The organism is Streptomyces sp. NPDC028419, from assembly GCF_055565515.1.
Window position 1 is genome coordinate 1 of record NZ_JBVHUE010000003.1, and the last position, 57226, is coordinate 57226.

Consider the following 57226-nt stretch of genomic DNA (forward strand, 5'->3'; position numbering starts at 1 on the left):
GGCTCCACACCTACAATCACCACCGCGGACACACCGCACTCGCAGGCAAACCACCCGCCAGCCGCGTCCCCAACCTCACAGGGCAATACACCTAGTCCGGTGGGTGGGGAATACGGGCCAGGGGCGCCGGGTTGGCGGGACTGCCAGGTCAACGGGACGGTTCGGGAGGGTTCATGGCAGTGAACGGCACGGTGGTCGACGGGTTCGAGGGGGTGCGCGAGGAGTTCGCCGCCTTCCTCGCGGCCGAGGAGCACGCGCCCGGCGCTCAGTTGGTGGTGTACCGGGGCGGTGAGCGGGTCGTGGACCTGTGGTCGGAGGGGGTGGACGCAGGCTCCCTGCTCGGCGTCTTCTCGTCCACCAAGGGCGCGGCGTACCTGGTGGCGGCGCTGCTGGTGCAGGACGGCGTGTTGGACCTGGACCGGACCGTCGCCTCGTACTGGCCGGACTTCGCGCAGGAGGGCAAGGGCGGGATCACGCTGCGCGAGTTGCTGGCCCACCGGTCCGGGGTGATCGGTGCGGACGCCGGGTTCACCGCGGCGGAGCTGGCGGACGACCGGGCGTTGGCGGCCCGGTTGGCGGGGCAGCGCCCCTTCTGGCAGCCGGGCCGGTTCTTCGGCTACCACGCCATCGTGATCGGCGCCCTGGTCGGCGAGGTGGTGTTCCGGGCCACCGGGCGCACGCTCCAGGCCTGGTACGAGGAGCGGATCCGCGCTCCGCACGGTCTCGATCTGTGGCTGGGCCTGCCGGAGTCCGAGGAGCCGCGCTTCCTGAGCACGCTGGCGATGCTGCCGACGCCGGAGCAGGCGGCCGAGATCGAGGCGGCCGCCGCGAGCCCGTACGGCCTCGGCGGGATCGCCTTCAACGAGCACGCGCCGGGCAACGGCGAGTTGTACGACTTCCCCAACTCGCGTGCCGTGCGCGCCGGGGGCCAGGCGTCGGCGGGCGGGATCGGCTCGGCGCGCGGTCTGGCGGGCCTGTACGCGGCGGCCGCCTTCGGCCTGGACGGACGGGCCGCCCTGCTGAAGCCGGACACGGCCGCCGAGTTCGCCCGGATCCACTCGGAGGGCAAGGACCTCGTGAGCGGCACGGCGAAGGCGTTCGGCCTCGGCTTCCAGAGCTACGGCCCGAACTTCCCGGCCCTGGGCGCGGGCGCCTTCGGCCACAGCGGCGCCGCGGGTTCCCTGGCGCTCGCCGACCCCCGGCAGGGCTTCGCGTACGGCTACGCGCGGCGCCGGTACGCCTTCCCCGGCGGCGCCGCCCCGGAGAACGAGCGCCTCCTGTGGGCGGTGGTCCGCGCGCTGGCCTGACGGGAACGCGCCCCGACGGGTGCCGGTGGGGCGGGTCAGCGGGGTGTGCCGTCGGGGTGGCGCAGCAGTCGCAGGGCGTTGGCCACGACGATCAGCGTGGAGCCCTCGTGGACGAGGACGGCCGGGCCGATGCCCATGCCCAGGACGGTCGCCGGGACCAGGACCGCGACGATGCCGAGGCTCAGCCAGAGGTTCTGCCGGATGATCCGGCTGGCCCGGCGACTGAGGCCGGTGATGAACGGCAGTCGACGCAGGTCGTCGGACATCAGCGCGATGTCCGCCGTTTCCAGGGCGACGGCGGAACCGGCCGCGCCCATCGCCACGCCCACCGTCGCGCGGGCCATCGCGGGCGCGTCGTTGACCCCGTCACCGATCATGGCGGTCCGGTCCGCGGCGCGCAGCCGGGCCACTTCGGTGACCTTGTCCTGCGGCATGAGGCCGCCGCGGACCTCGTCCATGCCGACCGCGCGGCCCACCTCGTCGGCGACCCGCTGGTCGTCGCCGGAGAGCATGACCATCCGGGTCACGCCGAGTCCGCGCAGCCGGGCCACCGTGTCGGCGGCGTCCGGACGCGGGGCGTCCATCAGGCCGAGCGTGCCGAGGTAGCGCTCGCCCCGGCGCACCAGCATGGTGGTGCGGCCGGCCTCGGCGAGCTGCCTGGTCCGCTCGCGCAGCGCGGCCGGTACGGGCGGGCCCGCGAGGGTGTCGGCGTAGGCCAGGCTGCCGATGTGGACGTCCTCGCCGTCGAGTTCGGCGGTGACGCCGCGGCCGATGACGGCGCGCAGGTTCACGGCGGCGGCCGCTTCGGGCGCGGCGCCCAAGAGGGCGGGGGCGTCGCGGACGACGGCCTGCGCGAGGGGGTGGTCGCTCAGGCGCTGCACCGCGAGGGCGGTGCGCAGCAGTTCCCGCGGGCCGACGCCGTCGGCGGCCTCGGCCTCGGTCAGCCGCGGGCGGCCCTCGGTCAGGGTTCCGGTCTTGTCGAAGGCGAGGGTGCGCAGCCGCCCGAACTCCTCCAGCGGGGCGCCGCCCTTGACGAGTACGCCGCCACGGGCCGCGCGGCCGACGGCGCTGAGGACGGCGGCCGGGGTCGCGATGGCGAGGGCGCAGGGGCTGGCGGCGACGAGGACGGCCATCGCCCGGTAGAAGGTGTCGGCGAAGGGTTCACCGGTGAGGGCGCCGACGCCGAGCAGCACCGCGACCAGGGCCAGCACGCCGGGGACGAACACCTTCTGGAAGCGGTCGGTGAAGCGCTGGGTGGGTGAGGTGCGCTCCTCGGCCTCCCGCACCATGCGCACCACCCGGGCGAGGGTGTTGTCCCGGGCGAGGCGGGTGACGACCACGTCGAGGGCGCCGGCGCCGTTGACCGTGCCGGCGAAGACCCGGCTCCCCGCGTCGACGGCGGCCGGGTCCGCGAGGGCCGCGGCGCGGTCGGCGACCGGCTGCTTGTCGACGGGGATGCTCTCGCCGGTGATGGCCGACTGGTCGAGGCTGCCGGTGCCGGAGGCGACGAATCCGTCGGCGGGGACCCGGGTGTGCGGGCGGACCAGGACGGTGTCGCCCACGACCAGCTCCTCCACGGGGACCTCGACCGGGGTCGCTGCGCGCAGGACGAGCGCGCTGCGGGGTGCCAGCTCGCCCAGCGCCTCGATGGACCTGCGGGCGCGCCCCATCGCGTAGCCCTCCAGGGCGTGACCGAGGCTGAAGAGTACGAGCAGGACGGCGCCCTCCTCCCACTTGCCGATGGCGGCGGCGCCCGCCGCGGCGACCAGCATGAGGAAGTCGACCTGGAAGCGGCCGCGCCGGACGGTGAGCAGCGCTTCGCGGAGGGTGAAGAATCCGCCGAAGACGTAGGCGGCGACGAAGAGGGGTGGGGTGGCGGGGCCGCCGTTGCCCGTCAGCTCCAGGATCAGGCCGGTGAGGTAGACGGTGAGGGCGAGCAGGGCGCTGACCAGTTCGGCGCGCTCGCTGAGGAAACCGTGCGCGTGGCCGTCGCCGCGGGGCGGGTCCGGCGTGCGGTTCGTATTCATGGAACGAACATATCAGTAAATCCACATATATGAATCTGTACACATCTCAATCCCTTGACTTAGAGTGGCTCCATGGAACCCTCGGCCGCCCCCACCCTCACCGAACCGGACGCCGAGGCGGTCGCCGAGGTCATGCAGGGCCTCGCCTCGCCCGCCCGGATCCGGATCCTCGCCCGCCTGCTGCACGCGCCGTGCTCGGTCGGCGAACTCGCCGACGATCTGGGCCTCGGCCAGCCCACCGTCTCCAACCATCTGCGGCTGCTGCGCCACCTCGACCTCGTCACGGGCCGCCGCACGGGCCGCAGCGTCGTCTACGAGCTGCACGACGCCCACGTGAGCGCACTGCTCCAGCAGGTCCTGGCCCACATCGGGCACGGCGAGCCGGGCGCCGCCCCGGTCCCCGCCCCCGCTGACTGACCGGGACGCGCGAAGGGGGCGCGGGCCGACACGGCCCGCGCCCCCTTCGACGGGGTCCTGCCGTTACTGCGGGCCGAAGGTCAGGGTCAGCTGGGGCGTCCCCTCGTTCGCGGCCGCCTCCGAGGACCACAGCCACGCCGGGTCGGCGCCGCCGTTCGTCAGCGCCAGGCTGTAGGAGCCGTTCAGGGCCGCGGCGACGGTGGCCCGGTCCAGGGTGGTCGTGGCGACCGCCGAGCCGTCCGCGATGCCGGCGAAGCTGCCGAGCGCGGTGGCGCCGAGGGCCGGACGGTTGTTGTAGGTCGTTCCGGTCTCCGTCCACGCGCCGGTGACCGGGACCACGGACACGGTGTCGGTGGTCCCCGCCCCGCTCATCGTGTTCGTCTTCACGCTCAGCGTGGCCGACTTCAAGACCGTGCCGGCGGGCGCCGCGGGGAGGGTGAAGCGCAGGTAGCTCTGGTAGAGCGCGCTGCCGCCCACCGCCAGGGAACCGGAGGTGCCGAAGTTGGTGCCGGGTGCGCCCGCGTTGGCGTAGGTGTCCTCGGCGGCCTGGACCTGGACGACCGAGTCCGCCGGAGCCGTGGCGAGGGCGTAGTGGTTCTGCACCTGCGCGGGGGTCAAGGCCGTCGGGTAGACGGCGGTCTCGTCGAGCTGGCCCGCCCAGTAGTCGCTCGTGGGACGCTCCGGCCAGCCGTTCAGGTTGTCACCGCCCGCGTGCCAGTAGCCGGCGAAGTTCTCGTTCGTGGTGACGTTCAGGGTGCCCTTCGCCGCCCCGTCCACATAGAGGACCATGCCGCCCGCGCCCTGGGTCGCGACGACGTGGTGCCACTGGTTGTCGTTGTAGCGGGCGGCGCCGCCCGTGGTGATCGTGCGGGTGGCTCCGGTGTAGACGCCGAAGGTCAGGCGGCCGTCGTTGGTCATGTAGACGTGCTTGTCGTACTGGCTGCTGCCGCGCGCCTGGTTGTTGCCGAAGCCGACGAGCTTGCCGCCGCGCGTGGTGTTCGTCTTGAACCAGGTCTCCAGCGTGTAGGTGTTGCCGACCGTCGAGCGGCGGTCGCCGTACACCTGGGTGTCCGTCCCGCCCAGACCGATCGCCGTGCTCGCGCCGGTGACCGCGCCGGGCGTCTGGCGCAGCGCCGGCGCGTTCAGGTGGACACCGCTGGAGTTGCCGCCGTCCGAGGAGTCGGCGACGAAGGGCAGCACGCTCTCGTCGTAGCGCCAGTACTGCGCGGCGCCGTCCGCGCGCACCTGGTTCGGGTAGGCGTCCGCGGTGGCCGGTACGGTCACCGATGCCGTGGCGGAGAGGGCGCTGGTGTTGCCCGCGCCGTCGGTCGCGGTCACCCGGTAGCTGTACGACTGGCCCGCGGAGACGGTGGTGTCGGTCCACGAGGCCTGCGGGCGCCGGAAGAACAGCGAGTCGGCGGCGACCGTGGCGATCGGCGTGGCGGAGCCGCCCCGGTACACCTTGTAGGTCAGCGTGCTGTCGTCGAGGTCGAGGCTGGTGCGCCAGCGCACCTGGACCTGGCCGGGCTTGAAGCTCACCGCGCTCGCGACCGGGACGGTCGGCGCTCCGGTGTCCCCGGTGGAGGCGAAGCGGGTCAGGCTCTGCTGCGCGGAGCCGTTGACGGTGGTGAACTCGCCGCCGACCCAGAGGTATTGCGTCCCGGCCTTGGAGCCGACCGTCATCACCCGCGGTCCGATGCCCTCGCCGATGCCGTCGTTGGTGTCGGGGGCCCAGCCCAGTTTGGCCGTGCCGGTGGTGGGTTCGGCGAGCAGGTGGTGGCGCTGCCCGTCGGGGTACTCGCCGACGCTGGAGCAGTCGTGCGCGTGCGAGGCGCTGTAGAGCACGTTCTGGTAGGGCAGCACGGCCTGGGTGGCGCCGAGGCAGGTGTCGCGCCAGCGCTGGCCGAAGCCGTCGAGGTCGAGCGCGATCCGGCCGTCGAAGACCCCGCCGCCGGTGCCCTCGTTGCCGGTGTAGAAGCCGGTGGCGTCGACGGCGATGTCCTTGACAACCGAATTGGTCTCGATGAAGCCGGGGTAGGACTTGGCGAGCGCACCACTGGTGGCGTCCACGACGGCGAGCGCGTGGGTGTTCGTACCGTTGACGGTGAAGAAGTCGCCGCCGATCAGCACGTTCTTGCCGTCGGGGGTCACCTCGACCGCGCGGCCCGGTTCGTCGGCGTCGGCCGTGAAGGGCCGCAGGGCGCCGTCGGCCGTGGCGACGGCGGCGAAGCGCTGGCGCGACTGGCCCTGGACGGTCAGGAAGTCGCCGCCCGCGTAGACGGTGTCGTCAGTGACGGCGAGCGCGCGGACCGTGGCCGCGAAGGACGGGTGGAACGCGGCCTTCGGGGTGCAGGTCGCCACGTCGATCGCGGCGAGGCTGGAGACCGGCGTGCCGTTGACGGCGCCGAAGTACCCGCCCGCGTACAGGGTCTGCTTGTCGGGCGACAGGGCCAGCGCGCGGACCGTGGCGGTGCCGCCGCCGACGGTGAAGGAGAGCGTGCAGGCCGTCGGGGCGCCGGTCGCCGCGTCGAGGGCGACGAAGTTGACCGCGGACCGCTCGGCTCCGGCGCCGCCCTCGGGCGGCCGGACGGCCGAAAAGGTGCCACCGGCGAAGATCGTGCCGTTCGCTTCGGCGAGCGCCCAGACGACGCCGTTGGGCTGCCAGCTCGACAGCGCGTCGGCCGTGAAGGCCACGGGCGGCGTGAGCGCCGCGGCCTGTGGTATGAGGCCCAGAGCGACGGCCGTCGCGCCACCGGACAGGGCCAGGACGAGAGCGGTCGCCAGGCCTTTGGATCTGCGCATGAACCCCCCAGTTCAAGATGCGAGGTGCTGAAGGTGCACGGCGGTGCGTGCGCACACATGGCCGGAAACAGCCGAACCGGCGTCGTGCGTAGGGCGCACACTAGGGCGATTTCGCTCCGCGTTCACCACACTTGACCCATCGGATGCGGAAAAGCGCGCTCCCGCCCCGCCCGACGCCCCGTCAGCCGAGCGGCGCCACGCGGCACAGGAGCGCGGCGGCGGACGGGCGGAACCCGACCCGGGTGGTGAAGGCGATGCCCGCCGCGTACTCCGTGGGCAGGCACTGGCCCTTGTAGGCGCCGTAGGCGAACTCCCCGCCCGCCGCGCCCGACGGCCGGTTGTCGCCCCGGTCGAACCAGACAGTGCGGCCCGCTCCGGCGAGGGCGGCGCGGCCCGGCGCGCACAGGGCCGCGGAGAGCCGCTCGCCGCGCACGCTGTACCCGATCAGGAACTGGCCCGCCGGGCACTGGAGCTTCGTGTAGCCGCCCGCCCAGTCGCCACCGGCCGGCACGTACCGCTCGTCGCGCACCACGCTCTGGGCGCCCGTCGCGGCCCGCAGGCCTGAGCTGACGCAGAGACCCCGGCCCCCGGTGTGGCTCAGACCGACCAGCCCGGAGCCGTCGGGGCAGACCGCCTTGCGGGCCCCGCCGTCCCAGTCGCCGGTGGCCCGGGTGAGCAGCGAGGCGACCTGGTCGCGGTGGTCGGTGGTGAGCATGGACCAGCGGGTGACGGGGGCGACCGGCCCGCCGCGCCCGGCGGAGGCGGCGAGGGCGGCCCAGGGGGCGGTGCGCCAGTCCCCCGGGTCCAGGACCCCGGTGCGGCGGCCCGCGGCGTCGTAGCGGAGCAGGGCCCAGTCGTCGCCGCCCGGCGCGCCCTGCGCCGTGGTGCTCCAGCCGACCAGCGGCCAGTACGCGAAGTCGGCGTCGGAGGTGGCCAGGTACGAGGTGAGGCGGGTGAACCAGGTCCGCGGCGCGGCGACGGCCTCACCCGCGCCGATGCCGAACTCGCTGACCCACACCGGGGCGGTGAAGTGGTTGCCGGTCTCCGCGGAGACGTAGAAGGCCTGGTCGTACAGGGCCTGTTCGAGTTCGGCGGCGCTCATGTCCTGGTAGCGCGGGTCGTGGGTCTCGCCGAGCCCGGTCGCGCCGCTGTGGTGGGGCCCGGTGTAGCCGTAGAAGTGGGCGGAGTAGACCAGCTTGTCCGAGGCCACGAGCGTGTGGGAGAGGGTGCGCACGGGCGTCAGGGTGGGGCGGCCGTGCGGCAGCCCGTCCAGCGGGATGCCGGTCCAGTTGATGCCCTCGATGACGACGAGCAGGTCGGGGTTGGCCTCGGTGAGGATCCGGTCGGCGGCCTCCTCGGCCGCCGCGTACCAGTCGTGTCCGTCCCCCAGGCCCCAGTTGGGGTCGTCGAGGGCGTCGCGGCGCACCTCGTTGTAGAGGTCGGCGCCGACCACCCGCGGGTTGGCGCGGTAGTGACGGGCGAGGAACACCCAGTCGTCGGCCCACTGGGCGGTGGAACGCCCGCTGTTCCAGCGTTCGTTGCCGTCCAGGCCGCAGCACCAGCGGGTGGTGTTGGTGTGGTTGTTGAGGATGACCGCGAATCCGTCGGCGGTCAGCGCGGCGACGACCGCGTCGTACACCTGGAACGGCGTCTTCCCGCGCAGCGTCGGATTGGCCGCGACCGCGGCGTCCGGGACGGGGGCGGTGGTGCGCAGCATCTCGCCGGAGAAGGGCAGCCGGATGCTGTTGAGGCCCAGCGCGTGGAAGTCGGCGAGCAGGGCCGTGATCGGGGTCCGGTCGAGGCCCAGCGGAATCCCGTGGGAGTCCTGGCCCGCGTGGTGGGTGGCGGGGTCGGCCGCGTCCCCGGAGCCGTTCCAGGAGCCCTGGGCGCCGTCCCAGTTCCCGGAGCGCAGCCGCATGCGCTCGCCCTTCGCGTCCACGACGTAGCGGCCGCGGGTCGACAGCGGCGGCGTCCAGGACGCGGCGGCCGCCGGAGCCGCGGCCACGGGAGCGCCGCCGACGCCCGTCGCCGCGGCCCGCGCCGGTCCGGTCGGTACGGCGAGGGCCGTGACCAGCAGCGCGCACAGCAGCGGCGCGCACCGCAGGAGGGCGTGGCGGGCCACGCGTAGGGGGCTCTGCATCTCGCACCTGCCGGTCCGGTCGCCTGTCAGACATGAATGAACGCGGTCAAGTTACCGGCCGGTCGCCGCCAGTGGAAGGGCGACGGCGGCCGCGCCCGGGGCCCCGGCGGGCGCGCACCCTGGCGAAAGCGCCACGCCGTGGCCCCGGCCCCTCTACCGTGCCTGCAGGGGGATCGGCTCGGTCGACGGAAGGCGGGGGCGGATGGACAGGGAAGAAGACATGCGGCTGGCGAGGATCACCCCGGAGATCTCGCGCCGCACCATCACGCTGCTGCGGGAGCTGGCCGGACTGGAGCCGCCGGAGCGGGTGCCGGAGGACGCGATGGTCCTCGCGGACGCGATCCTCGCCGAGCACGGCACGGACGGGCTGCGGGTCCTCGTGATGACCCTCTCCGCCTGGGCGACCGCCCAGATAGAGAACGTCGCGGAGCTGAGCCAGCGCAGCTACGAGGCGGTGCTCGACGCGATGGAGCTGGCCTGCCTGGAGGCCAACGGCGACGAATGACGGCGGATCGCGACGGGGAACGGCCAACGGGCCGCCGGTCGGCGACACTGGGTGGAGCGGGGGGTCCCGATCGGAGGCCGTCGTGAGCAACCCTTCCCCCATCCGACTCGCAGCCGCCCTGTCCACCGAACACCGCGGGCGGCTGATGAGCTACGCCCGCGAGGTCAATTTCCCCGAGGGCGCGCGGATCTTCGACGAAGGAAACCGCGCCGAAACCTTCTGGATCGTGCGCTCCGGCACCGTCACCCTGGAGATCCCGGTCCCCGGCCGCCGGCCCACCCCGGTGGAGAGCCTCGGCCCCGGTGAGCTGGTGGGCTGGTCATGGCTGTTCCCGCCGTACGTCTGGCAGCTGGGCGCCGAGGCGATGACCCCGGTGCGCGCGTACGAGTTCGACGGAACGACCGTCCGGATGCTGATGGACGCCGACCCCGCCTTCGGTTCCGCCGTGGGCCACTGGGTGGGCCGGGTACTGGCCCACCGCCTCCACCAGACCCGCACCCGCCTGCTCGACCTGTACGCCCCCCACTAGGGCTTACGCGCCTTCCACCAGGGCCCCGCAGCGGCGCCGACGGGGCCCGCACCGACCGGATACCGGCCTGCCGCGGGCCTTCGCTGGCCCGATGTCGACGGACCGATCTTCGGCCGTTTCGTATACAGGTTCTATACAGGTTTTCCTACAGGTCACAGGACTCCGGACCGACACAACCAGCAATCATGCGGTCGCTTTCGGTGACGTGAAATGGGGGTGCCGGTCAGCGGTCGCGCCCTGGGTGGGCAAGACTCGTGTCCGCTATCCGAAACAACCACCCAAGGGAGTGTTCGAAATGCGGTCCATCGCAAGGGGTATGGGTCTCGCTTCCGCGGCCATGGCGCTCACCGCGCTCACCGCACTGGCCGGGTCGGGGGCGGCCGACGCCGCGCCCTCCGGCACCGAGAGCCTCTACGCGCCGTCCGCGCTGGTGCTCGGGATCACGGCGGGCGACGACGCCCGCAACGGAACGGTCCTGCGCGCCGTGACGCTGGTCTGCGCACCCCGCCCGAGCGGGACCCACCCGGACCCGGCCGGCGCGTGTACGGAGTTACTCGCGGCCGACGGCCAGGCCGACACGATCACCCGCGGCGGCTCCGCCAAACCGTGCACCCGGGAGTGGGACCCGGTGACGGTCACGGCCGACGGCGTGTGGCAGGGCAAGCGCTACACCTACCAGCACACCTTCGCCAACCACTGCGCGATGCGGGGAGGCAGCGGGACCCTGTTCGCGTTCTGACGATCGCCCCGGGTCAGCCCAGTTCGAGGCTGGTCACCCCGTAGAGACCGGGGAGGTCGACCTCCGGCGCGGGGCCCGTGTACATCCGGGCGGCCTCGAAGGTGGGGACCAGGCCGATTCCGGACACGAGGGCGAGGGCGGCGGGATTGGCGTCGGGCACGTCCACCGCCACCGGTCCCGCTCCCCCGTCCGGGGCCCCGGGCACCGTCGCCGCCAGCCGCTGGATCAGGGCGGCGGCGACGGCCGGGGTGGCGGCGTAGAGCGGACCGATCCGCGAGGCCCCGCTGCACGGCCGGATCACCCCGAGGCCCTCCACCCGTCCGTCACGGACGGCCGCGAGGGCCGTACGGCCGGGCAGGCCGGTCCAGGCCGCGAGGAAGGAATCGCGCGGCTCGGGGAAGAACCGCCGGTCGTAGGCGGCCAGTTCGGCGAAGGGCAGGGAGCGGGCGTCGATCACCTCGACGCCGGACCCGGCTCCGCCGTCCTCCCGCGGCAGCGGGACGCCCTCGTGGCGGACGTTGTTCCAGGCCGAACGGAAGCCGGACTTGCGGTAGTTGTCCTGCTGGGCGACGACCCCGTCCAGGCCGACGAGGCGCCCGTCGAGCCGGGCCATGGCGGCGTTCCAGAGCTGGATCCCGTACCCCTGCCCGCGCACCTCGGGGCGGGCGATGTAGAAGCCGACGAAGCCGAAGCCGGCGCCGTAGCGGACCGCCGAGACGCAGGCCACGGGCTCGCCGCCCCGCCGTCCCACCAGGAAGCCGCGCGGATCGGCCACGGCGAAGGCCAGCCGGTCGGTGTCACCGGGATTCCAACCTTCGTCGTCGGACCAGGCCCGGAACAGTTCCATGTCGGCGGCGCTCGCGCCGGCGATCTCGAATGCGCTCATGTGCGGTGTTGTACCAGAGGTGCGGTCCGTCCCGGTACGGTGCCCGCCCGGCCGACGGCCCGTCAGTGACCGCCCCGGGGCTCCCAGCAGCCGCCCTCCATGTACGAGCCGTGCGTCTCGATCCGCACCGGGTCGTGCAGTTGGCCACCGACGCAGGGTCCCCCCTCGTGGACGCGCAGCTGGAACCAGAGGGTGCCGGTCTGCCCCGCACCGGCGTGGACGACGCCCGGGCCCGCCGAGTAGCCGAGTCCCTCCAGCGCGGTGCGCAGCTCCGCCTCGGTGCGCGGGACCGTCCTGCCCCGACCGGTCAGGGCCTCCCGGATGCGGTCCGCGTGGGCCCGGCCGAGACACTGCTCCCTGGGGGTGTCGGGCAGTTCCCTCTTGAACGCGTTGTTCTCGGCGTACTTGTCCGCGGGCGGGTCCGTCCCCTCGCCGCCGGGGGCCTGCGGAAGGCTGGTGGCCAGGCCCGCGCAGCGGGCGGCGATCTCCGGGTACTGCTGGTCGTGCCGCTCGCCGGCTTCCCGGGCCCGGGCCGCGTAGTCCACGCTGGGGGAAGCCGCCGGGGAGGTGTTCGGGGCGCCGCCGCCCGTGGTCGACCTGGTGCCGCAGCCGCTCAGCACGAGCAGGGCGCAGGCCGAGAGGACGGCGGTGGACGTGCGGCGGAACATCGAGGCGGCTCCAGGTCCCTGGCGGATGGTCCCCGGCGGGCGGGGCTGAGCGATCAGTATGACCAACGGACGCCGCGGAAACCTGAGTACGGGTACTCAGTCGGCGGCCGGGGCCGCGCCCCGGCGCCGTTGTCAGTGGGCCCGGTTATAACGGGAAGGGAAGATCGCGTCCGTTCGCCCTGGAGGCCGCCATGACCGCTGTGCACTGGAAACTCGTCGTCGACTGCTCCGATCCGCTGCGCCTCGCGCGGTTCTGGTCGGCCGCGCTGGAGTACGCGCAGGAGGAGCACTCCGAGCTGATCGAGCGGCTGATCGGCTTCGGCGCGGTCACGGAGGACGACTGGATGGTGGTGGACGGCCGGAAGGTGTGGCGCAACGCCGCGGCCGTGCGCCACCCGGAGGACCCGGTCGACCCGGCGACCGGGATCGGGCTGGGGCGCCGCGTGCTCTTCAACGCCGTGCCGGAGCCCAAGCAGGGCAAGAACCGGATGCACATCGACCTGCACTTCGGTCCGGAGCGGCGGGTGGCGGAGAGCGAGCGGTTGACCGCGCTGGGGGCCACCGTGCTGCGGAGGGTGGAGGAGCACGGCATGTCGCACATCGTGATGGCGGACCCGGAGGGCAACGAGTTCTGCGTGCAGTGATGCCGGCGGCGCCACCGGCCGGTCGGCGCGCCGCTTAATGCTTCGCCCCGGGGGGCGGGGGCTGCGTAGGGTCGGGGCATGGGGAAGCCACTCGTCGTCGTGTTCAGCGGGGCCGGAATGTCCACCGATTCCGGGATTCCGGACTACCGGGGGCCGCAAGGCCTGTGGCGCCGGGAGCCCGGCGCCGAGAAATTGGTGACCTACGAGTACTACATGGCGGATCCGGAGATCCGGCGGCGGTCCTGGCTGATGCGCGCCGAGATCGCCGCGCTCGGGGCCCGGCCCAACGCGGCGCACCTGGCCGTGGCCGCGCTGGAGCGCGCCGGGACTCCGGTCCGGGTCGTCACCCAGAACGTCGACGGGCTGCACCAGATGGCCGGAATGCCCGACCGCAAGGTCTTCGAGCTGCACGGAACCACCCGGGCCGTCGTCTGCACCCGGTGTCACGTCCGCTCCCCGATGTCCGAGACCCTGGACCGGGTCGCGGCGGGCGAGCCCGACCCCGCCTGCCTGACCTGCGGCGGGATCCTCAAGGCCGGGACCGTGATGTTCGGCGAGCGACTCGATCCCGAGGTGCTGGCGCAGGCCGTGGCGGTGGCCAAGGGCTGCCAGGTCTTCATCGCCGTGGGCAGCACCCTCCAGGTGCAGCCCGCCGCCTCGCTGGCCGGGATCGCGGCCGACCACGGCGCCCGGCTGATCATCGTGAACGCGCAGGAGACCCCCTACGACCCGCTCGCCGACGAGGTGATCCGGGAGCCGATCGGGAGCGCCCTGCCCGCGCTCCTCGACCGGCTCCAGGAGATCCAGGTCTAGGTCTGGTCTGGGTCTGGGTCTGGGTCTGGGTCCCGCGGGGCTCAGCCGCCCGCGTGGGCCTTCTTCACCGCCGCCAGGTCGATCTTCGTCATCGTGTACACGGCGGCGCTGGCCCGTGCGGCCTTCTCCGGATCGGGGTCGCTGATCAGGTCGATCACCTCGGCCGGGACGACCTGCCACGACAGCCCGAAGCGGTCCTTGAGCCAGCCGCACTGCGAGGGCTCGCCGCCGTCCGCGGTCAGCGCCTCCCAGTAGCGGTCCACCTCGGCCTGGTCGGCGCAGTGGATCTGGAAGGAGACCGCCTCGCTGAAGGTGAAGAGGGGGCCGCCGTTGAGGGCGACGAACTTCTGTCCGTTGATCTCGAACTCGACGACCATCACGGACCCCGCCTCGCCCGGACCCGCGTCGGTGTAGTGGCCGATCCGACCGCGCTTGCCGTCCTTGAAGACGGAGAGGTAGAAGTCGGCGGCCGCTTCCGCGTTGTCGTCGAACCACAGGCACGTGGTGAAACCGTTGCTGATCATGAATGCCTCCAGCGGGTGTGGGCGGGTTCTCGTCCCTCCCATACAGACCGGTCCCGGGCCCGATTCTCATCGGTGGGCCCGGGACCAGTCCGCGAAGCACCCGTACGGGCTACATCTGGAGCATGCGGTCGACGACCCGCTCGGCCGCCCGGCCGTCGTCCAGGTCGCAGAACTCCGCGCGGAAGGCGGCGCGCCGCTCCGCCCACTCGGCGCCGATCGCGTCCGCGTCGCGCACCGCGGCGAGCAGGCTCGTCGCATCGTGCAGCAGCGGGCCCGGCCCCTTGGCCTCCAGGTCGATGGTGAGGCCGCGCAGCGTGCCGCTGTAGTGCGCCAGGTCGTAGCTGAACAGCAGGATCGGCCGGTCGGTGAGCGCGAAGTCGCACATCGCGGACGAGTAGTCCGAGATGAGGACGTCGGCCACCAACAGCAGGTCCGTGGCGTCGGCCCAGCGGGACACGTCCTTCACGAAGCCGTCGCGGACCGCGTCGCGGACCTGCTCGGTCACCCGGTAGTGGCCGCGGACCAGCAGCACGTGGTCCTCGCCGAGCTCGCGCCGGGCCTCGTCCAGGTCGATGCGCAGGTCGAGCTTGTAGCCGTTGGACCAGCCCTCGTTGTTCTCGCGCCAGGTCGGCATGTAGAGGACGACCTTCTTGCCCTCGGGCAGCCCGAGCCGGCGGCGGACCTCGGCGATCCGGTCGGCGTCGGGGCGCACCAGCGCGTCGGCGCGCGGGCTGCCGACTTCCATGACCTCGCCCTTGAAACCGAGGGCGCGCTTGAGGATGGGCGTGGCGAAGCTGCTCGGGGAGACCAGCAGCGACCACTGGGCGCTGTCGTGCTCCAGCGCTTCGAGCACCTCGGGGCTCGAGTAGTAGTCGTGGATGAAGTCGTGGCCGATCTGCTTGAGCGGCGTGCCGTGCCAGGTCTGGACGACGACCTGACCCTCGCGGCGGAAGAACGTCGCGGGCACGCTGTCGTTGGCGACGTAGTAGCGGGCCCGGGCCAGCACGTCCCACGCTTCCAGGCTGCGGTACTGCACGGCGCGCGCGGTCGGCGGGACCTCCGCGTGGCCGTCGCGGACCAGCCAGACGTGCTCCAGCTTCTCGCCGCGGCGCACCAGCTCCTCGTGGATGGCGCGCGGCGAGTCGCCCGCGCCGTTCCCCTGGAAGGTGTCGTAGACCACGATGTCCTTGACCGGGGCCTGGCGCTGCTGCGGGTAGGTCACGTCGCGGGCGATGCGCTGCGCGTAGCGGGAGCGGTCGTGCGGGGTCAGCAGCTGGTCGACGACCAGCGCCATGCGGTCGAAGAAGCGCGCTTCCACGCGCATCCGCCGGCCCTCGACGGTCAGGCCGGCGGGGCCGCTGCCGAGTGCGGGGGCGACCATCTGGACGGGGGCGCCCCGGTCGACGCCGAGCAGGCTCGCGGTGACGCCGCCCCGGCTGACCGGGCGCAGCGTCGGCCACCAGCGGCCGTGGGGCAACGTGGTCCGCCCCGCGAAGTGCTCGGGCAGCATCGGGACGAAGGAGGCCTCGAAGCGGCCGTCGCCGAGGGTGACGGGGTAGCTGTACTCCTCGCCGTGCCAGTTGTGCAGGACCAGCTCGTGCGGCTCGTCGGCGCTGTCGGCGGGCGGCAGGTAGGTGCCGCGCAGGGTCAGCCGACCGTCCTCGGTCGTGACGGTCTCCACCAGCGGCGGCGACGGCTGGAGGGCGAAGCAGAGGTGCCCGACGGCGGTGCGCTTGACGAAGACGGAGCGGCCGGTGTCGTCCCCGGGGACGGGCACCACGAGGCCGGTGAACCCGCCGCGCTCGTCGTGCGCGAGGTCGACGGCCGTGCCGTCGGCCCGGGTCACGGACAGGTTCCACGGCTCGGGGAGCCATTCGCCGGGGGCGGGCACCGCGTCGGGCACGGCGGCCAGGTCGGCGACGGGCACGCGGACGGTGAAGGCGCTGCGGCCGCCGTGGGCGCCCGGGGTGATCTCCAGCGGGAGCGTCACGACGGTGCCGCTGTTCTGGTGCTGGGCGCGCAGGGCGGCTCCGGCGCCGAAGTCGGCGGCGAGCTCGCCGCTGACCAGGAAGCCGGCGCCGTCGGCGTCGGGCCGGACGTCCAGGACCCGGGCGCGGACGACCTCGACCGTGACGGTGAGGGCACCGGCGACGGTGGGGACGATCCGGACGTCGGGCGCCACCCAGTGGGCGGGCGGGGTCAGGCCGCTGTCGTGGTCGCCGCCCTTGAGCCGGGCGCGGTGCAGACCGCCGGCGCCGGTGACGGCGATCGAGGTGGTCCAGGTGCCGTCGCGCCACTTGCCGCCCTGCTGGAAGACGGAGGGGTCGACGACGGCGGTGAAGCCGGCCCAGTCGGCGTGCCGCAGCGCGAGGTGCGCCGCGTTCACGGTGGCCATGGGCGCGGCGACGGTGCGGGTGTTGACGACCGTACGGCGGCGCTTGCCCTTCTCCCGGAAGATCAGCATCTTGCGGGAGCCCAGGCGGCTCTCGGCACCGAGGTGGCCCGGCAGGGCGTAGCCGCGCAGCAGCAGCTTGCCGCCGCTCCACGCCGCGTGTTCGAGCCTGCTGACGACGCGGCGTTCGCGCGGGCCGAGGGTGAGCACCTTGGCCGGGACGGGCGGGCGGCCCTGGAGGAAGGGGTAGTCGGCCTGCGGTCGGGCGAGGCCCTTGACCGGGACGCTGTAGGAGAAGTCGCTCTGGTGCTTGAGGAGGGCGATGAAGTCCTCGACGCGGCCTTCGCCGGCGAGGTAGGCCTTGAGCCGGTCGGCGACGGTGAGGTCGCTCCAGGGCTCGCTGCCGATCTCGCGGACCAGGGCGCCGACGTCGCGGACGAAGGCGTCGCGGAAGTCCTGGCCGCCCTCGGGCACGTACTTGTAGATGAGCGGGAGTTCTTCGCTCAGCACGTTGTGGTCGTAGTCGCGCAGGTAACGGGCGTACTTGGCGCCGGTCTTGGCCTTGAGCGCGTCGCGGACCAGGCGTACGGACGTGACGCGGTCGACGAGGGAGACCGGGTCGGTGGAGCGCTGGGTGATGGAGCGCTCGCCGGTCTCGCGGACGCGCCAGTGGTAGACGACGTCGCTGAGCACGTCGACGCTGGTGGCGAAGTAGTGCGCGGGGATGCTGACGGGGGCGTCCTCGTAGAGGATGCCCTCCGGGTACTGGAACCCGTGCTCGTCCCAGAAGGTGCGCCGGTAGACCTTGTTCCAGGCGGTCCGGTCGGTGACGAGCGGGGCGAACTTGGAGATGTGCGTCTTCAGCCGGGTCTTGGCGAAGGGCGCCTTGTGCCCCCACGACTGGTTCATGCCGACCGAGCGGAACCGCAGGACGTTGCCGCCGACGAAGTCCGAGCCGGTCTCGTCGAGGGTGTCCACCATCAGTTGGTAGGCGTTCGCCGGCAGGGTGTCGTCGCTGTCGACGAAGGCGAGGTACTCGCTGCCCTCCGACAGGTGCCGGGCGCCGGCGTTGCGGGCGGCGCCGAGTCCGGCGTTCTCCTGCATGACCAGTCGGAAGCGACCGTCCCGTGCGGCGAAGGCCTTGGCTATGACGGCACTGGTGTCCGTCGAGCCGTCGTCGACCATGATGACTTCGAAGTCGCCGAACGTCTGCGCGGCGAGAGACTCCAGGCACTCATCGAGGTAGAGCTCGACGTTGTAGACAGGGACGACGATGCTCAGGCGCGGGGGCATGGGTGACGAATTCTCCAGCGGGTCTGTCAGTCGATGATCAGCTAATTACAGCATCTTACTCTGTAACGGGATTATAAACTCCACCCAATCTGGACAAAACACTGCAGGTGGCAGGGGCGAACGGCAAAGAATTCGACCGCTCGCCACCCCACCGTGCGCGTACGTACCGTCAGACCTCGAGTTCGGCCTCGATTCGCTTGAGATGGTGCCGGGCCATCGCGAGGTTGGCCCGATCCTTGTCCAGCGCCAGGTAGAGGAAGAGGCCCTGGGCATTGCGGCCGCGCAGCAGCCGGATGAGGTGGTACTGCGAGCCGAGGGTGATGAGGATGTCCTCGATCTCGTCCTTGAGACCGAGCAGGTCCATCGTGCGCACCTTCGCGCGCACCACGTCGGTGTTGCCCGCGGCGGCGACCGAGAGGTCGAAGTCCTTGCCGCCGCCGATGGTGCCGAGGGCCATGCCGCTGCCGTAGTCGACCAGGGCGGCGCCGATGGCGCCGTCGATGGTGGTGGTCTCCTTGAGGGCGGTCTCCACGTTGGCCATGGGGGATTCCTTTCCGGTGTTCCTACTGGTGATGGGGTGATGGGTGGTGCGGTGGGGGCGGGTGGTGCGGTGCGTGGTGCTCGGGGTCAGCGGGGTCCCTCGGGGACCTGCGGGCCGCGGCGGCCGAGGACGCCGTCTATCAGCTCGGCGATCCGCAGGCTGGAGCGACGGGCCTCCAGATGGAGCCGGCCGACATTGGCGCGCGGCTCCGCGATCAGGGTCAGGACGGCCGCGTCCCCCGCGGCGTAGGTGGCGACGTACCCGTTCTCGCCCCGGACGAGCAGTTCCTTGAAGTCGCCCTGCCCGGTGCTGTCGCTGAGCCGCTGGGCCACTCCGAGGGCCGCGGCGGTCAGCGCCGCCACGGCTTCCGCCTCGGTGGCGGCCGTGTCCCGGGCGAGCACCAGCCCGTCGGCGCTGGCGGCGAGGGCTCCGGTGAGCTGGGGGACCCGGGCCCGCAGCCGCCGCAGTTCTGCGAGGATCTCGGCTTCGGCCTCGGCGGGCACCATCGACAGTCTCCTTTCGGTTTGACGCCCCCGGTCGGCCTGCCGCCGGTCGGCGCGCGGTCGCAGCGGGAGCCTCACAGGCTTGCCTCCAGTGCGTCGCGTAACCGGCGGAGCAGGGCCACGTCCGGGGTCTGGGCCTGGGTCAACCACTGCGGCAGCGGATCCGCCGCGGGCCCGGGCACCTGTGCGTGGGGGGTCTCGACCAGACCGGCGGCGGCGAGCCGCCGTACGTCGAGCAGTGTGTGGAAGGCCGGGCGTCCCAGCACCCAGGCCAGTGCGGCGGGGGTGCGCACCCCGTCCGCCTGCCGCAGCAGGACGCGCTGGCGGCTGGTGACGGTCTGGCCGGGCGCGGCCGGCCGGGGCACCACCGGCGAGGTGTCGAGCAGGGGGTACGGCCACACCGCGTCCAGCAGTTCGCGCCGGCGCCGGGTCTCGCGCTCCACGGCGGCGGCCGGTACGGAGCGCACCGAGCCGATCCAGTGGGTGGCCCCGCGCCGGAAGCGCGACGGTCCGCTGCCCGGGGAGAGCGCGAAGAAGGCGGCGTCGAAGATCGCGGCGAGGTGGCATATCTCCAGTTCGCCGCCGGCGAGCCCGCCGCTGTCGACGAGGAACCGGGCGACCTGGCGCCGGGCCCCGGCCCGGTCCACGGCCTCCCGCCAGCGTTCGGGGGCGAGTCCCCCGCCGGTGGTGAGCAGGACGTCGAGGCCCGGAGTGGCCGGGCTCTCGGCGTGCACGATCCGTCCGTCCTCCAGGAAGAGGGTGCCGCGGTCGCGCAGGAGGGCTCCGGTGGCCCGCTCGGCGGCGAGCCGGGTGAGCAGGGGGGAGACGGCGGTGGGGCCGGACACGGCGTCGGCGGTGACGGGCGCGGTGGTCATCTGAGCACCAGCCCTTGCGCCAGGTCCCTGAGTCTGAGCCGGGCGAGGGCGAGGTTGCCCTGGGACCGGTCCAGCCACAGGTGCAGGAAGACGCTGCTGTCGAAGCTCGTCTCGACGAAGCGCAGCACGTGGTAGCCGGTGCGGGTGGTGACGATCAGGTCCTCGATGGGTGGGCCCTCCGCGTCCCCGGGATCACCGGGGGCCGGGCGGCCGTCCCCGTCCGGCGGGCCGGGCGCGAAGGACTCGTATTCGGCGGCGGCCCGGGCCAGCTCCGCGGTCTCCGCGGCGGTGGTCTCGTGGTCCCCCACCGGTGATTCCCCCGCGGTGCCGAGGGCCAGTCCACTGCTCCAGTCCACCAGCGCGGCCCCGCGCGCACCGGGCAGCGTCATGGCTTCGAGCAGGCATTCGTCGATCCCGGGCACGCGGGTTCCCCTCCCGGCCGGTCGTGCGTGGTGCACGGTCGTGCGGCGCGACAGAGAGGAACTTACTGAAGTTCCACACTGCGGAAGGGTGTTCTGGCATTTTCCCTTGGAACATGCGCTTGATGCTTACGGACCGGTGGCCGGATGCCGTCCAAGACCGGTCATCCCCTGATCATTTGTGGTCAAGAGGCCAACGGGAGGGGCCGGCCGTCGGCCAGCCGGAAGGCCCCGCCCTCGCGGCGGACGTACCCCTCGTGGGTGAGCGTGCGCAGCAAGTGGTAGACGGTCGGGAGGGGGATCCCGGTGATCCGCGCCAGCCGTTTGGCCGTCGCACCGTCCTCCGCGTACATGGCCTCCACCAGGCGCAGCGCCCGTTGGACGGAACAGATGAGGGTGGGTGTGCTGTGGGGTGCGCTGTCCCGCTGAGTCTGCTCGGTGCCCATGAGTAGTCCCCCTGCTCCGGTAGGCGGCCTGGCAAACCCATCAAAGTCCTTCGCCGCCCGCAACACCAGCTGACTCGCGTCACGGCGGGCACGAGATCGACGAAGGCCGGATCGCGTCCCCGTCAGGCCCGGGTCCAGCCGTCGAACCGCCAGGGCGTGGTGACCGTCATGGCGTGCGGGGTGCCGGAGACCGTGAGGCAGGCGTCGCGCGGGGTGCCCCGCTCGAAGCAGACGTGCAGCGATCCGTCGGGCCGGACCTCGGCGTCCGAGACGCGGCACAGGCCGAGCTCGCCGAGCACGGCCATCTTGTGCGCGGGGAGGGTGGCGCCCGGGGAACGCACGATCCGCTCGTCGCCCGCCTGGTCGTGGCCCACCCGGACCCAGCCGAAGTCCGGCTGTGCCAGCCGCCACGAGGCGTCGATGGTGACGCGGCCCTCCGCCTGCGCCTCCTCGTCGTGGAAGACGAGGTAGGGCCAGGCCTGGCGCTCCCCCACCTCGTAGACGACGGTGCCGATGAGGTCGGCGGCGTCGAACGCGTACTCGCCCGCGTCCTCCCCCGCTTCCTCGCCCGCCGCGTCCGGGTGGTTCGCGCAGCCGCTGTGGAGACACTCGGGGAGCGGGTCGACGGCGGGCCCGGGCACCGGCGCGTGACCGGTCAGCCGGCCCCAGAGCGCGGGTACGGCGTGGCGCTGCACCAGGTCCACCACGTCCTCGGCGACCACCGACGCGCTCTGCTCGTCGGTGATCGTCCACCAGTGGTCGTGCGGGTGGCCGAGCAGCCCGCCGATGCGGGCGTGCCAGCCGACGGGGCCGACGTGGTTGGCCGACAGCCGGGTGCCGAGCGCGGGCCGCAGCCGTCGCAGGTCCTCGTGCTCCTGGTATCCGACGGCGCGGAGGTTGACGGTGAAACGGCAGCGGTCCGGGGTGGAGCCCGCGCTGCGCTGGAAGCCGATCAGGGCGTGGTCGGGGGCGGCGACCGCGAGCCGGTACTCCCGGCCAGTGCCGGTGAAGCCCGCTTCGCGCAGTGCCGGGGCTATGCGCTCGCGGAGCATCTGATGGAACAAGTCGGTCGCATTCACTCCCGCAGTGTCCCAAGCCGGACCCTCCGGGAGCAAAGCAGTACCGCGCGGCGTGACGACGAGCCGGGTTCAGGCCCTCCCCACCGGAGCCGTTCCCGTGTCACGCTGCCCCGATGGAGCGGATCATCGAGGAGATACGCGAGGACCTGGCCCGGCGGCTCGCCGTGGGGGCGGACCGGCTGGCCGAGCGGACCCTGGCCGAGGACCCCGCGTACGCCGCTCCGCTCGGCCGGGCCGAGCTGCGCGAGCGTGCGCACCGGCAGCTGCGCCAGACCGTCGAGGCGGTGGTCCGTAGTTCCCGCGGGCTGCCGGTGGACCTCACGGAGGCACGTTCCGTCGGGGCGCTGCGGGCCGAACAGGGGTTACCGCTCTCCTCGTTGCTGCGGACCCACCGGCAGGCGGGGCGGCTGCTGTGGCAGACGCTGACCGAGGCGGTGACCGCGCACGACCGCGCCGCACTGCCGCGGCTGCTGCCCGCGGCGAGCGTGCTGTGGGACGTGCTGGACCAGCAGACGGACGCCACCGCCGAGGCCTACCGGCGGGCCGAGGGCGCGAGCGGCGGCCGTGACCGGGAGCGGCGGGCGGCGCTGCTCGACGCCCTGCTCGACGGCGGGACGCCCGAGGCGGCCGCCACCGCGGCCGCCCAGCTCGGGCTGCCGGGGCAGGGGCGGTTCGCGGTGCTCGTGCTGGGCGCCGGCGCCGACCCGGTGACCCGTCCGTCCGCCTCCGCGGCCGGGCCGCGCGTCCTGTGGCGGATCCGGGCGGACGGCGAGAGCGCGGTGGTGGAGCTGGGCCACCACCCGTTGGAGGCGGTGCGCGAGTTACTGCTGCCCCTGGGCGTCCGGGCCGGTGTGAGCCCGGTGGTGGCGGCGCCCGCCGAGTTCGCCCGGGCCCGGCGCCTGGCCGTCCTGGCGCTGCGCACCACGACCGGCCCGGGCAGCCCGCGCACGGCCCTGCTCGACGAGCGGCTCCCGGCGGCGCTGGTCGCGGGGCAGAGCGAGCTCGCGGGACGGCTGCGCCACGTGGTGCTGGGCCCGGTGCTGGCGCTGGCCCCGGAGGACGGCCGGGTGCTGCTGACCACGCTGGGCACCTGGCTGGCCTGCCAGGGCTCGACCACCTACGCGGCGCAGCGCCTGTACTGCCACCGCAACACGGTCTCCAACCGGCTGCGTCGGCTGGAGCAGCTGACCGGCCGGTCGCTGACCGACCCGGCCCACGTCGTGGAGCTCGCGCTGGCGCACGCCGCGGTGGTCCAGCGGGCGGCCGACGGGCAGGGCGCATCCGCGCCAAAGTCGCCGCCGTCCGCGCCGCGCCGGTCCGGGCCGGCCGGGTGATCAGCAGCGCGGTCCCGGCCGGTGGGCGGGGGACGCGATCCGGTCAGGTGGCTGCGACCGGGTCCCGCGGGTGGCGGTGTTTCGGTCAGGCTCGGTGACGCACCGCACCGACCCCCACACCGGGAGACACCATGCCCCAGGGCTTCCTTCCCCCCACCTTCGACGAACCGACCGCCGAGCTGCTGCGCGAGCTGGAGCGTCCCGGCGGCGACGGCCGCCGGATGTTCCAGCTGCGGATCACCCCGGACGACCGGCGGATCACGTTCGAGAAGGAGATCCGGGCACGGCACTTCGGTCCGACCAGCCCGCGCGAGGACGACCACCGGTACGTGGTGTTCAAGGACCTCTACAACGGCCGTCTCACGCTGCTGCACTGGACCCACTTCGGCGCGCCGTCCCGTCAGCCCTACGGGGAGACCACCGACTTCTTCGTCACCCTGGCCAATCACGACACGGACGTGAGCCGGGTCGACGAGCTCGCGGCGGACCTCACCGGGGCCACCGCCCGTACCGCCGAGCTGAAGGCGGCCCACGAGTTCTACGCGGCGGAGCGCGAGCAGGCCCGCGCCCGTCAGCTCCAGTACGAGCTGGACATGCTGCTCAGCGACGTCGCGATGCAGGCCAAGCACTACGCCGCGCAGGGCCTGGACGGACCGGCCCTGGACGGGCTGCGCGCGCACCCCTTCTACCGGCTGGCCCGCGAGCACTGCCTGCTGGTCGCCGGGGGCGACCGCGACTACAGCGCGCTCACCCACGACACCCGGCGCCGGGACCTGCTCAAGGGGCGGCGGCCGGTGGTCCGCGCGGAGTACGGCGACCTGGTCGAGACGCAGCCGACGGAGCTGACGGCCGCGGCCCCGGACCGCCGCCACACCCGCTACGCCAACCTGTTCTGGGAGAAGGACGAGAGCGAGCGGTTCTTCGTGCTCCGCCGGTGCCCCTCGGACCACGAGTTCAGCCGCGGCGGGGTGCCCCGCCCGGCGGAGGACGGCGACAACTTCGCCACGCTCGCGCTCTCCGAGGACCAGGACCTCTCCGGGATCCGGGTGCTCCCGGACGACGGCGGGCGGCTGCCGTCGGCCGACGAGAACGTGCCGCCGGCGCAGGGGCTCTCGGAGCCGTGGCCGGTGTACGGCGGGTACCCGGGCTACGGGGAGTACGGGACGTACGAGGACTTCGAGGCCTTCGGGGGCGGCGAGGCCTACGACGGCTCGGGCACCTTCGCCGACGTCGTCACCCGGCGCACCGCGATGGACCCGGCCGACGGCTCGTGCCGCACCCAGCGCTCCTACCGCGGCCGGGAGAAGGTCAACGCCCGCTGCCGGGTCACGATGGACCTGGCGGACCGGGACGCCGAGGAGTGGACGGTGAAGGTCGCGGTGTGCGCGGACAGCTTCAGCTGGGACGTCCTCTTCTGGGACTGGCGCGACCACCGCTACGTCGTCACCGCCGAGGTGCGCACCGAGGCCGGGTACCGCGCCCGTTACGCCACGGACGCCCCGGCCCACACGGTCCGGCGCACCCACGGCCGGTGCGCGACGGGCGGCTACGCGGGCGAGCTGTCCTTCACCCTGCCGACGGACTCGGGGCGGTACGTGGTCGAGTGGACCTACGACGTGCCGTGCGACAGCCCGGACAAGAACGACGGCTTCCCCTTCGGTTTCTCGCCGAACTTCTCGCCCGACCGGCACCTGACCGCCCGGGGCACGGTCGTCGTGGACACCTCCGTCGGCTAGGCCCCGCTGTCGAATGCCGTCTCATGCGCCTCGGGTGCGGGTTCGTCGTGCCGCGCGGACTCCAGCAGGTAGGGAACGTCGATCACGGCGACGCCCGGGGTGAAGAGCAGCCGCGCCTTGAGGCGCAGCGCGTTCTGGTTGTGCAGGGGCTGTTCCCACCAGTGGCCCACCACGTACTCGGGGATCACCACGGACAGCATGTCCGTGCCCTCCTGGGCGGCCTGTTCCTGGACGTACGCGAGCACCGGGCCGACGACCTCCCGGTACGGCGAATGGAGGATCTTGAGCGGGATCCCCGGGTCGTGCTCGGCCCAGGCCGCGCGGAGCCGGTCGGCGTCCTCCTCGTCGGCGGCGACGCTGACGGCGGTGAGCGTGTCGGGGCGCAGGCCCATCGCGAAGCCGATGGCCTTGAGGGTGGGGGCGTGCACGGAGGCGACCAGGACGACCACGTGGTGGCGGGCGGGTTTGCGCGGTTTGACGCCGGGGGCGACGGCCACCTGCCGGGCGACCTGGTCGTAGTGGCGCCGGACGCCCTTCATCCCGACGAAGAGCAGGGGCATGGCGATGACGACGAGCCAGGCGCCGTGCGTGAACTTGGTGATCAGGACGATGACCAGGACCACGGCGGTCATCGTGGCGCCGACCGCGTTGATGGCGAGGCGGCGGTGGATGTGGACCCGCTCCTCGCGGCGGGTCTCGGCGGAGTCGAGTTCCTTGCGCCAGTGTCGGACCATGCCGGCCTGGGAGAGGGTGAAGGAGACGAAGACGCCGATGATGTAGAGCTGGATGAGGCGGGTCAGCTCGGCGTCGAAGGCGACGATGAGGGCGATGGCGGCCAGCGCGAGGAGCACGACGCCGTTGGAGTAGACGAGCCGGTCGCCGCGGTTGTAGAGCTGGCGCGGCGCGTAGCGGTCCTTCGCGAGGATCGAGGCGAGCATCGGGAAGCCGTTGAAGGCGGTGTTCGCGGCGAGGATCAGGACGCCCGCGGTGACGGCTTGGAGCAGGTAGAAGAGGAAGTCCCAGCTGCCGAAGGTGGCGCGGCCGATCTGGGCGAGCGCGGTGGAGGTGGGGGTTCCGGCGGGCAGGCCCAGTTCGGTGGGGTCGGCCGCGACGTGCACCTTGTAGGACATGGCGAGCACGGTGATCCCGACGAACATGGTCACCGAGAGGACGCCCATGGCGGCCAGGGTGGTGGCGGCGTTGCGGGCCTTGGGCTTCTGGAAGGCGGGGACCCCGTTGCTGATCGCCTCGACGCCGGTGAGGGCGGTGCAGCCGGAGGCGAAGGCGCGCAGGGCGAGCAGGACGACGGCCAGGCCCGCGTACGTTCCGGATCCGCTGATCGGCAGGTCGGCGGATTCCGCGCGGATGGTGGTGCCGGTGCCGATGCGGACCGCGGCGACCGCGAACATGACGTAGATGACGAGGACGAAGCCGTAGGTGGGGATGGCGAAGACCCGGCCCGACTCGCGCACGCCGCGCAGGTTCATCAAGGTCAGCAGCACCACGAAGCAGACCGAGAGCAGGACCATGTGGTCGTGCAGGGAGGGGACGGCCGAGGTGATCGCGGCGACGCCGGAGACCACGGAGACGGCGACGGTGAGGACGTAGTCGACCAGCAGGGCGCTGGCGGCGGTCAGCGCGGCGGTCGGGCCGAGGTTCTCGGAGCTGACGATGTACGCGCCGCCGCCGCCCGGGTAGGCGTGGCAGGTCTGCCGGTACGAGGCGACGACGACGACCATCAGGAAGACGATGGCGGCGGCCGCGTACCAGGCCAGGTGCAGCAGGGCCACGCCGCCGAGGGCGAGGATCAGCAGGATCTCCTCGGTGGCGTAGGCCACCGAGGAGAGCGGGTCGCTGCAGAAGATCGGCAGGGCGAGTCGTTTGGGCAGCAGGGTCTCGCCCAGCCGGGCGGTGTCCAGCGGTTCGCCGACCAGCACCCGTTTCGCGTTGATACGCCTCATTCGAGCATGATCAGTCATTACTGGCCGATCCTGCCCGTTATGTGGTGCAGCTGGGGGATCCGGGCGCACGGCCGCGCCCGACCGGCGACCCGACCGCCGACCCGGCCCCCGTGGCTCACATCCGGGCGGCCGCCGACTTGATGGCCTCACGGATGCGGACGTACGTCCCGCAGCGGCAGATGTTGGCGATCGCGTCGATGTCCGCGTCCGTGGGCGTGGCGGTCCGCTTCAGCAGGGCGACGGCGGCCATGATCTGGCCCGGCTGGCAGAAGCCGCACTGCGAGACGTCCTGTTCGAGCCAGGCCTCCTGGACCGGGTGCAGGGTGTCGCCGTCGGCGAGCCCCTCGATCGTGGTGACCTCGCGACCGGCGCAGGCCTTGACGGGCACCACGCAGGGGCGGATGTCCGCGCCGTCCAGGTGGCTGGTGCAGGCCTTGCAGACGTCGACCCCGCAGCCGTACTTGGGACCGTGGATGCCGAGCAGGTCGCGCAGGACCCACAGGAGGGGCAGGTCGTCGGGCGCGTCCACGGTGACGCTCCGCCCGTTGACGGTGAAGGTGTGCGAGGGCACGGCGTACTCCTGGCGCTAGCGCGGGTAGGGGGTGAAGTCGACGTCGAAGTCGAGGGGGAAGCTGCGCGGCTTGGTGCCGGTGGCGCGCGCGTAGGCGTTCGCGATGGCCCCGACGGCGGCCGGTACGCCGAGCTCGCCCGCGCCGCCCGGCTGCTCACCGGTGGCGGGCAGGACGAAGACCCGCACGTCGGGCGGGGTGTCCCGCTGGAGCGCCCAGTGGAACTGGCTGTAACTGCCCTCCAGCGGAAGCCCCTTGTCCAGGTGCAGGCCGGCCCGCAGGGTGGTGGAGATCGCGTCGGTGAGCCCACCGATCATCTGGGCCTCCAGACCGCGCGGGTTGACCGGCCGGCCGACGTCGACGGCGATGACCGCCTTGGTGACGCGCACGTGCTCCGGATCGCGGACGTCGATCTCGACCAGGCAGGCGGTGCGGGACTTGTACTCCTCGTGGAAGGCGATGCCCTGGGCGCGACCCGCGGGCAGGGTCCGCCCCCACTCCCCCTCGGTGGCCGCCTTGTCGAGGACCGCGCGCTGTTCGGCCGTCTTGAGGAAGGCGCGCCGGAAGGCGTACGGGTCCTTGCCGACCCGCGCCGCCAGCTCGTCCACCATGATCTCCTCGGCGCCGCGGGTGTTCGCCGAGTAGACCGAGCGCCAGGATCCGGTCGGGATGCCGGTGGGCACTTCGGTGAGCAACTGGGTGGTGAGGCCGAAGTGGTAGGGGGACTTCACGGTGGTGAGGAAGAGCGTCTGGGCGAGGGTCGCGTTGCCGATGCCCAGCGGCAGGCTGGCGGCGGTGGCGGTGATGATCTCGCCCAGGCCGTGCCGGAAATCGGTCTCGACGGCCGCGACCCGGTGTTCGAAGCTGAGCACCTCGCCGAGCGCGTAGGTGGCGCGGATCCGGTGGTGGGTGGCCGGGCGCATCCGCCCGTGCCGGGTGTCGTCCACCCGGGTCCACATGAGCTTGACCGGGCGGCGGCAGGCCTTGGACACCCGGGCGGCCTCCAGGGCCGCGTCGAAGAAGAGCCGGCGCCCGAAGGACCCGCCCGCCTGGACCACGTGCACGGTGACCTTGTCGAGCGGCAGGCCGAGCTCGGCGGCGATGGTCTGGCGGGCGACGATCGGGGACTTCAGCCCGGCCCAGATCTCGGCGCGGTCCTCGCGCACGTCGGCCACCGCCGAGTTGGTCTCCATCGGGGCGTGGCTGACGAAGGCGAAGTCGAACTCGCCGTCCACGTAGGGGGTGAGCAGGGGCGGCAGCATCGGGACCGGGTTGGCCGTCCGCAGCTTCGCCCGGACCTGCTCGTCGGAGAGCGTGTCGGCGGGCCCGGGGCCCCAGGTGACCTGGAGCGCGGCCTTCGCGTCGAGGGCCTGGCCGAAGGTCTCGGCGACGACGGCGACCCCGGTGGGGACGGTGACCACGTCGAGGACGCCGGGCATCGCCTTGACGGCGGCCAGGTTGGTGACGGCGCGGACCGTACCGCCGAGGCTGGGCGGGCGGCGCAGGACGCAGGGCTTGGCCCCGGGGACGTCGAGGTCGAGGGTGTACCGCTGCTTCCCCGTCACCATGGCGCGGGCGTCGATCCGGCTGGTGGGCCTGCCGATCAGGGTCTGCTTGGCCGCGGGCTTCGGCGCGGCGCCGAGGACGATCAGGCCCGGGTCGGCGGCGGCCGCGGCGAGGGCGCCGTAGCCGAGGGTGCGGCCGTCGGGCGCGCGGACGGCGCCGTCCGCGGTGGTCAGGCCCGCGGCCGGGGTGTTCCATCGCCGGGCGGCGGCCGCGACCAGGCGGGCACGGGCGGTCGCGGCACACTGGCGGACCGGCCCGTAGAGGGAACGGATGCCGTTGGAGCTGCCGGTGAGCTGGTTGAAGAGCAGCTCGGGGCGCGCGTCGTCCAGTTCCACGCGCACGGCGGTCAGCGGGGCGTCGAGCTCCTCGGCCACCAGCATCGCGACGGCCGTGGTGAGTCCCTGGCCGACTTCTTCGCGGGGCAGCCGGAAGCGGATCATGCCGTCGGCCTCGACGGTGAGCAGCAGCAGGGCGGAGGTCGGCGCCCCGGCCAGGATGAAGAGGTCGCCCAGGTCGACCAGGTCGGCGGGGGCGGGCAGGCTCGGGATGGCGGCGTGCGCCTCCTGGGGCGCGAGGGCGTCCGCCCCGGCGCGGGTCACCAGCGCGAGGGTGGGCGCGGCCACCAGGTAGGTGAGGAAGGCCCTTCGACCGCGCCCGGTCGCGGCCCTGCCCGCCGAGCCCTCGTCGTGCGCGTCACCCGCGCTGCCCGTCCGGCCCGTCCCGCCCGCGGAATCCCTCGCCGCCGATGGCCCCGTGGCCCCTGCCGTGCCCGTCATATGGCTCCGCCCGCCCTGTTCGCCGTACCCCACTTGGCTCATTACCGGCACGTAGAGTAGCGATCACGGCAGGCGCTGGGAAGCCGGGGCCGCGATGCGGCGTCCCCCGTTCGGGGGGCACGCGGCCGGCGACCGGAAGCGCGCCGCGCCGCGTCCGGCGGCGGCCCCGCGCTCGTACGCCTCGGACGTACGAACGACACCGCCGCGAGCGGCACTGCTTTTTGGCCGCGGCGCGCCGCACCGGCCTCGCGGGCGGACCATGGGAGGAGCACCACCGGACACCACAGGACAGTGAGGAGGTGGCGCGCGGTGGCTCTGTTCATGGACGTCCATCACGGCATGCACGGCATCACCGAGGATCAGCTCTCGGCCGCCCACCGGGCGGACCTGGCGATCGAGGCGGAAGAGGGGGTGCACTTCGAGCGCGCGTGGGCCGACCCCGCGTCGGGCACGGTGTACTGCCTCTCGGAAGCACCTTCGGCCGATGCGGTCCAGCGGATCCACGAGCGGGCCGGGCACCCGGCCAGCGAGATCCACCCGGTTCCCGTCAGCGTCTGACGCGTTGACCTGAACTGTTCGTACAGCCAAGGGGGGGGTCGGGAGGCCTTTGGTATATGCCGCAGGCAGGAACGGCGCTGATGTTGCCAAACGGCTTACAGCTCATTGCCGTCTGTGCAACAGTCGTAACCGGTCCTTCCTTCAGACTTGGCCGTGCCGCGCCTGTATCGGAGTTCTCATGCCGTCCCACCTGTTCGCGGACCGTCCCGCGCAGCCCCCCCGCCCCGGGTCGGTGGACGCGCTGATCTCGCAGACCCGACGGTTGCGGGGCGACGTGGACGCGGTCCGCCGTGACACCGTCGTGGACGACGACGACGCGCAGGGACGATGGCAGCGAGCGCTGTGCGACCTCGCCGTGCACCAACTGGACGACCTCGACGAGCACTTGGGCCAGCTCAAGCAAGGGCTGCCCGCCGTCCCCGCACAGGCGCCCGGCCCGGGGTCCTTCCAGCCCGCGCCGGAGCCGACGGCCGACAACCAGCAGACCCGGGTCGGCAGTGCCGAGTGGAACCTGGTCACGGACGAGGTCCGCTGGTCCGACGAACTGTTCCTGATCTTCGGCCGCTCCCCGGATGCCGGCCCGCTCTCCCTGGACGAGCTCGGTTCGACCCTCTTCGCCGAGGACCAGCCCCTGCTGACCGCGATGGTGACGGCCTGTCTGGTCGACGGCAAGGCCATCGACGGCGAGTTCCGCATCGTCCGCGCCGACGGCCGCGTCCGCACCCTGCACATGCGCGGCGAGCCGGTCATGGACGACTCCGACGGGTGTACCGCGTCCATGTGGGCCGTCCTGCGCGACGTGAGCGACCTGCGGCGCAGCGAGCGCGCGGTCCGCGAGAGCCGTGACTCGCTCCAGCTCCAACGGCAGATCGCCCAGACCGAGCACCGGCTGGCGGTGGAGATCCAGGAGGCCGTGCTCCCCCCGTGGGGCGGCCCGCTGCACTCCCCGCGCACCGGCTCCGGCGCGCTGGACGTGGCCGCCCGCTACCTCCCTTCGGCGACGAGCGCGCTGATCGGCGGTGATTGGTACGACGCGCTGGAACTCCCGGACGGGCGCTCCATGCTGACGGTCGGCGACCTCACCGGGCACGGCGTCACCGCCACCTCCGGGATGGCGATGATGCTCGGCGCGCTGCGCGGCATGGCGATGGCCGGGATCGCGCCCGGCCCTCTGATGGGCTGGCTGAACCAGTTGGTGGAGACCTCGGTCCAGCCCGCCCTCGGCTCCGCGGTGTGCTGTAGCTACGACCCCGCCGACCGGGTGCTCACCTGGGCCCAGGCGGGTCACCCGCCCCCGCTGCTCTTCCGGGGCGGCCGCGGCCGGGCCCTGCGGCCGCCGGAGGGCATCCTGCTGGGCGCGACCTCCGGGGCGGCGTACGGGCAGCGCGAGGAACGGCTGGAGGCGGGAGACGTCCTCGTCCTGCACACGGACGGGCTGACCCCGCGCGGCATCGGGTTCGGGCGGGCCGACGGGGCCGAGCGGCTGCTGACGCTCGCGCCACGGTTCGCGCGGGCCCGCTCGGCCCAGGACTGTGTCCGTGCGGTCATCGAGGAGTTCGGCGAGACGGGGCGCGAGGGCGACGCCTGCGTCCTGGTCGCCAGGGTAGGGGACTGAGCCCGCCGCCCACGGGGCGGCGAAGCAGGGGTTCGGGGCCGCGCCACCAGGCGCGGCCTTGGTCGTTTCCGTGATCGTGTCCGTGTTCCTCCGAGGGCGGCTGTCCGGGCATCCCCGTCAGATCTGGGTCCCGGACGCGCTCCCGGTGCCCCGGGACCCGCGCGCCGTTCGTACCGGTCGGGTCGGCAGCGCCATCTTGATCTCCTGGCGCAGTTCCTCGATGCGCCCGTAGCCGGCGTACTGGCCGGTCAGCCGGTACATCTCGCGCAGCCGGTCCCAGGTGCGGTGCGAGGAGGTCTCGTTCATCGAGACCAGCGCGAGGCGTGCGTAGCGGTCGGCCTGCTCCGGGTCGTCGGCGAGGAAGCAGGCCGATGCCATCGAGATGTAGTCGAAGATCTGCGAACGCTGGTGCCCGGCCGCGCGCAGCCGCAGCGCCTCGCGCGCGTGCTGCTGGGCGATCGGGGCGGCGCTCGGATCGTGGTCGGCCAGGGTACGGAAGGCCAGCGCCTGCATGCCGTGCAGGTCGGCCTCGTCGAAGTGCTGCATCCAACTGGGCGGCGGCACGTCGCTCTTGTCGGACACGAACAGGTCCTCGGCCTCGCCGAGGGTGCGCCGCATCGCCTGGCCCTTGCCCATGGCGGCCTGCGCCCAGGCCTCGATGGTGTGCAGCATGGCGCGGGTGCGCGGCAGGGTCTCCTCGCCCGAGCCGGACTGGGCCAGCTTCATCAGGTCGAGGGCCTCGTTGGGCTTGCCCAGGTGGACCATCTGGCGCGCGGCGCGGGACAGCGCCTCGCCGGCCCGCGGCCGGTCGCCGCCCTCGCGGGCCGCGTGCGCGGCGATGACGAAGTACTTCTGCGCGGTGGGTTCGAGACCGACGTCGTGCGACATCCAGCCCGCCAGGACCGCCAGGTTGGCCGCCACCCCCCAGAGCCTGCGCTGGAGGTGGTCGGGGTGGTGGTAGGCGAGCATGCCGCCCACCTCGTTCAACTGGCCCACGACGGCCTTGCGCTGGAGGCCACCTCCTCTGGAGGCGTCCCAGGCCCGGAAGACTTCCACGGAGCGCTCCAGCGCTTCGATCTCCTGCGAACCGATGGGCGCGGCCTCGTAGCGGTCGTAGCCCGCGGGGTCGGCCTGGAACCCGTCGCCGCCGAAGCGTGGCGCGGGGGTGGCGGGCAGGGGGTCGGAGTGCAGCCAGTCGTGCATGGCGTTGGTGAGGGCGGAGCCGGCGGTGAGCGCGGCGCCCGCGCCCATCAGACCGCGACGGTTGAGCATGAGGTCCATTCCCGTGAATTCGGTGAGGACCGCGGCCGTGCGTTCGGGCGCCCACGGCAGGCCGTCCGGGTTCTCCTTCGCCCCGTCCGGGTTCCGTGCCGATGTGCGCCTCTGCCGTACGAACCCGAGGTCCTCGATGGTCACGACACGACCGAGCCGCTCGGTGAACAGGGCTGCCAGTACGGTCGGCACCGGTTCGCGCGGGGTCTCCCCCACGTCGATCCAGCGCCGCACCCGCGAGGTGTCCGTGGCCAGCTGGTGGTGGCCCATGGCCGCCGCCTGTCGGTTGACCATCCTCGCGAGTTCGCCTTTGGACCACCCGGCCAGCCCGAACAGATCGGACAGGCGGGTGTTGGGTCCTTTGCTCACGTCAAGCCCCCAGGTTCTCGGCTGAGTTGACAGTAACCCCCCGTCAGATGCCGAGCGACTATTCGCCAGGGTTCGCCAGGGTGCGCCAGATGGTGTGCCACCCGCAGTCGGGTGTCAGGTAGGAATGCGCCTCCCCGACCCGGTCACCGGCGGAACTCCCCAGGGTGATGTACGGGATCGAGCGGGGCGGCGTACGCAACTCGTCGGCGCACGAAGGGATCCGTATCATCATGTACGCAGCAACGTCCTCCGTGTCCGCGCCCGTCCGGCCGCACCGCACCTTCCAGGCGGGCGGCGGCCCCTACCTCGAACCCGGCCGCCCCTCCAACCCGGCGCAGGCCGCCGTACGGGCACGGCGGATGCCGGGCAACGGGGGCCAGCAGATCAGCGGAAGAATCGACCTGTCGGGCCCGCAGGGCGCGCAACTGCGCACCGCGCTCGCCTCGGTACAGCGGATCTGTCCGGAGTTCGCGCCGGTACAGGTGCTGCGCCGCAGTGGTCGCTCGGTCCTCCTGGTGGGCACCACAGGACGGATGACGGCGGTCGCGAAGGTTTTACTGGACCACTCGCCGGAATGGCGCGAGCGGTACCGGCACGAAATAGCGTCGTACCGGGCCTTCGTCCGGCACCGCCCGCCGGTCCGGGTGCCGCGGCTGATCGCCGCGGACCCCGAGAACTGCGTACTGATCGTGGAACGGATGGCGGGCCGGGTCGCCGCACTGCAGCGGCACCCGGTCGAGGCCCCGCCGCGGCCGGACGTACGGGCGGCGCTGGGCGCGGTGTGCCGGGTCAACCAGTGGCGGCCGCCGGGTGAACTCTTCGGCCGGCCCCTGGAGTACGCCTCCCGGATCTCGCGCTACCACGAGCTGGGTCTGCTCACCGACCGGGACCTCGGCGACCTGCAGAAGCTGCTGCACGGGCTGAAGATGGGCGGGGTGCAGCCGCAGTTCAACCACGGCGACGCGCTGCTGTCGAACCTGCTGCTCTCCCCCGCGGGTCCGGTGCTGCTCGACTGGGAGCACGCGGGCTGGTACCTGCCCGGGTACGACCTGGCGACGCTGTGGACGGTGCTGGGCGACGCCCCGGTGGCCCGCGGGCAGATCAGCAGGCTGGCCCAGTCGGCGGGCCCGGCCTCCCGGGACGCCTTCCTGGTGAACCTGATGCTGGTGCTGACCCGGGAGATCCGGATGGCGGAGACGGCCGTGCAGCGCTCGATGGCGGCGGCCGCTCCGACCCAGCCGTTGCCCTCGGGAGCCCTGTCGAGCGGCGAGGAGCACCGCCTGCTGCTGCGCAGGCTGCACGACGACTGCGGGCTGGCCCGCAGGGCGGTCCGGGCGGCGGTCGGCACGCGCTGACGCCGCGCGGCGCGGGGCACGAGGCCCGGGAATCCCGTGGTGCGCACACCGGGTGTGTGCACCACGGGATTTCGCGCGTTCCGGGCGCGCTCGCTACCCCCGCGTATGCCTTGACTTCACATGATCCCCCGAAGACCTTTTCTGACTCAGCATCAGAAATGCTGGAGAGCCGCCCTCCCTCCCCACACCGCTGGAGCCCGCCCATGTCCGCAAGACCGACCTCCCCTTCCCGGCGCACGGTCCTGGCCGGTACCGGCGCCGGGATGCTGGCCGCCGGCCTGCCGTCCGCCCCGGCGCGGGCCGCAGACGTGCCCACGCTCGGCGAGTACGACGTCGTGGTGGTCGGCTCCGGCGCCTCCGGGATGACCGCCGCGCTGACCGCCTCGGGGCGCGGCCTGAGCGTGCTGGTGGTCGAGAAGGCCCCCACCTTCGGTGGCTCCGCCGCGCGTTCGGGCGCGGGCATCTGGCTGCCGAACAACTCGGTGATCCTGGGGGCGGGGGTGCCGGACACGCCGGAGAAGGCCGCCGCCTACCTCTCGGCGGTGGTGGGACCGGGCGTACCCGCCTCCCGCCAGCAGGCGTTCTTGGCGAACGGTCCGCGGATGCTGGACTTCGTCATGGCGCACAGCCCGCTGAAGTTCCGCTTCATGGACGGCTACAGCGACTACTACCCCAACCTGCCCGGCGGCCTGCCGAACGGGCGCTCCATCGAGCCGGACCAGATCGACGGGAACGTCCTGGGCGGCGAACTGGCGCGCCTGAACCCCGCGTACATGCCGGTCCCGGCCGGAATGGTCGTCTTCAGCCAGGACTACAAGTGGCTCAACCTGGCGGCGGTCAGCGCGAAGGGCCTGGCGGTGTCCACCGAGTGCCTGGCGCGCGGCACGGCGGCCGCGCTGCGCGGCGAGAAGCCGCTCACCATGGGCCAGGCGCTCGCCACCGGCCTGCGGGCCGGGCTGCTGCGGGCGGGGGTGCCCCTCTGGCTGAACAGCCCCCTGGTGGACCTGGTGCAGGAGGGGGGTGCGGTGACCGGGGTCGTGGTCGAGAAGGACGGAGCGCGGGGCGTCGTACGGGCCCGGCGCGGCGTGGTCATCGGCTCGGGCGGCTTCGAGCACAACGCCGAGATGCGGGCGCGGTACCAGCAGCAGCCGATCGGCACGCAGTGGTCGGTGGGCGCGAAGGAGAACACGGGCGACGGCATCCGGGCGGGCAGCCGGGCCGGGGCGGCGCTCGCACTGATGGAGGACGCCTGGTGGGGACCGTCGATCCCGCTGCCGGGCGAGCCGTACTTCTGCCTGGCCGAGCGCACCCTGCCCGGCGGCCTGATCGTCAACGGGGCCGGGGCGCGGTTCGTCAACGAGGCGGCCCCGTACAGCGACGTGGTGCACGTGATGTACGAGAAGGACCGCGGCACGGGCTCGCACATTCCGGCGTGGCTGATCGTGGACCAGAACTACCGCAACAAGTACCTGTTCAAGGACGTCCTGCCGACGATCGTCTTCCCGGACTCCTGGTACGAGTCCGGCGCGGCGAAGAAGGCGTGGTCCTGGGACGCCCTGGCGGGGCAGATCGGGGTGCCGGCGGCCGCGCTGCGGGCCACGCTCAACCGGTTCAACGCGCAGGCGTGGAGCGGGACCGACCCCGACTTCCACCGGGGGGACACGGCCTACGACCACTACTACACGGACCCGGGCGTGCACCCGAACTCCTGCCTGGCCCCGGTGTGGGCGCCGCCGTTCTACGCGTTCAAGATCGTCCCCGGTGACCTGGGCACCAAGGGCGGCATCGTGACGGACGCGCGGGCGCGGGCGCTGCGGGAGGACGGCTCGGTGATCCGGGGCCTGTGGGCCGCGGGCAACGCGAGCGCGGCCGTGATGGGACACAGCTACGCGGGGGCCGGTTCGACGATCGGTCCCGCGATGACCTTCGGCTACGTGGCGGCGAACGACATCGCGGACGCGTAGCGGTGGCTTCCCGGGGGGGGCTGCCGGCGGGACGGGGGCTCGCTCGGGGGCCCCCGCCCCGGGTGCGGCCCCCGGGTGCGGCTCCGTCTGCCCTCCGGGGGCGCCTCAAACGCCGGCGGGGCTGTATGTGGGCGCGCCCGCCCGTCGTCGCCCGGGGGGACGGGCGGGAGTGGGCTCAGCCCTGCTGGAACAGTTCCGCGGGGAGCGGCTTGAGCAGCGCGTAGAGGTCGTCGGTGATCGGGCGGTCCCAGCTGGCGATGGTGACCAGCACGTTGTCGCTGCGGTCGAACTGCACGCAGGAGATCCGGGACTCGGACAGCTTCACCTTGCGGACGATGAGGAGGTTGTCGCCCTGCATGACGGGGCAGTCCTCGGCGCCGGTGACCTCGACGTCCTCGTCGTTCTCCAGGGCGAGGAGGAGCTGGGCCACCTCGAAGGGGACCTCCTTGTCGGCGAGCTCCCGGGCCGGGGAGCCCTCGGGGAGGTTGCCGATGATCATCGCGGGGCCGCGGCCGCCGAAGAGGTCGTAGCGCAGGAAGACACCCTGACAGCTGCCGTCGGGGGCGGGGAGCAGCCCGGCCCCGAGGTTGCCCGGCCAGTCGCCCGGGTCCATGGCCAGGACATCGAAGTCCGGGCCCGCGGGAGTGGCGGCGCTGCGGCGGCGGAGGAAGGACATGCGGCCATGGTACGTGGCCGCATGGGCTTTCCGCCCCGGGCCCCCGCGGCGCCGCCGAACGCCCGTTCGCGGCGCCCCGGGGGCACCCGGGGCGCCGCACGGTGGGGCCGGTCTACGCGCCGGACCGCGCCGGGACCGGGGCGCGCCCGGCGGTGGCGAGGGCCGCCTCGGCGGCGGCCGCCACGCCGTCGGCCCCGCAGGACACCGCCACCGCGGCCGCCCGCTCCAGCAGGGCCGGGTCCCGCCGGGCCACCCCCAGGTCCAGGAGCGAGCGGCACAGCTCGTACCCGGCCGGAGAGTCGCTCAGCAGGGCCACCGACTCCTCCAGCAGCGCCACCCGCCGGGAGCGCGGCCCCACCCGCGCCGCCACCCGCAGGGCCTGCCCGACGGCCGACGGCGCGCCGAAGACCCGGGCCCGCCGGAGCGCGTCGGCGGCGAGCGCGCGGGCGCGGGCCGGTTCCCGCGGCGCCACGGCCAGGGCGAGGTGCAGCTGCCAGGGGCACCAGGCCGGGTTCTGGATGCCGCGCGGGGTCAGCCGCCGGTCCACCGCCTCCAACTCCGCGATCGCCGCCGCCGTGTTGCCGCGGGCCAGCAGCAGTTCCGCGTACACGGTCTGGGAGTCGGGGAAGACCACGGCCGCCGGGAAGGGCTCCGCGAACTCGTGTGCGCGGGCCAGGTCCCAAGCCTCCTCAGCGCGGCCGCGGGCCAGCAGGGTCTCGACCAGGATGGCGATGGCGTACCAGTGCACGGGCGTGCGGCGGCCCACCCGCTCGGCGAGCCGCAGTCCGGCCCGGGCCAGCTCCTCGGCCTCGACCAGGCGCCCGGAGCGGTAGCGGATGTAGGCGCGCAGGCTGTAGGCGAAGGACAGGTGCGCCCCGCGCCAGCCCTGGCGCTCGAATTCGGCGGTGCCCGCCTCGAAGAGCTCCTCGGCGCGCTCGGGCCGGTCGGCGTACATGTGGGCCATCGCGGCCAGCACCGGGACCTCGAAGCCGCGGTCCTCGTGGGCCCAGCTGAAGCCGTCGGCCAGGGCGCGCCCGGCGTGGTGGAGGACCACGTCCACGGACTCGCCGCGCAGCGTCGCGTCCCAGGCGCGCAGCCCGATCACGTACCGCTCGGTGAGGTCACGGCCGGTGAGCCGGTCGGCGAGCCGGGCGAGGCGGCGGGAGCGCGCCGGGGAGTCGGGTTCGGCGGCGTTGAAGGCCCCCCACATGAACTGCTCGGACTGGAGCCGCAACCGGCCCCGGACGTCGGGGGTGTGCCGGATCTCCCGGGCCAGCGCGTCGCAAGCCTCGGCGAGCCGGTCGCTGTGCGCGAGCACCTGGGCGAGCCGGATGACGATGCCCTGGCGCAGCGCCGGGTCCTCGACGGGTTCGGCGAGGGCGGCGCGCAGGTGGTTCACGGTGGTGGCCGGTTCGGTGAGCAGTGAGGCGCAGCCCAGTTCGTACAGGACGGCGGCCCGCTCGTCGAAGTCCGGGGGTTCGCGCAGGGCGCGGGCGAGCTGGCGGCGGGCGGCTTCGGGCGCTCCGGCCCGCAGGTTCTCGCGGGCGGCCTCGCGCAGCGTGCGCACCACCCAGGGGTCGTTCTCGGGGTGGGCTTCCAGGAGGTGGCGGGCGGCCGCGGAGGCGCCCAGGCCGCCGTCGACGACGGCCACCGCGGCCTGACCGTGCAGGGCGACCCGCAGGCCGTCGGGGATGGCGCGGTAGATCGCGGTGGCGATCAGCGGGTGGACGAATTCGAGGCCGCCGTCGGGCTCCGGGCCCCCGTCGGCTCCGGGACCGCCCTCCTGCTCGGCCGCGGCGCAGAGGATGCGGGCGCCGCGCAGCCGTTCGGTGGCGTCGACGGCCTCTTCGGTGCCGAGCCCGGCCACCCGGGCGGCCAGGTCGCGCGGGATGGCCGTGCCGAGGACGGCGCAGGCCCAGGCGAAGCGGACGGTGGAGGGTCCGAGTCGTTCGAGGCGGGCCACCAGGCCGCTGCCGCGCTGGGCGGCGGCGAGGTCGCGCAGCAGCGGGGCGCTGGATTCGACCGGGTCGAGGCCGCGGTCGTGGACCTTGGCGCTCAGCTCGACGGCCTCGAAGGGATTGCCCGCGGTGACCTCCCAGGCCTCCCGGCAGAAGGCGTCGTCGGCGTGGTCGCCGACCTCGTCGCGCAGGAGCCGGCCGACGGCGGCCGCGGTGAGCGGGGCGAGGGTGAGCGGGCGTCTGCCCGCCCGGCCGGGCAGGGTGCGGAACGCCTCGGCGTGGACGGGCAGTTCGTCGGGGCGGTAGGCGACGACGAGGAGCAGCGGGAGCTGCTCGGCGCGGGGGGCGAAGGCGGCGAGCCAGCCGAGCGACTCGGGGTCGGCCCAATGGGCGTCGTCGAGGACGAGGACCACCGGGGCGCGCTGGACGGCGAGGTGGGTGAGCACCCAGTCGAGGCCGTCGCGCAGGCCCTGCGGGTCGGGGGGCGCGCCTTCCTCGGGGGCGCAGAGTCCCAGGGCGGGGCCGACGATGGCGTACCAGCTGCCGAGGGCGGCGCGCAGTTCGGCTTCGGAGCGGCCGGCCAGCTGGGGCTGGATCAGTTGGCGGGCGACGTGGAAGGGCTGACCCTGTTCCCGTTCGCCGCCGCGGGCGGCCAGCAGGGTGCAGGCGCGGGCGCGGGCCCGCCGGCGCACCTCGGCGAGCAGGGTGGTCTTGCCGAGGCCCGCGGGGCCGCAGAAGGCGAGGAGCGCGCCGCCGCTCGCCCCGGGGCCCGCGGCGGCCCTGGCTCCGGGAGTCGCCGCGCCGCCGCTTCCGGGGCGGGCGCCGGCCAGTTGGTCCAACGCGTGGTCCACGAGGGCCAGTTCGACATCGCGTTCGAACAATACGCGCCGCATGTGGGTCCGGCGTTCCGTCATGACTGTTACCCCCCAGACCTGTTCGGGGCATCAGCGTACGCCCGCTTGAGCTGGAAGGAAGCCCGCAGTTCGGGAAAGATCGAAATCTTTTCCGTACGGCGTTATTCAGCCGATTCGGCGGCCAGCGCCTCCAGGACCGCGACCGCTTCCGCGGCCCGCTCGACGGCCACGAAGAGGTGGTCGTGGTGGTACCCGGCGATCACGTTGCAGCTGAGGCCGTGCGCGGCGAGGGCCGCGGCGAAGGCTCCGGTCAGACCGACGGCGTCGAGGGCGGAGTGGACGCGCAGGGTGATCCACCCGGCCACGTAGTCGTACGCCAGTGCGACGGCGTCCGCCTCCTCCTGGCGCAGCACGAGGGTCAGGCCCTCGGACTCCAGCACGGTGGCCACCGGGGTGACGCCGGCGGGGGCCGCCGGGCCGGGGACGGCGCAGAAGACGTACCGCCCCTCGTTCAGCTCGGGGCGCATGCCGCTCAGCAGTTTCCTCAGGTCGCTCTCTCCACTCATGCCCGCACCCTACCTTTCCTCCCGCTATGACCGGTTCGGCGGCCCTGGTGGAGGGGCGCGGGACTCGGTCGCGGTGGTGCGGAGGGCGGTGCGGAGGGCGGCGGCGCGGCATCGACGGGACGGCGCCACCGGGGCGGCGGCACGCGCCCCGGTGACGCGCCGCCCGTGGCTACGTCAGGTCGAAATCGCCGCCGCGGGCGTTCAGGACGAACTTGCGCCACTCGTCCGGCGCGAAGATCAGCGAGGGGCTCTCGGGCCGCCCGCTGTTGCGCATCGCGATGAAGCCTTCGACGAAGGCGATCTGGACGTCACCGGCTCCCCGGCTGCTCGACTGCCACTCCGCCCCGCTGAGATCGAGTTCCGGCTTGTCCCAGCCGGCGTAGGGCTTCGAAGTCATGCTCTCGGCCACGTGCGTGCTCCTCCCGGTACGTCGTCCGGGGGCAAGGTTAACCACCACCGGGCGTGCCGGACAGGCCGCGGTGGGTCACCGCGCGTCCCGTCCGGCTCCGCTGTCCGGAAACCGATTTCCGCTCCGGGTGCCTCAGTTGGCCGGTTCCTCCGCTCCCACCAGCCACATCGCGAAGAACTGCGCACCGCCGCCGTAGGCGTGCCCGATCGCCCGCCGCGCCCCGTCCACCTGGTGTTCTCCGGCCTGTCCCCGCACTTGGAGGGCGGCCTCCGCGAAACGGATCATGCCGGAGGCGCCGATGGGGTTGGTCGACAGGACACCGCCCGACGGGTTGACCGGGAGGTCGCCGTCGATCTCGGTGACCCCGGCCTCGGTCAGCTTCCAGCCTTCGCCCTCGTCGGCGAAGCCGAGGTTCTCCAGCCACATCGGCTCGTACCAGGAGAAGGGCACGTACATCTCCACCGCGTCGATCTCCCGGCGCGGATCGGTGATGCCCGCCTGCCGGTAGACGTCGGCCGCGCAGTCCTTGCCCGCCTGGGGCGAGACGAAGTCCTTGCCCGCGAAGAGCGTGGGCTCGCTGCGCATCGCCCCGCCGTGCACCCAGGCCGGCGGTTTCGGCGAACGGGCCGCGCCCTCCCGGTCGGTGAGGATCATCGCGCAGGCGCCGTCCGAGGAGGGGCAGGTCTCGGAGTAGCGGATCGGGTCCCACAGCATCGGTGACGCCTGGACCTTCTCCAGGGTGATGTCGTGCTCGTGCAGGTGCGCGTAGGGGTTCTTGAGCGCGTTGCGCCGGTCCTTGTACGCGACGAGCGAGCCGACCGTGTCGGGCGCGCCGGTGCGCCGCATGTACGCCCGTACGTGCGGGGCGAAGAAGCCGCCCGCGCCCGCCAGCAGCGGCTGCTGGAAGGGAACCGGCAGGGAAAGACCCCACATGGCGTTGGACTCGGACTGCTTCTCGAAGGCGAGGGTCAGCACGGTGCGGTGGACCCGGGCCGCGATCAGGTTCGCCGCGACCAGTGCGGTCGAGCCGCCCACCGAACCCGCCGTGTGCACGCGCAGCATCGGTTTGCCGACCGCTCCCAGGGCGTCCGCCAGGTACAGCTCCGGCATCATCACGCCCTCGAAGAAGTCGGGGGCCTTGCCGATGACGACGGCGTCGATGTCCGCCCAGGTCAGACCGGCGTCCTCCAGGGCGCGGACGGCCGCCTCGCGGACCAGGCCGGCGATGGAGACGTCGTGGCGGGCGGCCACGTGCTTGGTCTGGCCGATGCCGACGACGGCGACCGGCTCCTTGCCCGTTGCGCTCATGCTCGGTCCCCTTCCAGGACGGCGACCAGGTTCTGCTGGAGGCAGGGGCCGGAGGTGGCGTGCGCGACGGCCCGGTCGGAGGCGCCGCGGTGGATCCGGGCGGCGGCCTCGCCGATCCGGATGAGCCCGGCCGCCATCATCGGGTTGGCCGCGAGCGCCCCGCCGGAGGGGTTGACGCGCACCTCGTCGCCGAGCCCGAGGGCCTTGCGCAGCACCACCTCCTGGGAGGTGAAGGGCGCGTGCAGCTCCGCGGTGTCGACGGGCGCGTCGAAGACCCCCGCGCGCTCGGCCGCGAGCCGGGTGGACGGGGAATCGGTGAGGTCGCGCAGGCCCAGGCCGTGCGCCTCGATGCGGTGGTCGATGCCGGTGATCCAGGCGGGGCGGGCGCACAGGGCGCGCGCCGTGTCACCGGCCGCGAGGATCACCGCGGCCGCGCCGTCGCCGATGGGCGGGCAGTCGCCCGTGCGCAGCGGCCTGACCTGGTAGTCGCCCTGCGGTACGGCGCCACCGAGCTGGGCGTGCGGGTTGTCGGCGGCGGCCGCCCGGCTGCGGGCCGCGATGGCGGCCAGCGCCGCCTCGTCGGTCTCGCCCGCGTCGATCAGCGCCTGCGCCTGGAGGGCGGCCAGGGCCACCGAGTCGGGCCAGAGGGGGGCGAGGTAGTACGGGTCGAGCTGGCGGGTCAGTACGTCGCGCACGGATCCCGGCGAGGACTTCCCGTAGGAGTAGACGAGCGCGGTGTCGGCCTCGCCGGTACGGATCTTCACCCAGGCTTCGTAGAGCGCCCAGGCACCGTCCATCTCGACGTGCGACTCGGAGATCGGCGGCCAGGCGCCGACGCCGTCGAGGGTCATGGTGAACGAGAAGGCCCGGCCCGCGAGGTAGTCGCTGGATCCGGAGCAGGTGAAGCCGATCTCCCCGGCCTTCAGCCCGGTCTGGGCGAGGACCTGGTGGAGGACCGGCATGACCATCTCGACTTCGCTCAGCTCGTCGGTGCGGCGCAGGTGGTCGCTCTGCGCGAAGGCGACGACCGCGACGTCGCGGGACGCGCGTGCGTGGGCCATCAGATCAGCTCCTTGTACACGTCGTAGTCGGCGTCGGGCTCGCCGGTGGGCCGGTAGTGGTCGGGGTGGCCGGCGCCCTCGGTCCAGACCGGCTCCACGCGGAGGCCCATCCGGACCTGGTCGTAGGGGATGCCGCCGATCCGGCCGTGGAGGGCGAGCCCGGCGCCGTCGAGCGCGATGTGCGCGTAGACGTACGGGACCTCGATGTCGAGGTTGCGGGCCTTGATGTTGACGATGCAGTAGGTGGTGACGGTGCCCGCCGGGCCGACCTCGACCCGCTCGGTGGTCGCGACGCCGCAGGTGGGGCACGCGCCGCGCGGCGGGACGTACACCTTGTGGCAGGAGGGGCAGCGTTCGCCGACGGTGCGGCGCTCGGCGAGGGCGTTGATGTAGGCGGTCTGGGCGCGGCCGGGGCTGTAGACGTAGTCGAGGCGGGCCTCGGCGACGATGCCGGTGACGGCGTCCTCGAAGACGCCGTCGTGCGGTCGTGCCCCGGGGGCGGGGTCCTGCGCCGCGTCGTCGTACGGCTCGAAACAGGCGATGTCGGTGATGGCCCCGGTGCGCTCGGCGGCCCACCGGATCCGGACGCGCATCCCGCTGTGGACGGCCTCGGGGCCGGACGCGTCGAGGGCGTGCAGCAGGGCGGTGTCGGCGCCGTCGAGCCGGACGAGAACCCAGGCGAAGGGGGTGTCGAGCGGCTGCTGGGGGCGGGGGGCGGCGTTCCAGGCCCAGGTGGTGACGGTCCCGGTGGCGCCGACCTCGACCAGGTCGCGGATCTCCTCGGCGGTGACCGGGTCGTACTCGACGGGCGGCACCATCACCCGGCCGTCGGTGGTCCTCACCCCGAGCACGACGCCCTCGCGCAGCCCGGTGAGGAAGGCGCTCTGGACGGGCCCGAGGGAGCGGGTGAAGGGGAACTCGACGACGAGGGGAGCGCTCAGCACTTCCGGTGTGGGGGCGGCTGTCATGGGGTGCTCTCCGATTCTCCGGGACGGGGTCGGTGGTGCCGGTCCCCTGCGGGGGGGCGGGGCGGGGCGGCCGGTACCCCGGTTCGGGGCGGGGTCCTGGTGCGGGTCTGGGCTCTGGTGCGGGCCGGGGTCCTGATGCGCTCGGGGCCCCGCACCCGTGGCGCGGCCGTCCCCGATCGTTGGGCGGGCCCGCTGCCGGACGGGCCCGTTGCGTACGGGCGTTGCTGCACCGGCGCGCTCGCCGCGCCGGCTCGGTCCTCCGGCCGGATCGGCCGTTGGGCCGGATCGGCCGTTGGGCCGGGTCGGTCCCGGGCCGGGTCGGTCCCGGGCCAGGTCGGTCCCGGGCCGGGTCGGGCTCCGTACCAGCTCGGGCGCTGGGCCGGGTATGCCGCCGGGCCAGCCCGGTCTCCGTACCAGCTCGGGCGCTGGCCCGGGTCGGGCCCCGTGCCGGCCCCGATGCTGGGCCGCGTCGGGCCCCGGACCGGATCGGTCGGGTGGCCGGATCGGCCGCCGGGCCGCCCCGGCCGCTGGACCGGCCCCGACGCCGGGCCGGGTCGGTCGCTGGACCGGATCGGGCCCCGTACCGGGTCGGGCGCCGGGCCAGCTCGGGCGCCGGGCCAGCTCGGGCGCCGGGCCAGCTCGGTCGCTGGACCAGCCCGGGCTCCGTACCAGCTCGGTCGCTGGGCCGGGTCAGGCCCCGTACCGGCCCCGGTGCTGGGCCGGGTCGGGCCCCGGACCGGATCGGTCGGGCGGCCGGGTCGGGCGCAGGGCCGGATCGGCCGCCGCGCCAGCCCGGTCGCTGGACCAGCCCGGTCTCCGTACCAGCCCGGTCGCTGGGCCGGGTCGGGCGCCGGGCCGGGTCGGGCTCCGTACCGGCCCCGATGCTGGGCCGGGTCGGGCCCCGTACCGGATCGGTCGGGTGGCCGGGGCGGGTGCTGGGGTGGCTCGGTGTGTCGCCGGGACGGGTCGACGTGTCGGGGGGCGGGGTCAGGCGCGGCGGTAGACCGGCGGTCGCTTCTCGGCGAAGGCACGGGAGCCTTCCTTCGCATCGGCCGTGTCGAAGACGGGCCAGCCCCGGGTGAGTTCGGCGGCCAGCCCCTCCGTCTCGGTCAGCTCCGCGGCCTCGTACACCGACGCCTTGACGGCCTCGACGGCGAGCGGCCCGCACGCATTGACCTGCGCGGCGATCTCCAGCGCCTTCTCCAGCGCCGTGCCGTCGGGCACCACCTGCCCGATGAGGCCGATCCTGGCCGCCTCCTCGGCCCCGTACGGCCGCCCGGTCAGCAGCATTTCCAGGGCGTGGGTGCGCGGGATCTGCCGGGGCAGCCGCACCGTCGACCCGCCGATCGGGAACAGCCCGCGCTTGACCTCGAAGAGCCCGAAGGTGGCGCCGGCCCCGGCCACCCGGATGTCGGTGCCCTGGAGGATCTCCGTCCCGCCCGCGACGCAGTAGCCCTCGACGGCGGCGATGACCGGCTTGCGGGGGCGGTGGTGGCGCAGCATCGCCTTCCAGTGCAGGTCGGGGTCGGCCTTCAGCCGGTCCCGGTAGTGGTCGCCCGCCATCCCCTTGCCCGCGAGGGCCTTGAGGTCCATGCCCGCGCAGAAGTCCCCGCCCGCGCCGGTCAGGACGACCGACCGGATCTCGTCGTCCGCGTCCGCTTCGAGCCAGCCGTCGTACAGGCCGACCAGAAGCGGCAGCGAGAGCGCGTTCTTCGCCTCGGGCCTGTTCATGGTGAGCACCAGCGTGGCGCCGTGCCGTTCCACGGTCAGGTGTTCTGTCCCACCCATTGCCGTCCTCCCTCTCAAGACCTAGAACAGGTTGCAGGAGGGGCGGGTGCAGTTCAATAGTTTTCTGACACCCAGTCAGTTTTCTTGGGTGCCGCCCTTCCCAGTTGGCAGGCACGGCGCTCTAATGGCCGCCGTGCCGCCCAGCGCGGCTCTGTCATGCGGATTTTTCCGGGGTCAGGAGGAACGGTGGAGTACAACCTTGCCGACCTGTTCGAGTCGGTCGTCGACGTGGTTCCCGACCGCGAGGCCCTTGTGTACGTGGACCACCCGGGCACCGGCGCGGAGCGCCGCCTCACGTACGGAGAGCTGGACGCGGCGGCGAACCGGATCGCGCACCACCTGCTGGACAGCGGCCTGAAGCCCGGCGAGCACCTGGGCCTTCACCTCTACAACGGCGTCGAGTACCTGCAGACCGTCCTCGCCGCGCTCAAGGCGCGCCTCGTACCGGTCAACGTCAACTACCGCTACGTGGAAGAGGAACTGGTCTACCTCTACCGCGACGCGGACCTCGCGGCGCTGGTCTTCGACGCCGAGTTCACCGAGCGGGTCGCGGGCGCCCTGCCGCAGACCGAGAAGCTGCGCCACCTCGTCCGGGTGGGGACGGCTCCCGACGGCGCCCCGCACCTGGACGCCGTACCGTACGCCGAGGCGGAGGCGGCCGGTTCCAGCGACCGGGGCTTCGGTCCGCGCTCGCCCGACGACCTCTTCATCATCTACACGGGCGGCACCACCGGGATGCCCAAGGGCGTGATGTGGCGCCAGGAGGACCTGTTCTTCGCCGGGCTGTTCGGCGGCGAGCCCTCGGGCCAGCCGGTGCGGCGGCCGGAGGAACTCGCCGAGCGCGTCGCGAAGAACAGCCCCGGGCTCACCTTCTTCCCCGCTCCCCCGCTGATGCACGGCACGTCGACGCTGACCTCGTTCGTGGCCTTCAACTACGGCCAGCGGGTGGCCATCCACCGCAAGTACACGCCCGAGGACGTGATCCGCACGATCGCGAAGGAGAAGGTCTCCAGCGTCTCCCTGGTCGGCGACGCGATGCTCCGGCCGCTCATCGACGCGCTGCGCGGGCCGTTGCAGGGCGCCGACCTGTCCTCCCTGTTCAGCGTCTCCTCCTCCGGGGCGATCATGTCGGAGACGGTGCGCGCCGAGTTCCAGGAACTGGCCCCGCACGTCATGTTGTTGAACAACTTCGGTTCGTCCGAGTCCGGTTCGAACGGTCGCGCGACCAATGACTCCGGGCCGGAGAAGGGGTTCCGGCTGGAGGTCAACGACCGTACGCAGGTGGTGGATCCGGTGACGCACGAGCCGGTGGCGGTGGGCGAACCGGGACGGCTCGCCCAGCGCGGGTACGTACCGCTCGGCTACTACAACGACCCCGTCAAATCGGCGGAGACCTTCTTCCAGAAGGGCACGGAGCGCTGGGTGCTGCTCGGGGACATGGCCACGGTCGACGAGGACGGCATCGTCACGATCCTCGGGCGCGGCTCGCAGTGCATCAACACCGGGGGCGAGAAGGTCTATCCGGAGGAGGTCGAGCAGGCCCTCAAGTCCCATCCGGACGTGTACGACGCCCTGGTGGCGGGGGTCGCGGACGCGAAGTGGGGCAACCACGTGGCCGCGGTGGTCCAGGTCCGCGCGGGCGCGGCCGACCCGACGCTGGAGGAGATCCAGAGCCACTGCCGCACGAAGCTCGCCGGCTACAAGATCCCGCGCCAGCTGGTCATCGCGCCGAACATCCAGCGCTCGCCGAGCGGCAAGGCGGACTACCGGTGGGCCAAGGCGGTGGCCTCCGAGGCGGTGACCTCCGAGGCGCGGGGGCGGGCACAGGCGTAGCGCGGCCGTCGGGTGGACTCCCGTACCGCAGGCGCTTCGGCAATCCGGCGATCCGTCCGTCAGGTGATCCGGCGGAGCGCCTCCCAGGGATACGGGGTCCGCCTGCTCTCGAAACGGAAGGCGCGGTAGTAGTCCGTCATCACCGCGGCGACCGGGGCGTGGCGCGTGAGGATCGCCGCGATCCGCGACGGGATCCCCGTCGGGGGTTCCCCCCGGGCGCAGGCGCGCACGAAGGCGACCCGCTCGTCCCGCTCGTACCCGTACAGGGCGGTGACGAGCCACTGCACGAGGTGGGTGACGGTGTAGCAGCGGTCATAGCTCTGGTGCTCGGCGAAGAATTCGACCTCCTCCTTCGACAGGTCGAAGCGGGAGGAGAGCGCCAGGCCGTAGTCCGTGAAGAACAGACGCTCGCCGTCGGTGAGGACGTTCTGGAAGTGGCCGTCGAGATGCAGGAGGCCACGGGCGTTCATGAATGAGGTGCCGGCCTCAAGCTCCCTCGCCACCATGGCGCATGCCCGCTCGGCGCTCTCCTCGTCGGCCTCGACCTGAACGCCCAGCCAGTCGTGCAGGTTCCGCGGGATGTACTCCAGGAACAGCGCGACGCTCGCCGTGGAGTCCCGCAGCGCCTCGATCCGGTGGCGCACTGGCGCTCCGCCTCCCCAGTAGGCGACGGTCCGCTCCACGTCGGCCAGTTCCGCGGGCAGCGCCTGCCCATGGTGCGGCAGCACCCGCCAGTGGTACATCAGCGGAAAGCCCTCGTGGTCCTGTGCGAGCACCCAGTTCGTCGTCATGGTGTGCACGGCCAACTCCCGCCAGGCTCCCCATCCGGGGCTTCCGGGAACCCCGAGGCCGGGGTGGCAGAAGGCGGGCAGCCCGAAGAGGTTCGCCGTGGATCGGACGTTCTCCGGCCGCCTCTCCAGATCGGTCAGCGGCAGCCGCTTGACGAAGACCGGCGTTCCGTCGACCTCCAGCAGCGCCGAGGTCCCACCGATGCCGGCGCCCAACGGCGCGGCCGTATCGACGAGGTCGCGCAGTTCGTGATCGCCGCACAACCCCAGCGAGGTGGAGACGGCGCCGTAGGCCGCCAACCGCGCACCACGCGACGCGTCGAAGCCTTCGACGGCCACCTCCCCCACCAGCGCACCAGCCTCTCCGCAACACCCGGCCGCACAGTCATGGCCGTAATCATGGCCGTGGTCATGGCCGTAGTCATGGTCATGGTCGCAGGTCGACCCGGAGTTCCGCGGCCAGGGCCCGGCTCCAGTGCGCGAGTTCCTGGCGGTCGATGCCCTGGCCCAGCGAGGCGGCCTGTTCGTCGGTCAGGCGCAGCGGTCCGGGGTCCTCCAGCAGCCGGGACACTTCGGCCAGCAGCCCGACCAGGCGCCGGGCGCCGGAGGCTCCGAGCCGCACCGAGACGGCGGGGTCGACGTCGGACATCGCCACGGCCTCCCTTCGGCGGGCCGGCTCCTGCGGCTCCTCCACGTCCTTCGACGGTACGCCGCCGGGCGTACGGCCGCGCGGGAGCCGACCGTCCGACGGGCGCCCCGCCGTGGATCCGAACAGGCGATCACTCGTTCGAGTCATTGATTTCCGCCGCCCGCTCCGGCAGGCTACCGAATGATCGGTCGGTTGGCTCACAACGGGGTGACGAGATGGCTGCTTCCTCCACTGCCGCTAGGTCGGCGAATTCCGCTTTCGAGGACCACAGCGAAGGGCTCGCTCCGGACGCCCTGGCGGAGCTGCAGCTGTCCCGTCTGCGCGCGACCCTGCACCGCGCCTACGAGAACGTCCCCTTCTACCGGCAGGCCTTCGACAAGGCCGGACTGCGCCCCGAGGATTGCCGCTCGCTCGCCGACCTGGCCCGGTTCCCCTTCACCACCAAGGCCGACCTGCGCGACAACTACCCCTTCGGGATGTTCGCCGTCCCCCGCTCCGAGGTGCGCAGACTGCACGCCTCCAGCGGGACGACCGGGACGCCGACCGTCGTCGGCTACACCGAGCGCGACCTCGACACCTGGGCCGAGGTGGTCGCCCGCTCGATCCGCGCGGCGGGCGGCCGCCCCGGCCAGGTGGTGCACGTCGCCTACGGCTACGGACTGTTCACCGGCGGCCTCGGTGCGCACTACGGCGCCGAGCGCCTGGGCTGTACGGTCGTGCCCGCGTCCGGCGGGATGACCGACCGCCAGGTCCGACTGATCCAGGACTTCCGCCCCGAGGTCATCATGGTGACCCCGTCGTACATGCTGACCCTGCTCGACGAGATGGAGCGCCAGGGCATCGACCCCCGCTCCACCTCCCTGCGGACCGGGATATTCGGCGCGGAACCCTGGACCGAGGAGATGCGCCGGGAGATCGAGGAGCGCCTCGACATCGACGCCGTCGACATCTACGGACTGTCGGAGGTCATCGGCCCCGGGGTCGCACAGGAGTTCGCCGAGACCAAGGACGGGCTGCACATCTGGGAGGACCACTTCCTGCCGGAGGTGGTCGACCCCTTCACCGGCGAGGTGCTGCCGGACGGCGAGCCCGGGGAGCTGGTGTTCACCTCCCTCACGAAGGAGGCCATGCCGGTGATCCGCTACCGCACCCGGGACCTCACCCGCCTGCTGCCCGGCACCGCGCGCCCCGCCTTCCGGCGGATGGAGAAGGTGACGGGTCGCAGCGACGACATGATCATCCTGCGCGGGGTCAACCTCTACCCGACGCAGATCGAGGAGGTCATCCTGCGCACGTCCGCGGCCGCGCTGGCCCCGCACTTCCAGCTCCGCCTGACCCGCGAGGGCCGGATGGACGCCCTGACCGTGCGCGTCGAGGCCCGCCCGGAGGCCACGACCGCCGAGCGCGAGGGGGCGGCGGCCGCGGTGACCCGGGCGGTCAAGGAGGGCGTCGGGGTCTCCGTAGGCGTCGAGGTGGTGGACCCGCACACCCTGGAGCGCTCGGTCGGCAAGCTCCAGCGCATCGTGGACCTCCGCGGCCGTGGCGACACGCCTTCGGGGGGCTAGGGCGTGTTTCGAAAGTCCCGCCTGGCTCGCGACGCCTGGTACCGCACCTCGCGGCGTTGTCGGAACGCCCGATTACGTCCAGTAGGCGGGCGCCCCTCCGCCTTGCGATGCACGGCACCAGACGCCGCGAGCCGCGCCCTCCGGGCGCCCGGCGCTACTTTCGAAACACGCCCTAAAACCACCCCTTCGGGCGCATTTACCGGCCACACCTGGGAAGCGACGGGCACGCGCGGGTAGGGCATGGTGCGTGCCCCCGTCCCTCCGGCAGCTCCACGACCGGCTCTTGGCGTCCTCCGCCGGGCTGGCCTGGAGCCGTGGCCGGGAGATGGAGCTGATGCACCGGGCGATGGGCTTCGCCGCCCTCGGGTTCCTCACCCTGGTACCCCTGCTGATCGTCGTGGCGGCGGCCGCGCCCGGCAGCGGTGAGGGGTTCGGCCGCTGGCTCGCGCAGGCCCTCGGGGTGACCGCGGCCTCCCGGGCCCGGGTCGAGGTCCTCTTCGGGGCGGAGAACCAGGCGCTGGAGCGCACCACCGCCTTCGGCCTCGCGGCCCTGGCGGTCTTCGGCCTGACCTTCGGCTCGGCCGTACAGACCGGCTACGAGAAGGTCTGGGACCTGCCGACGGCCCGCTGGCACACAATGTGGCGGCACGTCGTGTGGCTGGCCCTGCTGGTGGTCTACATCGCCCTGCTCGTCCTCATCCCCGCCCCCTCCGACGACGCGATCGGGACGGTCCTGGGCACGGCGGGCGACCTGTTCGGCACCTGCGTCTTCTTCTGGGTCTCGCAACGGGTGCTGCTCGGTGGCCGGGTCCGCTGGCCGGCCCTGCTGCCCGGAGCCGTCGCCACCAGCCTGGGCCTCCTGGGGCTGCGGATCTTCTCCCAGCTGGTCTTCTCCCCCCTCATCGCTTCGAACGCCGTCACCTACGGCCCCTTCGGCACCCTGCTGGTCGTCCAGTCCTGGCTCGTCGGCGTCGGCTTCGTCGTCTACGGCGGCGCGCTCGTGGGGCGCCTGCTCCACGAGGAGCGCACCCGGCGGCGCCTGGGCACGGACGCCGGCGCCCTGTCAAGTGACGAATAGCCGGGGCTGGGGCCGCGGAGCGGCTGCGGGCACGGTGGGAAACCACCCGTCGTGCGCCACCGCCCCGAAGGAAGCTCCCATGACTGACATCGCCATCATCGGAATCGGCTGCCGCTTTCCCTCCGCCCCGGACGTCCGGGCGTACTGGGAGCTGCTGCTGAGCGGGGAGCGGCAGTTCTCCACGGTCCCGAGGGAGCGTTGGAACCACGAGGTCTTCCACGCGCCCGGTGACCCGTCGGTGCCCAACGCGGCGTACACCGACCAGGTCGCCTTCCTCGACGACGTGGACCGCTTCGACGCCCTGCACTTCGGGGTGCCCCCCGCACGCGCCCGGGCCATGGACCCGCAGCACCGGCTGATGCTCGGCGTCACGCGCGAGGCGCTCGACGACGCCGGGCTGGGCCGCGGCGACTTCGACCGGGAGAACACCGGGGTCTTCTTCGGTCTGTCGGTGTCCGACTACAAGGACCTCATGACGGGCCACATGCGTGCCATCACCCTGGCCGACGAGGCCCGGGCGGCGGGCGGCTCCCCCGACGCCGACCATGCCCCAGACACCCTCGACGCCCTCGACGCCCTCGATGCCCTCCAGGAGCAGGCCCGACGGCTCGGCGTCGTCGAGGCCTTCACCCTGCCCGGAAGCCTGCTGAACATGGCGTCCGGCTCGGTCAGCCGGCACTTCGACCTCGGCGGCCCCAGCTTCGCCGTCGACGCGGCCTGTTCCGGCTCGTTGGTCGCGCTCGACCAGGCGATGGCCCACCTGCGCCGGGGCACCTGCTCGACCGCCCTCGTGGGCGGGGTGTACCTCAACCTCACGCCCGACAGCCTGGTCGGCTTCTCCCGGCTCCGCGCGCTCTCCGCCACCGGGGTGTGCCGCCCCTTCGACGAGCGGGCCGACGGCTTCGTCCTCGGCGAGGGAGCCGGGGTCGTCGTCCTGCGTCCGCTCGCCGACGCGCTCGCCGCGGGCGACCGGGTGTACGCGGTGATCAAGGGCATCGGCACCGCCAACGACGGGGCGTCCCCCGGCCCCCTGGTCCCGACTCCCGAGGGCCAGCTGCGCGCCATGCGCCGGGCCTACGCCGACGCGGGCGTCGCGCCCTCCTCCGTGGGCTTCCTCGAAGCGCACGGCACCGGCACTGCCGCGGGCGACCGGGCCGAGGCCGAGGCACTGCGCCGCCTGCGCACCGAGTACCCCGACGACGACCCGGGGCTCTGCTACCTCGCTTCGGGCAAGGCCCTCATCGGGCACTCCCTGGCCGCGGCGGGCATCGCGGGGCTGATCAAGACGGCCCTGGTCGTCCACCACCGCACGATCGTGCCGCAGCCGGACACCGTCCCCCACCCGGACCTGGGCATATCCGCCGCCGGCCTGCGCTTCGCCGACACCGCCCGTCCCTTTCCGCGTACGGGCGCCCCGCGGCGGGCCGCCGTCAGCTCCTTCGGCTTCGGCGGTACGAACGTCCACGTGGTCCTGGAAGAACAGCGGACCGTCCCGGCCCCCGTCCCCCGCCCCGAGCACGCCGACACCACCGGCACCGCCGACACCACAGCCACCGCGGACACCGGCAGCCCGGACGCTGCCCGGGTCCCGGACCCCCAGCTCGTCCTCCTCTCCGCCGGCAGCCCCGACCTGCTGGTCCAGCACATCGGCGACGTACTCGACGCACTCGACACGGCGGACCGTGCGCCGCTGGCGGCCGTGGCCCACACCCTCGCCGCCCGCAGGCCCCTGACCGCGCGGCTGGCGATCGTGGCCACCGACACCGACGGGTTCCTGCGGCGGCTGCGCGAGGCCCGCGAACAGCTCCTCGCCGGCGCCCGCGGCGACCTCGGCGACGGCGCCTTCGCCGCCGACGCGCCGCTCCCGGCCGCCCAGCGTCGCGTCGCCTTCCTCTACCCCGGTCAGGGCAGCCAGCGACCGGGCATGATGCGCGACCTCCACGAGCGGTTCCCGGCCTTCCGGTCGGCGGTCGGCGTCCTCGGCGCCGTGGCCCGCCGGGACATCGGCGTCGACCTCGCGGAGCTGCTGTACGGCGGGACCGCGACGGCCCACGACGCCGCGGAGCGCATGCGGCGGCTCACCGACACGGAGGTGTGCCAGCCGCTGCTCGGCAGCGTCCAGATCGCCGCCACCCGGGTCCTCGCCGACTGCGGCGTCACCCCCGACCTCACCCTCGGCCACAGCGTCGGGGAGTTCGCCGCGGCCGCGGCGGCCGGAGCGCTCACCCCCGTGGACGCCGTCCGGCTGCTGGTGCGCCGGGGCGCGGCCGTCCGGCGGGCCGAGAGCGGCTTCCAGGGCGGGATGCTCGCCGTACAGAGCGACGAGGAGACCTGCCGCCGGCTCGTCGCCGGCATCGAGGACGTGTGGCTCGCCTGCTTCAACCAACCGCGCCAGATCGTGGTCAGCGGCACGGTCGAAGGGCTCGCGGCCCTGCGGCGGGCCTGTGCCGAGGCCGGGGTGGTCACGGCGTCGCTGGAGGTGTCCCACGCCTTCCACTCGCCGCGGCTGGAGTCGGCCGAGGAGAGCGTCCGCGCGGACCTCGCCGGCCGCCGCATCAGCAGCCCCCTCCTGACCTTCGTGTCCTGCGTGAACGCGGAGGTCTGCGAAGATCCCGACCTGCTGCGCCGGCTGTGGACCCGGCACGCGTCCGTACCGGTGCGCTTCAGCGACGCCGTCCGCACGACGTACGCGCAAGGGGCCCGCGTCTTCCTCCAGGTGGCCGGCGGCAGCTCGCTGCTGACGTCCGTACGCCGCAACCTCGCCGGTCACGGCGACGTGCACGTCGTCCCCGTCGACGCGGAGGCGCCGGACGCCGGGCGGTCCTTCGTCCTGGCCCTCGCCCGGCTCGCCGTCCTGGGCGTGCCGGTCGACCCGCGCGCGCTGGTTCCCCAGGAGGAGCGCGTGCTGCTGGACCTGCCGGTGGCGCGGCTCGACACCCGGTCCTACTGGTTCGCCGACCGGGGGCCCGCGCGGCGGGACACCGCTACCGCTTCGGCTCCCGCTCCCGCCCCTTCGGCTCCCGCTCCCGCCCCGACTCGCGCGGCCGCCCCCGCTCCGGCGGCGCCTCCCGCCCCCGTGGACCCGCCCGCCCTCCGTGCCCCGGCCCGGCGGGAGGTCAGGGAGGCGGTGACCGCCCAGGTGGCCCGGATCAGCGCCTTCCCCGTGGGTCACCTGCGCGACGACCAGCTGCTGATCGACGAGCTCGGTTTCGACTCGTTGATGCTCACCGACCTGTTCACCTCCCTGCAGCGGCAGTGGCCCGGGTGGTGCTTCGACGAAGGGGTGGCCGACCGGCCGACCATCGGTGGGATCGCCGCGCTGATCGCGGGCCCCGCCGAGGTCGCCGCACCGGCGGCCGTCCCGACCCCCGTCCCGGTCCCGGTCCCGGTCCCCGTCCCCGTCCCCGTCCCCGAACAGCGCGCGGCGCAGGACGACGGGCCCCCCACACTCGCACCCGCGGAGCACACCCGGATCGAGTGCTTCCCGGAGGTGGCCGCCCACGGCGAGCGCGTCGCCCTCCTGGCCCGGTCGGGCCTGGCCAACCCGTACTTCCTCGTCCACGAGGGCGGCATGACGGACACGACCGTCGTCGGCGGCCGGGAACTGCTCTCGTTCTCCAGCTACAACTACCTGGGGCTGGCCACGCACCCGCAGGTCCACGAAGCGGCTCGGGAGGCGATCGCCCGCTTCGGCACGTCGGTGTCCGCCAGCCGGCTGCTGTCCGGCAGTCGGCCGCTCCACCTGGAGCTCGAAGCGGAGCTCGCCGACCTGCTCGGATGCGAGGACTCGATCACCCTGGCCAACGGCCACGCCACCAACGTGACCGTGATCGGGCACCTCGTCGGCCCCGGTGACCTCGTCGTCCACGACGCCCTCGCCCACGACAGCATCCTGCAGGGCTGCACGCTCTCGGGCGCGACCCGGCGGCCGTTCCCCCACGACGACGCCGCCGCCCTGGACGCCCTCCTCCGGCAGGTGCGCCACCAGTTCCGACGGGTGCTGATCGTCGTCGAGGGCGTGTACAGCATGGACGGCGACATCGCCGACCTGCCCGCGCTCGTCGAGGTCAAGCGCGAACACGGCGCACTGCTGATGATCGACGAGGCGCACAGCATCGGGACGATCGGGGCGACGGGGCGCGGCATCGGCGAGCACTTCGACGTCGACCGCTCGGCCGTCGACCTGTGGTCGGGCACCCTGTCCAAGGCCCTGGCGAGCTGCGGCGGCTACGTCGCGGGGACCGGCCCGGTCATCGACTACCTGCGGTACACCGCTCCCGGCTTCGTCTACAGCGCCGGGATGACCCCGGCGGACACGGCGGCCTCGCTGACCGCGCTGCGGTTGCTGCGCCGCGAGCCGCAGCGGGTGGGCCGCCTCGCGGCGAACGCCGCGCAGTTCGTCGGCCTCGCCCGCGAGGCCGGCATCAGCATCGGGGACAGCCACGACACCCCGATCGTGCCCTGCATCGTCGGGGACTCCCTGCGGACCCTGAGGTTGGCGCAGGCCCTCTTCGAAGAGGGCATCAGCGTCAATCCCATCCTCCATCCCGCCGTCCCCGAGGACATGGCCCGGTTGCGCTTCTTCCTCACCCACGACCACACGCCCGAGCAGATCCGAGGCGCCGTGGCCGTGCTGGAGCGGCAGCTGGGGCTCCTGTCCCCGGCCCGGGCCGCGTGAGCCCACGATCATGGACGCCACGGACACCATCGGCACCGTCGTGACGGAGGGCACCGCCTTCCGGCCGATCGCGCCGGGCCGCCCCCTCCGGTGGGGCGGCGCCGGCGTCGTCGTGGCCCGGCGCGAGGACCTGCGCCGGACACCGCTCCTCTCACCGGCCGAACAGCGCGTGGCCGACGGCCTGGCATCCCGGCGCCGGGCCGAATGGCTGGCCGGCCGACTGCTCGCCAAATGCCTGGTCGCCGCGTTCCTCGCGGTCCCGGCGCACGACGTGGAGGTGCTCCCGCGCGGCGACGGCAGCCCCCGCGTCCTCGTCGGCGGCGGCCCCGCAGCCGCCCTGCACCTCTCCCTCAGCCACACCGCCCGGCACGTCGCCGCGGCCCTGGCGCCGGGGCCGGTCGGTGTGGACCTGTGCGATGCGGC

Annotated in this window: 44 protein-coding genes and 1 pseudogene (1 of these 45 cut by a window edge); 18 read left to right on the forward strand and 27 right to left on the reverse strand. The window is 73.4% G+C overall.

The genetic code is table 11. The annotated features are described in order from the left end of the window. Positions 1-173 precede the first annotated feature (173 nt). Positions 174-1307, forward strand: coding sequence for a serine hydrolase domain-containing protein (locus tag ACZ4UB_RS04485; protein WP_468068191.1), 1134 nt, complete (start codon positions 174-176; stop codon positions 1305-1307). A 35-nt stretch (positions 1308-1342) separates the two neighbouring features. On the opposite strand, the gene ACZ4UB_RS04490 is transcribed toward ACZ4UB_RS04485, so the two are convergent. Beyond that, positions 1343-3334 (reverse strand): heavy metal translocating P-type ATPase, encoded by a 1992-nt coding sequence (locus ACZ4UB_RS04490; protein ID WP_468068192.1) that lies wholly within the window; start codon positions 3332-3334, stop codon positions 1343-1345. Positions 3335-3406: 72 nt separating this feature from the next. Between ACZ4UB_RS04490 and ACZ4UB_RS04495 the strand changes: the two genes are divergently transcribed. Beyond that, positions 3407-3751: an ArsR/SmtB family transcription factor gene (locus tag ACZ4UB_RS04495; RefSeq protein ID WP_468068193.1), complete on the forward strand. Its 345-nt coding sequence runs from the start codon at positions 3407-3409 to the stop codon at positions 3749-3751. 63 nt (positions 3752-3814) lie between these two features. Here the strand turns inward: ACZ4UB_RS04495 and ACZ4UB_RS04500 are convergent, their stop codons facing one another. Both ACZ4UB_RS04500 and ACZ4UB_RS04505 read right to left on the reverse strand, forming a co-directional pair. Continuing rightward, entirely contained in the window at positions 3815-6553 is a 2739-nt protein-coding gene (locus tag ACZ4UB_RS04500) for a DNRLRE domain-containing protein (RefSeq protein ID WP_468068194.1), read from the reverse strand. A gap of 181 nt (positions 6554-6734) precedes the next feature. Further along, positions 6735-8693, reverse strand: a complete 1959-nt coding sequence (locus ACZ4UB_RS04505; protein WP_468068195.1) for a glycoside hydrolase family 5 protein — start codon at positions 8691-8693, stop codon at positions 6735-6737. 202 nt (positions 8694-8895) lie between these two features. Here ACZ4UB_RS04505 and ACZ4UB_RS04510 point away from each other — a divergent pair, with 202 nt between their 5' ends. The 3 genes from ACZ4UB_RS04510 (at position 8896) to ACZ4UB_RS04520 (ending at position 10466) form a co-directional block, all read left to right on the forward strand. Next, positions 8896-9198, forward strand: a complete 303-nt coding sequence (locus ACZ4UB_RS04510; RefSeq protein ID WP_351049094.1) for a hypothetical protein — start codon at positions 8896-8898, stop codon at positions 9196-9198. 82 nt (positions 9199-9280) lie between these two features. Beyond that, the gene (locus ACZ4UB_RS04515) at positions 9281-9727 is read left to right on the forward strand and encodes a Crp/Fnr family transcriptional regulator (RefSeq protein WP_468068196.1); all 447 of its coding nucleotides are present in this window, start codon (positions 9281-9283) and stop codon (positions 9725-9727) included. Between the two features lie 316 nt (positions 9728-10043). Beyond that, positions 10044-10466, forward strand: coding sequence for an SSI family serine proteinase inhibitor (locus ACZ4UB_RS04520; protein ID WP_468068197.1), 423 nt, complete (start codon positions 10044-10046; stop codon positions 10464-10466). A 13-nt stretch (positions 10467-10479) separates the two neighbouring features. On the opposite strand, the gene ACZ4UB_RS04525 is transcribed toward ACZ4UB_RS04520, so the two are convergent. Continuing rightward, entirely contained in the window at positions 10480-11352 is an 873-nt protein-coding gene (locus tag ACZ4UB_RS04525; RefSeq protein WP_468068198.1) for a GNAT family N-acetyltransferase, read from the reverse strand. 62 nt (positions 11353-11414) lie between these two features. Further along, positions 11415-12020 (reverse strand): hypothetical protein, encoded by a 606-nt coding sequence (locus tag ACZ4UB_RS04530; RefSeq protein ID WP_468068199.1) that lies wholly within the window; start codon positions 12018-12020, stop codon positions 11415-11417. Between the two features lie 191 nt (positions 12021-12211). Here ACZ4UB_RS04530 and ACZ4UB_RS04535 point away from each other — a divergent pair, with 191 nt between their 5' ends. Both ACZ4UB_RS04535 and ACZ4UB_RS04540 read left to right on the forward strand, forming a co-directional pair. After that, positions 12212-12664: a VOC family protein gene (locus ACZ4UB_RS04535; RefSeq protein WP_468068200.1), complete on the forward strand. Its 453-nt coding sequence runs from the start codon at positions 12212-12214 to the stop codon at positions 12662-12664. 78 nt (positions 12665-12742) lie between these two features. Continuing rightward, positions 12743-13477: an SIR2 family NAD-dependent protein deacylase gene (locus ACZ4UB_RS04540; protein ID WP_468068201.1), complete on the forward strand. Its 735-nt coding sequence runs from the start codon at positions 12743-12745 to the stop codon at positions 13475-13477. 41 nt (positions 13478-13518) lie between these two features. Here the strand turns inward: ACZ4UB_RS04540 and ACZ4UB_RS04545 are convergent, their stop codons facing one another. The 8 genes and pseudogenes from ACZ4UB_RS04545 to ACZ4UB_RS04580 all read right to left on the reverse strand — a co-directional run bounded on the left by ACZ4UB_RS04545 (position 13519) and on the right by ACZ4UB_RS04580 (position 21549). Continuing rightward, on the reverse strand, positions 13519-14001 hold the full coding sequence (locus ACZ4UB_RS04545; RefSeq protein ID WP_468068202.1) for a VOC family protein: 483 nt from the start codon (positions 13999-14001) through the stop codon (positions 13519-13521). 109 nt (positions 14002-14110) lie between these two features. After that, entirely contained in the window at positions 14111-17686 is a 3576-nt protein-coding gene (locus ACZ4UB_RS04550; protein WP_468068203.1) for a bifunctional glycosyltransferase/CDP-glycerol:glycerophosphate glycerophosphotransferase, read from the reverse strand. A gap of 169 nt (positions 17687-17855) precedes the next feature. Next, positions 17856-18227: a hypothetical protein gene (locus tag ACZ4UB_RS04555; RefSeq protein ID WP_468068204.1), complete on the reverse strand. Its 372-nt coding sequence runs from the start codon at positions 18225-18227 to the stop codon at positions 17856-17858. Positions 18228-18313: 86 nt separating this feature from the next. Further along, on the reverse strand, positions 18314-18733 hold the full coding sequence (locus ACZ4UB_RS04560) for a roadblock/LC7 domain-containing protein (protein WP_354383259.1): 420 nt from the start codon (positions 18731-18733) through the stop codon (positions 18314-18316). 71 nt (positions 18734-18804) lie between these two features. Further along, complete coding sequence (locus tag ACZ4UB_RS04565; RefSeq protein ID WP_468068206.1) at positions 18805-19605, reverse strand: transcriptional regulator; 801 nt, start codon at positions 19603-19605, stop codon at positions 18805-18807. Then, the gene (locus ACZ4UB_RS04570) at positions 19602-20027 is read right to left on the reverse strand and encodes a hypothetical protein (protein ID WP_468068209.1); all 426 of its coding nucleotides are present in this window, start codon (positions 20025-20027) and stop codon (positions 19602-19604) included. The genes ACZ4UB_RS04565 and ACZ4UB_RS04570 overlap by 4 nt, the downstream gene beginning before the upstream one ends. A 209-nt stretch (positions 20028-20236) precedes the next feature. Continuing rightward, positions 20237-20470: pseudogene (locus ACZ4UB_RS04575) on the reverse strand (helix-turn-helix domain-containing protein); the annotation flags it as partial. A gap of 122 nt (positions 20471-20592) precedes the next feature. After that, complete coding sequence (locus tag ACZ4UB_RS04580) at positions 20593-21549, reverse strand: DUF4304 domain-containing protein (RefSeq protein WP_468068210.1); 957 nt, start codon at positions 21547-21549, stop codon at positions 20593-20595. A gap of 113 nt (positions 21550-21662) precedes the next feature. On the opposite strand from ACZ4UB_RS04580, the gene ACZ4UB_RS04585 reads away from it, so the two are divergent. Then, positions 21663-22883 carry a PucR family transcriptional regulator gene (locus tag ACZ4UB_RS04585; RefSeq protein WP_468068211.1) on the forward strand — a complete coding sequence of 407 codons (1221 nt, stop codon included), beginning with the start codon at positions 21663-21665 and terminating at the stop codon, positions 22881-22883. Between the two features lie 131 nt (positions 22884-23014). Further along, entirely contained in the window at positions 23015-24619 is a 1605-nt protein-coding gene (locus tag ACZ4UB_RS04590; protein WP_468068212.1) for a hypothetical protein, read from the forward strand. Here the strand turns inward: ACZ4UB_RS04590 and ACZ4UB_RS04595 are convergent. From ACZ4UB_RS04595 to ACZ4UB_RS04605, 3 genes are all read right to left on the reverse strand, one after another. Further along, entirely contained in the window at positions 24616-26580 is a 1965-nt protein-coding gene (locus ACZ4UB_RS04595) for an APC family permease (RefSeq protein ID WP_468068214.1), read from the reverse strand. The genes ACZ4UB_RS04590 and ACZ4UB_RS04595 overlap by 4 nt on opposite strands. A 115-nt stretch (positions 26581-26695) precedes the next feature. Further along, positions 26696-27151, reverse strand: a complete 456-nt coding sequence (locus ACZ4UB_RS04600) for a (2Fe-2S)-binding protein (protein ID WP_468068215.1) — start codon at positions 27149-27151, stop codon at positions 26696-26698. Between the two features lie 15 nt (positions 27152-27166). Beyond that, on the reverse strand, positions 27167-29491 hold the full coding sequence (locus ACZ4UB_RS04605) for a xanthine dehydrogenase family protein molybdopterin-binding subunit (RefSeq protein WP_468068217.1): 2325 nt from the start codon (positions 29489-29491) through the stop codon (positions 27167-27169). A gap of 309 nt (positions 29492-29800) precedes the next feature. Here ACZ4UB_RS04605 and ACZ4UB_RS04610 point away from each other — a divergent pair, with 309 nt between their 5' ends. Both ACZ4UB_RS04610 and ACZ4UB_RS04615 read left to right on the forward strand, forming a co-directional pair. Continuing rightward, on the forward strand, positions 29801-30049 hold the full coding sequence (locus tag ACZ4UB_RS04610; protein ID WP_354383267.1) for an SCO4226 family nickel-binding protein: 249 nt from the start codon (positions 29801-29803) through the stop codon (positions 30047-30049). Positions 30050-30227: 178 nt separating this feature from the next. After that, positions 30228-31664: a PP2C family protein-serine/threonine phosphatase gene (locus ACZ4UB_RS04615; protein ID WP_468068218.1), complete on the forward strand. Its 1437-nt coding sequence runs from the start codon at positions 30228-30230 to the stop codon at positions 31662-31664. A gap of 117 nt (positions 31665-31781) precedes the next feature. Here ACZ4UB_RS04615 and ACZ4UB_RS04620 read toward each other — a convergent pair whose 3' ends face one another. After that, complete coding sequence (locus tag ACZ4UB_RS04620; RefSeq protein WP_468068219.1) at positions 31782-33305, reverse strand: DNA-binding protein NsdB; 1524 nt, start codon at positions 33303-33305, stop codon at positions 31782-31784. A 230-nt stretch (positions 33306-33535) separates the two neighbouring features. On the opposite strand from ACZ4UB_RS04620, the gene ACZ4UB_RS04625 reads away from it, so the two are divergent. Both ACZ4UB_RS04625 and kstD read left to right on the forward strand, forming a co-directional pair. Next, on the forward strand, positions 33536-34660 hold the full coding sequence (locus ACZ4UB_RS04625) for an aminoglycoside phosphotransferase family protein (RefSeq protein ID WP_354383270.1): 1125 nt from the start codon (positions 33536-33538) through the stop codon (positions 34658-34660). A gap of 263 nt (positions 34661-34923) precedes the next feature. Continuing rightward, the gene (gene kstD, locus ACZ4UB_RS04630; protein WP_468068581.1) at positions 34924-36624 is read left to right on the forward strand and encodes a 3-oxosteroid 1-dehydrogenase; all 1701 of its coding nucleotides are present in this window, start codon (positions 34924-34926) and stop codon (positions 36622-36624) included. A 175-nt stretch (positions 36625-36799) separates the two neighbouring features. Here kstD and ACZ4UB_RS04635 read toward each other — a convergent pair whose 3' ends face one another. From ACZ4UB_RS04635 to ACZ4UB_RS04670, 8 genes are all read right to left on the reverse strand, one after another. Continuing rightward, a complete protein-coding gene (locus ACZ4UB_RS04635; RefSeq protein WP_354384530.1) occupies positions 36800-37300 on the reverse strand; it encodes a hypothetical protein in 501 nt (166 codons plus the stop codon). A 112-nt stretch (positions 37301-37412) separates the two neighbouring features. Then, positions 37413-40172, reverse strand: a complete 2760-nt coding sequence (locus ACZ4UB_RS04640; protein ID WP_468068220.1) for an ATP-binding protein — start codon at positions 40170-40172, stop codon at positions 37413-37415. 101 nt (positions 40173-40273) lie between these two features. Next, entirely contained in the window at positions 40274-40678 is a 405-nt protein-coding gene (locus tag ACZ4UB_RS04645) for an ACT domain-containing protein (RefSeq protein WP_468068221.1), read from the reverse strand. Between the two features lie 169 nt (positions 40679-40847). Further along, a complete protein-coding gene (locus tag ACZ4UB_RS04650; protein WP_468068582.1) occupies positions 40848-41075 on the reverse strand; it encodes a DUF397 domain-containing protein in 228 nt (75 codons plus the stop codon). Between the two features lie 144 nt (positions 41076-41219). Continuing rightward, the gene (locus tag ACZ4UB_RS04655) at positions 41220-42395 is read right to left on the reverse strand and encodes a thiolase domain-containing protein (RefSeq protein WP_468068222.1); all 1176 of its coding nucleotides are present in this window, start codon (positions 42393-42395) and stop codon (positions 41220-41222) included. Further along, positions 42392-43456, reverse strand: coding sequence for a thiolase domain-containing protein (locus ACZ4UB_RS04660; protein WP_468068223.1), 1065 nt, complete (start codon positions 43454-43456; stop codon positions 42392-42394). Before ACZ4UB_RS04660 ends, ACZ4UB_RS04655 begins: the two co-directional genes overlap by 4 nt. Then, positions 43456-44424 carry a Zn-ribbon domain-containing OB-fold protein gene (locus ACZ4UB_RS04665; protein WP_468068225.1) on the reverse strand — a complete coding sequence of 323 codons (969 nt, stop codon included), beginning with the start codon at positions 44422-44424 and terminating at the stop codon, positions 43456-43458. Before ACZ4UB_RS04665 ends, ACZ4UB_RS04660 begins: the two co-directional genes overlap by 1 nt. A 987-nt stretch (positions 44425-45411) precedes the next feature. Further along, the gene (locus ACZ4UB_RS04670) at positions 45412-46212 is read right to left on the reverse strand and encodes a crotonase/enoyl-CoA hydratase family protein (protein ID WP_468068226.1); all 801 of its coding nucleotides are present in this window, start codon (positions 46210-46212) and stop codon (positions 45412-45414) included. Positions 46213-46398: 186 nt separating this feature from the next. Here ACZ4UB_RS04670 and ACZ4UB_RS04675 point away from each other — a divergent pair, with 186 nt between their 5' ends. Then, the gene (locus ACZ4UB_RS04675; RefSeq protein WP_468068227.1) at positions 46399-48045 is read left to right on the forward strand and encodes an acyl-CoA synthetase; all 1647 of its coding nucleotides are present in this window, start codon (positions 46399-46401) and stop codon (positions 48043-48045) included. 59 nt (positions 48046-48104) lie between these two features. On the opposite strand, the gene ACZ4UB_RS04680 is transcribed toward ACZ4UB_RS04675, so the two are convergent. Next, positions 48105-49172, reverse strand: coding sequence for a BUD32 family EKC/KEOPS complex subunit (locus tag ACZ4UB_RS04680; protein ID WP_468068229.1), 1068 nt, complete (start codon positions 49170-49172; stop codon positions 48105-48107). A gap of 88 nt (positions 49173-49260) precedes the next feature. Continuing rightward, on the reverse strand, positions 49261-49527 hold the full coding sequence (locus ACZ4UB_RS04685; RefSeq protein ID WP_468068230.1) for a hypothetical protein: 267 nt from the start codon (positions 49525-49527) through the stop codon (positions 49261-49263). Between the two features lie 170 nt (positions 49528-49697). Here ACZ4UB_RS04685 and paaK point away from each other — a divergent pair, with 170 nt between their 5' ends. The 4 genes from paaK to ACZ4UB_RS04705 form a co-directional block, all read left to right on the forward strand. Beyond that, on the forward strand, positions 49698-51047 hold the full coding sequence (gene paaK, locus ACZ4UB_RS04690) for a phenylacetate--CoA ligase PaaK (RefSeq protein ID WP_468068231.1): 1350 nt from the start codon (positions 49698-49700) through the stop codon (positions 51045-51047). A 247-nt stretch (positions 51048-51294) separates the two neighbouring features. Then, positions 51295-52125: a YhjD/YihY/BrkB family envelope integrity protein gene (locus tag ACZ4UB_RS04695; protein ID WP_468068233.1), complete on the forward strand. Its 831-nt coding sequence runs from the start codon at positions 51295-51297 to the stop codon at positions 52123-52125. Between the two features lie 79 nt (positions 52126-52204). Beyond that, complete coding sequence (locus ACZ4UB_RS04700; protein ID WP_468068234.1) at positions 52205-56803, forward strand: type I polyketide synthase; 4599 nt, start codon at positions 52205-52207, stop codon at positions 56801-56803. A gap of 10 nt (positions 56804-56813) precedes the next feature. Then, positions 56814-57226, forward strand: partial view of a 4'-phosphopantetheinyl transferase family protein gene (locus ACZ4UB_RS04705; RefSeq protein ID WP_468068236.1) — the 5' portion only. Its footprint extends 283 nt past the window's final position; only the first 413 of its 696 coding nucleotides appear in the window; it begins with the start codon at positions 56814-56816; its stop codon lies off the right edge, out of view.

Excerpts from the sequence above, each read along its gene's own strand:
- kstD (WP_468068581.1), top strand. The coding sequence starts at position 34,924 with ATGCTGGCCGCCGGCCTGCCGTCCGCCCCGGCGCGGGCCGCAGACGTG.
- ACZ4UB_RS04545 (WP_468068202.1), bottom strand. The coding sequence starts at position 14,001 with ATGATCAGCAACGGTTTCACCACGTGCCTGTGGTTCGACGACAACGCG.
- ACZ4UB_RS04605 (WP_468068217.1), bottom strand. The coding sequence starts at position 29,491 with ATGACGGGCACGGCAGGGGCCACGGGGCCATCGGCGGCGAGGGATTCC.
- ACZ4UB_RS04520 (WP_468068197.1), top strand. The coding sequence starts at position 10,044 with ATGGGTCTCGCTTCCGCGGCCATGGCGCTCACCGCGCTCACCGCACTG.
- ACZ4UB_RS04550 (WP_468068203.1), bottom strand. The coding sequence starts at position 17,686 with ATGCCCCCGCGCCTGAGCATCGTCGTCCCTGTCTACAACGTCGAGCTC.
- ACZ4UB_RS04540 (WP_468068201.1), top strand. The coding sequence starts at position 12,743 with ATGGGGAAGCCACTCGTCGTCGTGTTCAGCGGGGCCGGAATGTCCACC.
- ACZ4UB_RS04635 (WP_354384530.1), bottom strand. The coding sequence starts at position 37,300 with ATGTCCTTCCTCCGCCGCCGCAGCGCCGCCACTCCCGCGGGCCCGGAC.
- ACZ4UB_RS04525 (WP_468068198.1), bottom strand. The coding sequence starts at position 11,352 with ATGAGCGCATTCGAGATCGCCGGCGCGAGCGCCGCCGACATGGAACTG.
- ACZ4UB_RS04650 (WP_468068582.1), bottom strand. The coding sequence starts at position 41,075 with ATGACTTCGAAGCCCTACGCCGGCTGGGACAAGCCGGAACTCGATCTC.
- ACZ4UB_RS04615 (WP_468068218.1), top strand. The coding sequence starts at position 30,228 with ATGCCGTCCCACCTGTTCGCGGACCGTCCCGCGCAGCCCCCCCGCCCC.
- ACZ4UB_RS04490 (WP_468068192.1), bottom strand. The coding sequence starts at position 3,334 with ATGAATACGAACCGCACGCCGGACCCGCCCCGCGGCGACGGCCACGCG.
- ACZ4UB_RS04640 (WP_468068220.1), bottom strand. The coding sequence starts at position 40,172 with ATGACGGAACGCCGGACCCACATGCGGCGCGTATTGTTCGAACGCGAT.
- ACZ4UB_RS04495 (WP_468068193.1), top strand. The coding sequence starts at position 3,407 with ATGGAACCCTCGGCCGCCCCCACCCTCACCGAACCGGACGCCGAGGCG.
- ACZ4UB_RS04565 (WP_468068206.1), bottom strand. The coding sequence starts at position 19,605 with ATGACCACCGCGCCCGTCACCGCCGACGCCGTGTCCGGCCCCACCGCC.
- ACZ4UB_RS04655 (WP_468068222.1), bottom strand. The coding sequence starts at position 42,395 with ATGAGCGCAACGGGCAAGGAGCCGGTCGCCGTCGTCGGCATCGGCCAG.
- ACZ4UB_RS04510 (WP_351049094.1), top strand. The coding sequence starts at position 8,896 with ATGGACAGGGAAGAAGACATGCGGCTGGCGAGGATCACCCCGGAGATC.
- ACZ4UB_RS04665 (WP_468068225.1), bottom strand. The coding sequence starts at position 44,424 with ATGACAGCCGCCCCCACACCGGAAGTGCTGAGCGCTCCCCTCGTCGTC.
- paaK (WP_468068231.1), top strand. The coding sequence starts at position 49,698 with ATGGCTGCTTCCTCCACTGCCGCTAGGTCGGCGAATTCCGCTTTCGAG.
- ACZ4UB_RS04560 (WP_354383259.1), bottom strand. The coding sequence starts at position 18,733 with ATGGTGCCCGCCGAGGCCGAAGCCGAGATCCTCGCAGAACTGCGGCGG.
- ACZ4UB_RS04505 (WP_468068195.1), bottom strand. The coding sequence starts at position 8,693 with ATGCAGAGCCCCCTACGCGTGGCCCGCCACGCCCTCCTGCGGTGCGCG.
- ACZ4UB_RS04645 (WP_468068221.1), bottom strand. The coding sequence starts at position 40,678 with ATGAGTGGAGAGAGCGACCTGAGGAAACTGCTGAGCGGCATGCGCCCC.
- ACZ4UB_RS04660 (WP_468068223.1), bottom strand. The coding sequence starts at position 43,456 with ATGGCCCACGCACGCGCGTCCCGCGACGTCGCGGTCGTCGCCTTCGCG.
- ACZ4UB_RS04590 (WP_468068212.1), top strand. The coding sequence starts at position 23,015 with ATGCCCCAGGGCTTCCTTCCCCCCACCTTCGACGAACCGACCGCCGAG.
- ACZ4UB_RS04670 (WP_468068226.1), bottom strand. The coding sequence starts at position 46,212 with ATGGGTGGGACAGAACACCTGACCGTGGAACGGCACGGCGCCACGCTG.
- ACZ4UB_RS04625 (WP_354383270.1), top strand. The coding sequence starts at position 33,536 with ATGTACGCAGCAACGTCCTCCGTGTCCGCGCCCGTCCGGCCGCACCGC.
- ACZ4UB_RS04530 (WP_468068199.1), bottom strand. The coding sequence starts at position 12,020 with ATGTTCCGCCGCACGTCCACCGCCGTCCTCTCGGCCTGCGCCCTGCTC.
- ACZ4UB_RS04485 (WP_468068191.1), top strand. The coding sequence starts at position 174 with ATGGCAGTGAACGGCACGGTGGTCGACGGGTTCGAGGGGGTGCGCGAG.
- ACZ4UB_RS04700 (WP_468068234.1), top strand. The coding sequence starts at position 52,205 with ATGACTGACATCGCCATCATCGGAATCGGCTGCCGCTTTCCCTCCGCC.
- ACZ4UB_RS04500 (WP_468068194.1), bottom strand. The coding sequence starts at position 6,553 with ATGCGCAGATCCAAAGGCCTGGCGACCGCTCTCGTCCTGGCCCTGTCC.
- ACZ4UB_RS04535 (WP_468068200.1), top strand. The coding sequence starts at position 12,212 with ATGACCGCTGTGCACTGGAAACTCGTCGTCGACTGCTCCGATCCGCTG.
- ACZ4UB_RS04585 (WP_468068211.1), top strand. The coding sequence starts at position 21,663 with ATGGAGCGGATCATCGAGGAGATACGCGAGGACCTGGCCCGGCGGCTC.
- ACZ4UB_RS04555 (WP_468068204.1), bottom strand. The coding sequence starts at position 18,227 with ATGGCCAACGTGGAGACCGCCCTCAAGGAGACCACCACCATCGACGGC.
- ACZ4UB_RS04595 (WP_468068214.1), bottom strand. The coding sequence starts at position 26,580 with ATGAGGCGTATCAACGCGAAACGGGTGCTGGTCGGCGAACCGCTGGAC.